At 49.2% G+C, this 55968-nt stretch carries 46 protein-coding genes; 10 read left to right on the top strand and 36 right to left on the bottom strand.

What is annotated here, in order from left to right; all coding sequences use genetic code 11:
* Window positions 1-233 precede the first annotated feature (233 nt).
* Window positions 234-1382 (top strand): hypothetical protein, encoded by a 1149-nt coding sequence (locus HFP08_RS26720; RefSeq protein WP_168123693.1) that lies wholly within the window; start codon window positions 234-236, stop codon window positions 1380-1382.
* Window positions 1383-1532: 150 nt separating this feature from the next.
* Here the strand turns inward: HFP08_RS26720 and HFP08_RS26715 are convergent, their stop codons facing one another.
* Together HFP08_RS26715 and HFP08_RS26710 are read right to left on the bottom strand one after the other, a co-directional pair.
* On the bottom strand, window positions 1533-2540 hold the full coding sequence (locus HFP08_RS26715; protein ID WP_168123692.1) for a zinc-dependent alcohol dehydrogenase: 1008 nt from the start codon (window positions 2538-2540) through the stop codon (window positions 1533-1535).
* Between the two features lie 151 nt (window positions 2541-2691).
* Window positions 2692-3531, bottom strand: a complete 840-nt coding sequence (locus HFP08_RS26710; protein ID WP_168123691.1) for a helix-turn-helix transcriptional regulator — start codon at window positions 3529-3531, stop codon at window positions 2692-2694.
* A gap of 98 nt (window positions 3532-3629) precedes the next feature.
* On the opposite strand from HFP08_RS26710, the gene HFP08_RS26705 reads away from it, so the two are divergent.
* Window positions 3630-4151, top strand: coding sequence for a peptide ABC transporter substrate-binding protein (locus HFP08_RS26705; RefSeq protein WP_240941903.1), 522 nt, complete (start codon window positions 3630-3632; stop codon window positions 4149-4151).
* An 88-nt stretch (window positions 4152-4239) separates the two neighbouring features.
* On the opposite strand, the gene HFP08_RS26700 is transcribed toward HFP08_RS26705, so the two are convergent.
* From HFP08_RS26700 to HFP08_RS26690, 3 genes are all read right to left on the bottom strand, one after another.
* The gene (locus HFP08_RS26700; RefSeq protein WP_168123689.1) at window positions 4240-4575 is read right to left on the bottom strand and encodes a thioredoxin family protein; all 336 of its coding nucleotides are present in this window, start codon (window positions 4573-4575) and stop codon (window positions 4240-4242) included.
* Window positions 4553-4936: a MerR family transcriptional regulator gene (locus tag HFP08_RS26695; protein ID WP_168123688.1), complete on the bottom strand. Its 384-nt coding sequence runs from the start codon at window positions 4934-4936 to the stop codon at window positions 4553-4555. Before HFP08_RS26695 ends, HFP08_RS26700 begins: the two co-directional genes overlap by 23 nt.
* 69 nt (window positions 4937-5005) lie before the next feature.
* Window positions 5006-6346 carry a hemolysin family protein gene (locus tag HFP08_RS26690; RefSeq protein WP_168123687.1) on the bottom strand — a complete coding sequence of 447 codons (1341 nt, stop codon included), beginning with the start codon at window positions 6344-6346 and terminating at the stop codon, window positions 5006-5008.
* Between the two features lie 310 nt (window positions 6347-6656).
* Here HFP08_RS26690 and HFP08_RS26685 point away from each other — a divergent pair, with 310 nt between their 5' ends.
* A complete protein-coding gene (locus HFP08_RS26685) occupies window positions 6657-7847 on the top strand; it encodes an MFS transporter (RefSeq protein WP_168123686.1) in 1191 nt (396 codons plus the stop codon).
* A 98-nt stretch (window positions 7848-7945) separates the two neighbouring features.
* On the opposite strand, the gene HFP08_RS26680 is transcribed toward HFP08_RS26685, so the two are convergent.
* The 3 genes from HFP08_RS26680 to HFP08_RS26670 all read right to left on the bottom strand — a co-directional run bounded on the left by HFP08_RS26680 (window position 7946) and on the right by HFP08_RS26670 (window position 11106).
* Window positions 7946-9379: a hypothetical protein gene (locus HFP08_RS26680; RefSeq protein ID WP_168123685.1), complete on the bottom strand. Its 1434-nt coding sequence runs from the start codon at window positions 9377-9379 to the stop codon at window positions 7946-7948.
* Window positions 9380-9561: 182 nt separating this feature from the next.
* Window positions 9562-10638 carry a hypothetical protein gene (locus tag HFP08_RS26675; RefSeq protein WP_168123684.1) on the bottom strand — a complete coding sequence of 359 codons (1077 nt, stop codon included), beginning with the start codon at window positions 10636-10638 and terminating at the stop codon, window positions 9562-9564.
* A gap of 108 nt (window positions 10639-10746) precedes the next feature.
* Window positions 10747-11106 (bottom strand): HD domain-containing protein, encoded by a 360-nt coding sequence (locus HFP08_RS26670; protein WP_168123683.1) that lies wholly within the window; start codon window positions 11104-11106, stop codon window positions 10747-10749.
* A gap of 474 nt (window positions 11107-11580) precedes the next feature.
* Here HFP08_RS26670 and HFP08_RS26665 point away from each other — a divergent pair, with 474 nt between their 5' ends.
* The gene (locus HFP08_RS26665; RefSeq protein WP_168123682.1) at window positions 11581-11811 is read left to right on the top strand and encodes a hypothetical protein; all 231 of its coding nucleotides are present in this window, start codon (window positions 11581-11583) and stop codon (window positions 11809-11811) included.
* A gap of 82 nt (window positions 11812-11893) precedes the next feature.
* On the opposite strand, the gene HFP08_RS26660 is transcribed toward HFP08_RS26665, so the two are convergent.
* From HFP08_RS26660 to HFP08_RS26635, 6 genes are all read right to left on the bottom strand, one after another.
* Window positions 11894-12127, bottom strand: a complete 234-nt coding sequence (locus HFP08_RS26660; protein ID WP_168123681.1) for a hypothetical protein — start codon at window positions 12125-12127, stop codon at window positions 11894-11896.
* A 274-nt stretch (window positions 12128-12401) separates the two neighbouring features.
* Complete coding sequence (locus tag HFP08_RS26655) at window positions 12402-13487, bottom strand: Gfo/Idh/MocA family protein (RefSeq protein ID WP_168123680.1); 1086 nt, start codon at window positions 13485-13487, stop codon at window positions 12402-12404.
* A gap of 217 nt (window positions 13488-13704) precedes the next feature.
* A complete protein-coding gene (locus HFP08_RS26650; RefSeq protein ID WP_168123679.1) occupies window positions 13705-14685 on the bottom strand; it encodes a DUF1861 family protein in 981 nt (326 codons plus the stop codon).
* A gap of 35 nt (window positions 14686-14720) precedes the next feature.
* Window positions 14721-16286, bottom strand: coding sequence for an extracellular solute-binding protein (locus HFP08_RS26645; protein WP_168123678.1), 1566 nt, complete (start codon window positions 16284-16286; stop codon window positions 14721-14723).
* A gap of 56 nt (window positions 16287-16342) precedes the next feature.
* Window positions 16343-17215 carry a carbohydrate ABC transporter permease gene (locus tag HFP08_RS26640; protein ID WP_168123677.1) on the bottom strand — a complete coding sequence of 291 codons (873 nt, stop codon included), beginning with the start codon at window positions 17213-17215 and terminating at the stop codon, window positions 16343-16345.
* A gap of 51 nt (window positions 17216-17266) precedes the next feature.
* Window positions 17267-18202 carry an ABC transporter permease gene (locus HFP08_RS26635; protein ID WP_346768770.1) on the bottom strand — a complete coding sequence of 312 codons (936 nt, stop codon included), beginning with the start codon at window positions 18200-18202 and terminating at the stop codon, window positions 17267-17269.
* 216 nt (window positions 18203-18418) lie between these two features.
* On the opposite strand from HFP08_RS26635, the gene HFP08_RS26630 reads away from it, so the two are divergent.
* Entirely contained in the window at window positions 18419-20737 is a 2319-nt protein-coding gene (locus HFP08_RS26630; protein WP_168123676.1) for a helix-turn-helix domain-containing protein, read from the top strand.
* Window positions 20738-20847: 110 nt separating this feature from the next.
* Here HFP08_RS26630 and HFP08_RS26625 read toward each other — a convergent pair whose 3' ends face one another.
* From HFP08_RS26625 to HFP08_RS26605, 5 genes are all read right to left on the bottom strand, one after another.
* Window positions 20848-21726 carry a carbohydrate ABC transporter permease gene (locus HFP08_RS26625; protein ID WP_168123675.1) on the bottom strand — a complete coding sequence of 293 codons (879 nt, stop codon included), beginning with the start codon at window positions 21724-21726 and terminating at the stop codon, window positions 20848-20850.
* Window positions 21727-21741: 15 nt separating this feature from the next.
* Window positions 21742-22635 (bottom strand): ABC transporter permease, encoded by an 894-nt coding sequence (locus HFP08_RS26620; RefSeq protein WP_168123674.1) that lies wholly within the window; start codon window positions 22633-22635, stop codon window positions 21742-21744.
* Between the two features lie 77 nt (window positions 22636-22712).
* Window positions 22713-24515 carry a type 2 periplasmic-binding domain-containing protein gene (locus tag HFP08_RS26615; protein ID WP_168123673.1) on the bottom strand — a complete coding sequence of 601 codons (1803 nt, stop codon included), beginning with the start codon at window positions 24513-24515 and terminating at the stop codon, window positions 22713-22715.
* A gap of 854 nt (window positions 24516-25369) precedes the next feature.
* Window positions 25370-26944: a response regulator transcription factor gene (locus HFP08_RS26610; protein ID WP_168123672.1), complete on the bottom strand. Its 1575-nt coding sequence runs from the start codon at window positions 26942-26944 to the stop codon at window positions 25370-25372.
* Window positions 26919-28688 carry a sensor histidine kinase gene (locus HFP08_RS26605; RefSeq protein ID WP_168123671.1) on the bottom strand — a complete coding sequence of 590 codons (1770 nt, stop codon included), beginning with the start codon at window positions 28686-28688 and terminating at the stop codon, window positions 26919-26921. Before HFP08_RS26605 ends, HFP08_RS26610 begins: the two co-directional genes overlap by 26 nt.
* A gap of 354 nt (window positions 28689-29042) precedes the next feature.
* On the opposite strand from HFP08_RS26605, the gene HFP08_RS26600 reads away from it, so the two are divergent.
* Window positions 29043-30605 (top strand): S-layer homology domain-containing protein, encoded by a 1563-nt coding sequence (locus HFP08_RS26600; protein ID WP_168123670.1) that lies wholly within the window; start codon window positions 29043-29045, stop codon window positions 30603-30605.
* A gap of 61 nt (window positions 30606-30666) precedes the next feature.
* On the opposite strand, the gene map is transcribed toward HFP08_RS26600, so the two are convergent.
* Window positions 30667-31413 (bottom strand): type I methionyl aminopeptidase, encoded by a 747-nt coding sequence (gene map, locus HFP08_RS26595; protein WP_168123669.1) that lies wholly within the window; start codon window positions 31411-31413, stop codon window positions 30667-30669.
* A gap of 257 nt (window positions 31414-31670) precedes the next feature.
* On the opposite strand from map, the gene HFP08_RS26590 reads away from it, so the two are divergent.
* The gene (locus HFP08_RS26590; RefSeq protein WP_481856624.1) at window positions 31671-32696 is read left to right on the top strand and encodes an aminoglycoside phosphotransferase family protein; all 1026 of its coding nucleotides are present in this window, start codon (window positions 31671-31673) and stop codon (window positions 32694-32696) included.
* Between the two features lie 16 nt (window positions 32697-32712).
* Here HFP08_RS26590 and HFP08_RS26585 read toward each other — a convergent pair whose 3' ends face one another.
* The 8 genes from HFP08_RS26585 to HFP08_RS26550 all read right to left on the bottom strand — a co-directional run bounded on the left by HFP08_RS26585 (window position 32713) and on the right by HFP08_RS26550 (window position 43387).
* Window positions 32713-34485: a carbohydrate-binding protein gene (locus HFP08_RS26585; protein ID WP_168123668.1), complete on the bottom strand. Its 1773-nt coding sequence runs from the start codon at window positions 34483-34485 to the stop codon at window positions 32713-32715.
* Between the two features lie 129 nt (window positions 34486-34614).
* Window positions 34615-36009, bottom strand: coding sequence for a sulfatase-like hydrolase/transferase (locus tag HFP08_RS26580; RefSeq protein ID WP_168123667.1), 1395 nt, complete (start codon window positions 36007-36009; stop codon window positions 34615-34617).
* Window positions 35981-38359 carry a helix-turn-helix domain-containing protein gene (locus HFP08_RS26575; protein ID WP_168123666.1) on the bottom strand — a complete coding sequence of 793 codons (2379 nt, stop codon included), beginning with the start codon at window positions 38357-38359 and terminating at the stop codon, window positions 35981-35983. The genes HFP08_RS26580 and HFP08_RS26575 overlap by 29 nt, the downstream gene beginning before the upstream one ends.
* A 17-nt stretch (window positions 38360-38376) precedes the next feature.
* Window positions 38377-39936: an extracellular solute-binding protein gene (locus HFP08_RS26570; protein ID WP_168123665.1), complete on the bottom strand. Its 1560-nt coding sequence runs from the start codon at window positions 39934-39936 to the stop codon at window positions 38377-38379.
* Window positions 39937-39982: 46 nt separating this feature from the next.
* Complete coding sequence (locus HFP08_RS26565; protein WP_168123664.1) at window positions 39983-40855, bottom strand: carbohydrate ABC transporter permease; 873 nt, start codon at window positions 40853-40855, stop codon at window positions 39983-39985.
* Window position 40856: 1 nt separating this feature from the next.
* Window positions 40857-41795, bottom strand: a complete 939-nt coding sequence (locus tag HFP08_RS26560) for an ABC transporter permease (protein WP_168123663.1) — start codon at window positions 41793-41795, stop codon at window positions 40857-40859.
* A 309-nt stretch (window positions 41796-42104) separates the two neighbouring features.
* The gene (locus HFP08_RS26555; RefSeq protein WP_168123662.1) at window positions 42105-42482 is read right to left on the bottom strand and encodes a VOC family protein; all 378 of its coding nucleotides are present in this window, start codon (window positions 42480-42482) and stop codon (window positions 42105-42107) included.
* Between the two features lie 86 nt (window positions 42483-42568).
* Window positions 42569-43387 (bottom strand): helix-turn-helix transcriptional regulator, encoded by an 819-nt coding sequence (locus tag HFP08_RS26550; protein WP_168123661.1) that lies wholly within the window; start codon window positions 43385-43387, stop codon window positions 42569-42571.
* A 163-nt stretch (window positions 43388-43550) separates the two neighbouring features.
* Here HFP08_RS26550 and HFP08_RS26545 point away from each other — a divergent pair, with 163 nt between their 5' ends.
* On the top strand, window positions 43551-43967 hold the full coding sequence (locus tag HFP08_RS26545; protein WP_168123660.1) for a VOC family protein: 417 nt from the start codon (window positions 43551-43553) through the stop codon (window positions 43965-43967).
* 137 nt (window positions 43968-44104) lie between these two features.
* On the opposite strand, the gene HFP08_RS26540 is transcribed toward HFP08_RS26545, so the two are convergent.
* The 6 genes from HFP08_RS26540 to HFP08_RS26515 all read right to left on the bottom strand — a co-directional run bounded on the left by HFP08_RS26540 (window position 44105) and on the right by HFP08_RS26515 (window position 50134).
* Window positions 44105-45061 carry a sigma-70 family RNA polymerase sigma factor gene (locus tag HFP08_RS26540; protein WP_168123659.1) on the bottom strand — a complete coding sequence of 319 codons (957 nt, stop codon included), beginning with the start codon at window positions 45059-45061 and terminating at the stop codon, window positions 44105-44107.
* Window positions 45062-45158: 97 nt separating this feature from the next.
* A complete protein-coding gene (locus tag HFP08_RS26535; protein WP_168123658.1) occupies window positions 45159-45815 on the bottom strand; it encodes an NAD(P)-dependent oxidoreductase in 657 nt (218 codons plus the stop codon).
* Window positions 45816-45818: 3 nt separating this feature from the next.
* Entirely contained in the window at window positions 45819-46634 is an 816-nt protein-coding gene (locus HFP08_RS26530) for an SDR family NAD(P)-dependent oxidoreductase (protein ID WP_168123657.1), read from the bottom strand.
* 213 nt (window positions 46635-46847) lie between these two features.
* On the bottom strand, window positions 46848-47642 hold the full coding sequence (locus HFP08_RS26525) for an SDR family NAD(P)-dependent oxidoreductase (protein ID WP_168123656.1): 795 nt from the start codon (window positions 47640-47642) through the stop codon (window positions 46848-46850).
* 44 nt (window positions 47643-47686) lie between these two features.
* Window positions 47687-48721 carry a helix-turn-helix transcriptional regulator gene (locus HFP08_RS26520; RefSeq protein ID WP_168123655.1) on the bottom strand — a complete coding sequence of 345 codons (1035 nt, stop codon included), beginning with the start codon at window positions 48719-48721 and terminating at the stop codon, window positions 47687-47689.
* Between the two features lie 237 nt (window positions 48722-48958).
* A complete protein-coding gene (locus HFP08_RS26515; protein ID WP_277345898.1) occupies window positions 48959-50134 on the bottom strand; it encodes an NAD(P)H-dependent flavin oxidoreductase in 1176 nt (391 codons plus the stop codon).
* Window positions 50135-50447: 313 nt separating this feature from the next.
* Here HFP08_RS26515 and HFP08_RS26510 point away from each other — a divergent pair, with 313 nt between their 5' ends.
* Window positions 50448-51299, top strand: coding sequence for an NAD-dependent epimerase/dehydratase family protein (locus HFP08_RS26510; RefSeq protein ID WP_168123654.1), 852 nt, complete (start codon window positions 50448-50450; stop codon window positions 51297-51299).
* A gap of 225 nt (window positions 51300-51524) precedes the next feature.
* Here HFP08_RS26510 and HFP08_RS26505 read toward each other — a convergent pair whose 3' ends face one another.
* Complete coding sequence (locus HFP08_RS26505) at window positions 51525-52388, bottom strand: SDR family NAD(P)-dependent oxidoreductase (RefSeq protein WP_168123653.1); 864 nt, start codon at window positions 52386-52388, stop codon at window positions 51525-51527.
* Window positions 52389-52643: 255 nt separating this feature from the next.
* Between HFP08_RS26505 and HFP08_RS26500 the strand changes: the two genes are divergently transcribed.
* Window positions 52644-53597, top strand: a complete 954-nt coding sequence (locus HFP08_RS26500; RefSeq protein WP_168123652.1) for an AraC family transcriptional regulator — start codon at window positions 52644-52646, stop codon at window positions 53595-53597.
* Window positions 53598-54231: 634 nt separating this feature from the next.
* On the opposite strand, the gene HFP08_RS26495 is transcribed toward HFP08_RS26500, so the two are convergent.
* A complete protein-coding gene (locus tag HFP08_RS26495) occupies window positions 54232-55761 on the bottom strand; it encodes a WG repeat-containing protein (protein WP_168123651.1) in 1530 nt (509 codons plus the stop codon).
* Window positions 55762-55968 lie beyond the last annotated feature (207 nt).

The following is a 55968-nucleotide window of genomic DNA, read 5'->3' as shown; positions in this document are numbered from 1 at the left end:
AGTCTTGACGAATTTGAGAACATGGAAACCACATGCCATGCAATAGCAGTTATTTTCATACATTGGGGTGACGGAGCGGCGTCATGAATGTTTTATCGCCAAATAAATTTATAGTTTAAGTAACTCGAAAACTTATAAATTCTATTGTGGTTAAAAATTCCCGCCGGGACTGTGAAGAGCAGGCTGCACAAGGCTCGCCAATCATTGCGATTCGTATTGGAGGTGGATGTGCCATGAAGAATGCCGATTGGGATCAGATGATTAGACAATCATTATCCTCAACAGCAGCTCCTGATGAGAAGTTGAATGCGAATTTGATTCTTGAAATGAAGAGAAAAAGCCAGATAAAACGCAAACCGCTCAGGAAATTAACTATAGGATTAGCGGCAGCAGTCATTATGCTGACCATGACAATAACCGTCTATGCGGCAACCCAGCTATTCAGCGCTAAGCAGATTGCCGAGGAACTGGATAATCAACTGCTCGCGGATGCATTCGAAAGCAAAGATGCGATTCAAATGAATGAATCTCAAGATTCAAGGGACTACCATGTTACGTTGCATGGCATTGTGTCCGGGGCAGGTCTTCAGAAATATAGCCAATTACCCGAGGATATCTATCCCGACAAAACCTATGCGGTTGTTTCGATAACAAGACGGGATGGCAAGCCTATGCCCGATACGGCAGATCCTGAATACGGCGAAGAAAAGTTCTTCATTTCTCCATTGATCAGAGGCCAGAAGCCTTGGCAAGTGAACATCGCCTCCATGAACGGCGGCTACAGCGATCTCGTGATAGAAGGCGTTTTGTACCGATTAATTGAATGTGATCAGGTGGAAATGTTCGCAGATCGCGGCTTATATTTGGCGGTAAGCAGCGGCGGAGCTTTTTTTAGCAAAGCGGCATTTAGCTATGATGAACAGACGGGGAAAGTCCGTGCTAGAGAAGACTATCAAGGTACCGCTTTGTTGTTTGATCTTCCGCTTGATCCGGCGAAAGCGAATCACGAAGAAGCCGACGCTTATTTGGAAACCTTGTTAAATCCGCCTCCACCGACTGCTGACCCCATCGTCAATAAGGATGGAGAAGAATGGATAGCCTGGATAAATCGTTTGCGGGACGAATTGCGCAATGGGGAATCCATCGGCGAGACCATTCCCGAATCCATACAAGAGGTGACTTATGAAGAATCGGGCAAATTCAATTATACCTTTGGTGATCGAAGCGTCACGATGACTCCAGAAGAATTATTCGAGGAAGGACAAACGGGGTTTTCGAATAAACGGCTTCCCATCAGCAGGAATGAAGAACACTATACAGCCATGCTGTTTCACAGGGACAAGGCTGGGGTAATTACGGGCAGAATTGTTATTTTAGACTAGCGGATGTGCAGATGTGGGCAAGACGCGATCGATTTGCAGGTCGCGTCTTGCTGTCCCGGCATCCTGTTATTTAGCAAGCTTATGAGGGATTTCCGACGAGTTTCAATCGAACACCACTTCCGAGCCATCAGCGGCTGATCAACTCACTTCTCATTTTGCCCGATCCAGACTCGCCCAATCGAAGAGCACGCCCATTGCGGAGGTTCGATTTGCAACCAGCAATTCGTAAGCTTGAACCGCATCCATGGGGGAGTATCTATGCGTAACGAGATTCGAGGTATCCATGCGCCCTTGACCCGCGAAGGTCAAGAACAACTCCGCCATCCTGGGGTGGTTCCAGGTCTTATAATCCATTCCGGCGTGAATGCCCTGGATGGACAAAGAATCTGATACGACATTGCGCCCGATTCCCTGCTGAGAAGGCGTTGCGGTATCTCCGAGCAGGATAATCCTCCCCATACGCTTGACCAGCCGAGTCGCTTGCGCAAGTACGGACGGATGGCCGGTCACGTCGAAGACGACATCGAGCATCTCGCCCCGGGTAGCCTTGTCGATCTCCTCATGCGCCGAAACAACATCCATACATAGCGGGCGGATGCCAGGCATTTGGGGCAAGAATCGCATACGATCAGCCGCAGGATCGATCGCGAAGAGCGTCTTCGCTCCCGATAGGTGCAAGTACCGCGTCACGAGTTGACCAAGCAATCCAAGACCGATTACCCCTACGGATTCTCCGAGCTGCAATTCCGCTCGTCTGGCGCCTAGCTGCGTTGTTTTGGCAAGATTGATCCACACGGCTTGTTCACTGGCGATTTCCTCGGGCAACAGGAACGCGCGGGCTGCTTTAATCTTGAAGCAACTTGCGTGCGAAACCTCCGCGAACACGCGATCGCCTTGGCGAATGCCTTGGACATCGGCTCCGACCTCCAGCACTTCGGCGACCATGCAGTATCCGGGATAAAACGGATATTGAACCCAATTTGCCCAATTTGTCCCTGAATCGAACACTCCGCGCAAGCATTGCAGCTCCGTTCCCGTGCTCACAAGCGAGCATATGGCGCGACACAGCAATTCTTCCCCTTTTAGCGTCGAATCGAACTGCTCCTTCTTGACCTCTACTTGCTGTTTGTCCGAGAATACAATGCGCAACGATTCCATATAGCAACCTCCCCGATTCCGGGACTCCCGTCCCTTTGAACCTATCATAATGCCATTGGACACGAAATCGTAGCGCATAAATTAGCGTATAATGAACACTTCTACAGGTGAAGAAAGCAAGCTGGGGCGGGTTTGCAAACATGCCTTAGGATCATCGTAGATTTCCAAACAACGTTTTGTATTGTTTGGGCGTTATGCCCACGTACTTTTTGAACAGGCGCGTGAAGCTCTGAACATCTTGGAAGCCAAGGGCGTCGCTTGTCTCGGCAATGTTCATAACGGGCATTTCGAGCAGTTGCTTCGCCCTCTCCATCTTGACCTCTCGATGCAACTGGATCGGCGACTTGCCGAATAACGCTTTGAACTGATTGCTGACGTAGTTCGGGTTCATGCTCAGATCCTTGGCCAGATCGGCCAAGGTGAGGCGACCTTCCGGCTGCGTGACGATTTTGAGCAGCGCGGCAAGGAAGTTTTGCGGTTTCTGACTCCCGGCGAACTCGACGTTCAACTGGGCGAACGCGTTATCCAGCAGCAAATACAACAGCTCAAGCGACTTCGCTTTTTGCAGAATCACATTCGGAAGATAGCCGCTCCTTACTTTGGAGCGCATAATTTCATCGAACACGGCTTCGAATTGCCCTCGGTCATTCAGGGCGTAAATATAGGGGATATTCAGAAACGGCAAGATCTCTATCCGGTTATGGATGCGGTACGTGAAATGCCACCACAGAAATTCGGTCTCCTCGTCGGTGTCCTTGTACTGATCATGCTCGAGATGGGGAGGAATGACAATCACGCTGCCCGGATGAATGTCGTAGACCGCATCGCCAATCCTTAGCTTCGCAGAGCCGGATCTGACATAGGTCATCATGTAGTAATGTTCGAAAGTTCGGTTCCTGTAGTTCATCGCGCGAAGCAGATGGTTGTCAAACATCAAAATCTTTAACTCAGCCGTCTCAAGCAACGCCGAGAGCAGTGCTTTGTTGTTCATAGCGAAACCCCGCAATACAATAGATTCGATAAGCACTGGCGCTTCAGCCAACTATTCGCAACATTTCTGAACTTGTTTTCGTTATAGGGGCAACAGGGATGAGAAGACTTATTAAAAATAACAGGGGGATTACGATGAAGTCCATACCTTTTTCCATCATTCTTATTTTTTCCTTATGTTTGTCTGCTTGCAGTGAAGACGTCGATTCGCAAGAGCATGTAGATGAGATCTATATTGCGGCGTTGGACGCCATGATGGGCCTGGATGAGGCTCTTAACCACGCCATGAAATTCATAGCGATTGATAGGAGCAACTTCGATGATCTCGATGAACCTGTTAAGGATAGTATTACCGCTTATTTCAAGGAGAAATATGGGGTGGAGGTCCTGGTTGCCACTTTGGATCAACTGAAAGAAAAGAGCTTATTTCATACAGACACGATGTCATTAGACGGAGTTCTGCTTCGAATCGAAAAAGTTGATTTCACATCCGACAAGGAGGTTTTAGTCGAGGGCTCCAAATATAAGTCGGGTCTCGGCGCTGTTGGAGTAAAGAGTGTCGTGCTTTTCAAAGATGGCAAGTGGCAAATAAAAGATTCCAAGGTAACCTGGCAGAGTTAATAATGAGGTAATAAAAGAGGAAACAGGGCCGAAGAAATGCTTCGGCCCTGTTTCCCTTAGTCGGACATGTCATACCCACTCAGCCCCACTACCCCGCAGCCGAAGCTGCCGTATACCGTTCAATGACCTGCTCATACACGCTTCTCGGCCGCAGTCCGATCAGCTTGTTCACAGGCTCGCCGTTATGGAAAACGACGACCGTCGGCATCGACATCACGCCGAATCGGCTGGCCAGGTCCGGAGATTCGTCGCAATCGACTTGCAGGACAGCTACCGCCTCTCCGTATGACTCTGCGATCTCATCCAGAATAGGCAGCAACGTCTTGCACGGCGGACACCATACCGCTCCGAATTCCACTAGGGAGACGCCATCCGGAAGGATACTCCCGTCGAACTGCTCGTTATCGACAATCTGAACACGCATCTGCATTCCTCCTCTGTTCCTCCATGATGGATTCCACCCGATCGACCAGATTTGCGCGAATCGCAGATAATAATTGAATCTGATCATCCAATTCGGCCAGCTTCTGCTGGAAGACGGGCAGCACATTCTCGCAGAACGCCTCCTTGCTCGTCATCACGCAATGGAGAAAGCCCGCAATTTGCTCTGTGGTGAGGCCAAGGTTCAGATACAGCTGAATGGATCGCACCTGCTCTACCGCATACGGATAATAGTCGCGGTAGCCGTTCTCGAGCCTGACCGACTGCAGCAAGCCCTGCTGCTCGTAATACCGGATCGAGCGAATGCTGACTCCGGTCCGTCTTGAAAGCTCTCCAATTTTCATGGGATTCGCACACCTCCTTCGAAGGGGTATCGCCAGTATAAACCGTGACACTAATGTCAGAGTCAAGAGTTAATCGGTTTCCTCTTCTACATCTTCTGCATTGCTAGTTTTGCCATCATGCAAGCGGCTGGCCCGAACCCGCTTGATCTGGCGATTCTCCATCTCCGCGACCTCAAATCTCCAGGCATCATCGACGGATAATTCTTCCCCCACTTCAATATCAATCAACTCGCTCATGAGCCATCCGCCGAGCGTGTAGACGCCTTCATCCCGATTCAATTCGACGGAGAGAAGCTCCTTCACCTCTTCTATGATCAGCCGCCCGCTGAGCATATAGCCGCCTTCCGGCAAGCGCTCGATAAGCGGATAGCCATCCTCGTCGCGGAACTGCTGCCGCTCGCCGACAATCCGGGCAATAATGTCCCGTATGGTCACAATCCCGGAGGTTCCGCCGTATTCATCGACAAGAACAGCCATATGTATGTCCTTCTCCTGCATAAGGAGCAGCACCTCCTGCACGGATACCGTATCGATGATCTGCAGAATAGGCTGCATGCTGGTCAGAATCTTCTGCTCCCGAGCCTCGGGCTCGCGAATGTAAGCTGTCAGCAATTCCTTGTAATCCACGATGCCTATTATATCATCCTTATCCTCGTTCTCCGTTACGGGATATAGATCATAAGGCGACTCCGAGATTCGGGCAGCGACCTCCTCGATCGTCTCCGCCGAATCGATATAGGCGACATCCTTGCGGGGAATCATGATGCCCTTGGCCGCGCGATCATCAAGCTCGAAGATATTGGTCACATATCGGAATTCCGAAGCGTTGATATTGCCGCTTTTGTAGACCTCGGACAACACTAACCTTAGTTCCGCCTCTGTTCTGTGATTATCTCCCTCCGAAATGCCCTTAATGCCGAATAATCCCGTGATTACACGCGCCGAGCGGTTCAGAATCCAGCTAAACGGATAGGTCAGCTTGAAGAACCACATAAGCGGACGGGCAAGCAGCAGCGCGAGCGGCTCCGCTTTATCGATGGCGATTATTTTGGGCACGAGCTCCCCGACCACCACCTCGAGGAAGGTTAGAATGAGGAAGGCGATCAGGAAGGACACGATGCTTTCAGCCGATTCCGGCATGGCGAAGAGATCGAATACGGGGCTGAGCAAATGCTCTACCGTCGATTCCCCCAGCCAGCCCAGCGCCAGATTGGTAAGCGTATTGCCGAGCTGACAAGCTGACAAATACTCATCAAGCCGCAGCATAATCTGCTTCACGGCCATCGCCTTCTTGCTGCCGGCGGCAACCATCTCTTCAATGCGGCTCATGCGCGCACGGATAACGGAATATTCAACTGCTACGAAGAACGCCGTGCATCCGACGAGCAGCAGCACGATTATCGTATTCAAAGGCTACCTCTCCTCCTCCTGAAAGATCACAGTATATGGCAATAGTGTACCCATAATGCCATGCCCCGAAGCATCGCCGTCAATTACGAGACTCCTTATTCACTTTTGAGCGAATTCCGATTTACAGTTTATTGAAAAATGAATTAGACTACATATAGCATATAGAAAGACGATGATGGAAAGGAGAATCCGCCTTATGGCTGCAATTCGCCCTCCCTGTTAAGCCATTGTTCGGACAACGGCCCGTGCGCCGCCTTGAGAGAGATGCGACCTCTGTCACATCCCTATTTTGAGAGGAGCTCGCGAGGCCATGTCCAATGTAAGAAAGCTTTATCTTATTTGTTTCTTTCACCATCTCATTCCCGCCTATGTCATCGAAAGGCTGTTCTGGGAAGAGAGAGGCATGACTGTTGCGATGGTCGTCCTAACGGAGATCATCTATGCGTCGACAATCGTCATGCTTGAAATTCCAACAGGCATTTTTGCCGACAAATGGGGACGCAAACGGCTACTCATTGTCGCCGCAATTATCGGCGTGCTGGAGTTTCTGCTGCTGCTGTTCGCGACGACGTTTTGGCATTTCGCGCTTGTCGTGTTTCTGACCGCGATCGCCACCTCCGCTGCCAGCGGCGCGGATAAGGCGCTCTTGTATGACTCGCTGAAGGCTGCGGGGCGCGAAAGCTCCTTCGAGCGAATCGTCGGAAGACTTAATGCCATTGACATCATCGCGGTTATGCTCGCTGCTATTTCCGGCAGTCTGCTTGCCGGCCAATACGGATTCGCCTTCAACTACTGGCTGTCCTGCGGCAGCATGCTGATCGCTCTTGCGCTTACTCTGACGTTGCGAGAGCCGGTCAGAGATCTGACGCCAGAGGAGTCTGCGGCTATTCCTATCCGCGAATATGTATTGGAGTCGATCGCCTTCCTGCGTTCGCATCCCGGCCTCTACCCGATTATGCTGACAGGCATGATTACGGGAGCGTCCATCAGCTTTGTCGACGAGTTCTGGCAATTATATCTGGATCGTCAAGGCATTCCGGTCGCCGCCTTCGGCGTTTGCTCGGCGGCGCTCTTCTTCATCCGTCTTCCGGGGAATATGCTGGCTTATAAGCTCAAGCAGCGCATGAGGATATCTACCGTTATGCTTCTTGTAGGAGTGGTCTTCGCGGGGGGATTTGCTCTGTTGGCCCTATCGCATGGCTGGATCGGGCTGCTTGCGTTGTTTGCCGTTTGCGCAGCGGCGGGCGTTGTGGAACCGCTGACCTCCGGCTATCTGCATCACCGAATCGATTCATCCAAACGCGCGACGCTGGATTCGTTCCAGTCGCTGGCGGAGAATGCAGCTCTCGTATTAACCGGTCTCGGCTTCGGTTATTTCGCCTCCAGGCTCGATTTGTTCGGCGGCTTCGGCTTTCTTGCATGGATTTGCGCGGGGTATTTGCCTTATCTATTCATCACGGCTCGCCGCACGGCAAACTCGCCAATAAGCGAAGACGAATAGGCATCGGAGTGAGAACATTATATGCAGCGTCGCCAGCGGCGGCGCTGCTTTCTTTTGGCCAGACTGTATCTATCGATTACCTTCGACACAACAAACGACTACACTTTTACATCCAACCATTTCAGTTGATCTAACAGCTTATAACGACTTAAATCGTTGTTATTAGAAGTTGAAAGTTGTTGAACGAACCGATTCCAATCGCTTGCGTAATTCTCATTCACCCATGAGCTATAATAATTGTCATAGCGGGCCAAATCGCCGCTCTGAACATTCTGCATTTTGCTTTTGTACAAGCTGACAACCGAATTCCAATCAGTTCGGAATGCTGCGTTAACATCATCAGCACTCAGATTGTCCACCATTCGCTTAACAATCTCCAAGACAGCATTCTTGTCATAGTTAACAGCGTACGCTTCCTTGTTTCGGACAAACGGATCGCTTCGCTGCTGATCAATATATGTGGAGATACGTTCAATTTCACCTCCAAGAAATCCGTTAAATGCTTGATCCAGCTTGGATCTTACTCGATCGCTCATCGTAAAATGGTTAGAGATCAATTCATATTTCATTGCAGCTAATCCTAGCTGGGTGCCGAACTCTTCCTCCGAGCGATCAGATGACATCGAACGATCTTGAACCTTCGCAAGTTCTTTCACCATTGTGCCAGCAGCTTGCAATTCATCCACGCTATAGCCGTATTCACTCGTTATATTCATTTCAGGCTGTTCAGAAATCAGAGCATAACGAAGCTGTTCGCCCATAAAATCCCCCGATGTCAACAGCCACTCATCAGCGGTCCCCTTCACATTCGCATAGTCAGAATTGCTCTCAATAAATTGCAGATAGGTTGCCTTGCGTTGCTCATAAACGTCCAAAAAACTGTTTTGCAACGCCTCTTGCTCGCCTGAAACTCCGCTGCTTTCCATAAATCCGCCAACCGTTTCGGCAAAGTGCTCGGCGGATTCTCCAACCCTAAGCGTGAATAGTTGATCCAGCTTCGCGAGCTCCTCTATCTTCTGATCACCTGAATATTGACGTTCAATCCTTGTTTTGTATTGCGCATACTCGGATGCGAAATAGTCGATGTTGAATGCTGCTTCATCCAATGAGTCCTCTCCAAACAGCATTTCATGTCTTTGCAGATTGACGCCAATATGCTGCCAAGAGATTTCTGCTTCTCCTCCCGTTGCCCGCTTCTTATCCAGTGCTGCCATTGGGTCGGAGATACTTTCTCTATCTAATAGAACGGTTCCATCTTCATTTCTGCTGATATGAATTGCAGAAGTCGCCGCGCGCAAAATCGCCTGCTGCCTTAGATTTTCCGAATTCGCCTGGTATTCCTCTACCCCAACCGCACCCAAAGAATTGTGAATAATAATAGCAGGCTGCTGCGGCTTCAGCAATGAGGATGTTGAGAATAGAGAGTTTGCAGTTGATCGAACTAAGGTGTTAGTCATAGAAAGGCGCATTAGCGGCTGTCTTACTTCATTCATATTATTTTGCAACCCAAAAGCAAATCTATTTAATTGCATAATGAACTCTCTCCCCTGTATACTAATTTAATATCCTGAATTTCCGTTAATCAGTTTTTTTCATCCATTTCGAACAACTCCTACCATATTATATCGACATCAACAGTTTCAGTTTTTAGCAATAACATCCATCAAAAAACTGATCTCCCCATAAAAAGCGTTTATAAGGAGATCAGTATTCTTTAATTATAGTAAGTGACCGATGGAGAGGACTCGATGCCCATTGCATAGTAATAATTCAAGTTACTTATAAAATCGATTACTTGATTAGTATTTAAATCATAGACCAAAATATCCGGATCACCTGCCATGTCAATAGCATCCAATCTCCTGGGTGTCGTTCTTCCAGTCGTATCTAGAAACGATTGATAATAATTAGTTGGTGGGCCTGATTGAAATTGGGATTCAGAGTAAGAAAATAATGTGCCACTTTTCAATATTATAAGTACAGCATTATTTGAACTCGCATAATCAGATGAATAATTGACCCGGGTTGTGATATAACTCACCCTAGCATCCGAGACCTCATGATCCCGAGCTTGATAATCCCCCCCTGAGGAGAGATAAAAGTGTCTTTCCCAATCTAGGTGAGGGTTTGTATTAGCCGCATCAGTTGTATTTGTAATATAGTCCTCATTTAGATAAAGATCATTATTTGAGTAGCCCCAAACTACAGATTGTAAAGCACTCGATGATGACAATAATGATGTTGCACCTCCAGGACTTGCAGCATTCATCTGTATTGTATATGTAGCTCCGACAGTTCCTGTGGAGGTGACCAGAAGGCCCCAATCAGCAGCATATAACCCATTAGAAAATGAATCATTTCCACTTGAATTACCTAGCCCAGTCGGATAGGCTGTACTTGTACTCCAATCAATTTCATAGAGCTCCACTCTATAATCAGGATTACTGGATTGGACTCTAAAAATAATATTTCGCGGATCAGGAACACTGAAAAAGTAAAAATCACTAGGATCCGTAGTCGTTAATGAATCATTGTAATTAAGCAAATCATTAGTCAAATTGTAATTTGACATAACTGAAAATGTTGGAGTACTTGGAACATTTATTGCAATTCCATTCTCAGTTTCAACAGTGATATTTTCTACGAATATAGATTGATCGTTTGCAAATTGAGAAACAAGCTGCGAAGTGTTCATATTAGAATTTTCAGCTGAAACTGTGGAGGTAGATACACTAAACAAAAATACCATGGCAAGTAAAACTAGATTTAAAACTGTCTTTCTTCCTTTCATTGTCAAGTTCCTTTCAGTTTCATATTTTTAACTTGGAGTTGAATACGTTGATGTAATGTCCGAGATTACCAATTACGAGAATACATAACTCTCACATTCTATTCCCATTCACCTCCTAATATATATTATAAATACCCATATTTGTATCTGGCAACTCTTTTTTAAAAAATTTATGTATTTCCCAAAACACCCGCAATCATGCAGCAGCGCCGCTATCCGAAGCGCGCGATTGTCCGGCTCGAAGCGCGCCGCCAGCGCAAACACCCCTAATGTATGCTGCAAGCGGCTGTAGGTATGATGCGAGTTGATGAACGAAGCGCCGCCATGCCGCACCATATGCAACCGCCGCAGCTTAGCGCATCTTAGCAGCGCCTTCTCCTCATCATGCAGCTTGACCGTCACCTGCCACAACGGCTCATACAGCTCGTCCAAAGCTCCGTCCAATCTTAATCGGTAGTCCACGTTCACCCCAGCATCCTCTTCCAACCTTCGAAACTCTATCATAAGATTAGCACAGATTTGTTTTAGCCAATAATGTTACCGTGTTGATCCAAGGTCTGAACCACATGACCATCGGAATCGAGTCCCTCCGCCTTGAATACAGACGCAACGCATCCATGGCATCCGAAAGAAGCGAATACCAGAAGCGCTGACCTTTGGCATTTTGCACAATTTCACCCTCTTGCTCCAGTCCATCCTCGTTCCAAATCCGGATCTGAGTAAACGCCGAATCAACAATCATGCCGATGGTCTAATGAGTAATCCAATCGCCCATCACCTCCACAATCTATTAGATTTGCCTTTCATTACATTAGCGATTAAGGGAGTTAATAAACAGCATGAATGCAGTAATGGCTCTATCAGTATGACTTGGACAAAGTTTGAAACAGACAGAAACGAGGGTAAGTAGAAGCATAACCATCTACTTGCGAGGTGACAGCGATGAAGGAATTCGAACGAAGCGCCGACCGAGAGCGCGAACAGAAGAATAAGCGCGACAATCCGGAGGGCATACCGACGGAGAAGGAGAGCCTGCTCGACAAGTTCGCCAGCGAACGCACCGTCGATCCGATTCCGGTCGAGGACCAAACCATCGAGCAGCAGGACGAGAAGAACAAGGAACGCACGAAACGGGACTCTTCCAGCGAGCGCAGGCATCGTTCGGGGGTTTGACTTCCAGTCAAATCCCCGGCGACTTCGGGACACATCGCAGGAGCATGCCGAACATTCCGTATGCCCGCGTCTCTCGCTAAACTTAGAGCGCCAGCAGAAAATCCCGCGTGCTCCGGTAAGCATCCTCCCGTCCCATCTTGGCGTAGAATCGCAATCCGTCGAGTCCCTTGAAGTAATAGGCGCCGGCGAGCCTCTCGCGGAAATGGGGAATGAAGATTCCATCACGCTCTGCGGCGTCCAGGTAAGCCTGAATGACGCCGTTCCTCGGCATATGCCGATCGAGAGTAGCCAAATCGACCAGACTGTCGCCATACATGCAGGAAACGGAACACCCTGGCCGGACAGCAGTTCCGAGACATAACGCTCTCTCTCGTATGCGCCGGCCAGATCGCTGAATTTCAAAATATACCCTTTCCCTTCAAGCTCGAACGAAAATACGGCGCTCAAATTCCCTCCTGCCAGTTCTGTAAACGCAGTCGCGCCAGGCCCGAGATGAAGCTTCACGATTTCTTCCATCTCGCTCATATGCAAACTCGGTTTTTCGTAGGCTGTCATGGGTCACTCATCTCCTTTACGGATATCAACCAAGCTCATGACATGGCCCAGGGCTGACGTTCCGATCGAACCGTCTCGCCGGACTTCACAGCCTGCTCGATCAGCATTCCGATATAGTGATCCTGAGAAGCTTCCGGCAAGCCGTAAAACCCCGGTCCTCCAGCGGCATAAGCGGCCATTTTGCTTAAACAGGCGGCGATCGCGATTTCATCGTCATACAGCCTCGCCGGCATATAAGGGTTCTCGTACAGCCAGCGGTCTCCCGCCATAATCCCTTTCAAAAAATAGCCTTCCGCATTCTCATATTCGCCCTTGTTGACGCGTTTCAAGTCCATTTGAATTTGAGTGGCGGAGGAGTCTTGCATGCTGATTCGATTGTCGAAGATTTCTCCCCTCACGCCTCGGATGCAGATATGATTGGATCTTGTCCATGAGCGGTGCTGATTGTCGGTGAAATCATAGATGCCCAGCTTTCCGCCAAAATCCAGCCAAGCCAAATCCCGCTTGGAATTCACGATCTTATCCTCCTCAGGCGGACCTTGACGGTTCGGACCGGCAACCCAATCCGATTCAAATCGCATCCCGCGAATGCTCACATCCTCGAATCGAATGCCCAGCATCGTCCGGATAAGGCTTACGGCATGATACAAATGCGAGATGGATACGGTAGCTTGGTTCACTTCGCCAAGCTGCCCCGACTCGATCCATGCTTTACGGGCCTCCTGCGCCGGATGATATTGATACTGCTCGGCAACCTGAATTCGAGCGCCTTTGCGCGTAAGGCTGTTATGCAGCTTCAACAATCCGTCCAGGTCGTCAGCCGGAGGCGTCTCCGCAAGCACGGGAATTCCGCGCTCCGCAAGCTCCTCCATGTAAGCGGCTGCGACTTCTCTTGGCACGGATAATACAACAAAGTCAGGCCTCTCCTTTGCCATCAACTGCTCCAGCGTCCGATAGGTCGCTACACCCCATTGCTCTTCCATCATCCGGCCCTTCAATTCGTCTCGAACCACCATCCCGCCGATGCGAAATTTCTCGGGAAGCGCTTGCGCGATTCTCAGGAAATATTGCGCCCGAAATCCTCCGCCCCCGACAATGCTAAAAACCGCCGGTTTGCTCATGAATGAATCCTCCTTTTGTCTCTTGCTTCTCTTTCAGATCTGCTGCAAGTATAATGAGCAACCATACGTTTCGTCAAATTCAATCTTCTTTCTCTTCTTCCGGGAGGGAACAGGCAGGAAACAGCGGCAGCCTAGGACAAAAATGCAGGGTCCTGGACTGCCGCTGTGTTATTTGTATGATTAATCATAATTTCTCGTTGCTTGAATGAGTGAGGCGCTATCGCTTCATACTTCCCGTTTGCTTTGGTAAAACAAGTCGCCCATGTCCCTCGAACGGATAGTCGATCGTAATGCGCCCTGTCTGGCAATCGCCGATGCCGCTGTAGAGATCGGCCTTGCCGTCCGGACGCATCGCGATGCCCGAAGCAAAGACGCAGTCGATCAAATACGGCATCTTGGCAGGTCCCGGCGGGTAGCAGGAGCGGCTTCCGATCAGATGAAGATCCGTGGACTCCCGAGTGGCTGGATCGAAGATGAAGGCCATGTTCAGGTACACCCTGAGCTCGTCGCCGTTCTCATCCTGATCCCGGTAGCAAATATGTCCGATGATGCCAATCTTGCCGCTGTCGAGCAGATAGGCCTGATTCACGCCTCCCCATTCGCCTTCCCCAAAGATGCCGTGAATGTACGGTGCGTTCTCGATGACATCCGCCGTTAATTCTTCGAGTCTATCAATGACTGTGAAGCCGATCATGGATTCACTCCCGTATTTGCCCTTCATATCCGCGCCGCGCGGACGCGAGAAGACGCCGATCTTGCCCTTGGGTAACGGCACAAGGCGAATATCCTTCATTTTATTAGGACCGGTCGTGAAGTAGTACAAATTGTGGAGGTCCGTCCCCCTGAAGAAATAGCCGAAAAACGTGCTGTATGCTCCGCTCTGATATTGCACATGAGTCCCGCCCATGACAAGCTCGTCGCCAATTTCGGTAATATAGGGATCCTCCAGCGTATAGATCATGCTGTCTTTCACCACGGTCCACTCATCCAGTCCCGTCTCCTCGAACAGGCGCACCCAAGAGCGGGCCCATTCCGTACGGCGTTCTATTCGCCCGAACATATAGCGCTTCCCGTCCCGCGAGAACGGGATGGAAACATTATAGACATCAAAGCCATCCACGCCATGAAAGGTCAAGGTTGCACTCTCATAGATTCTTTTCGCCTTTTCAAACTCAACTCTTTGCTGCTTCAGGTTCAACCTTCTCCACGCCTTCCTTTTATCAAGCGACTCGCTTATTGTTGAGCAGCCCGATATTCCTCGAATTGCTTCTTGTATTCCGCAACAACTTTATCCAAACCGGCTTTCCGCATTTTCTCCAGCGCTGCCGGGAAGGCCTTGTCATAATCTTGAACGCCCATATAGATCGGAGTAATGCTTGCCGATGCCTCTGACAAAATATTCGTATATTCGGTTCTGACATTCGTCGGATCGAATACAAAGTTCGCTGCGATACTGTTGATTGCATTTGGATTTGGCTCAAACAAGACTTTGTTGTTGTCGGGAATGCTGTTCTCCAAATCGAAACGCATGAAGTTTACGTTGCCGTTTTGCGAATCAGAGCCTCTATATCTCGTATTGTTATTGTTCTCTGGATCTTTGATCGTCTTATAGCCCTTCTCGCCGTCCTTGGTGTAGTGCTCGCCCTCGATACCATACAGGGCTAGATCATAATTTTCTTGACTTGCCAGCATCCAGTCCATGAATTTGACAGCCGCTTCCGGATGCTTGCTGTTCACCGGCACGGCATTCCCGTTCTTGAAGGTGAGCGGACGCAAATATTCTTTCTCCGGATTAAACCATACGACGCCGATATCGTCTACGGTGGCTTCCGGATTGTACTTCTTGAGCCCGTTCAAGCTTCCCCCGGTTCCCAGGCGGACGAACCATTCGCCGCTGTCGAGCTGCGCATCAACCTGCTCTTGCTTCATGACCAGGATATCCGGATTGGTAAGTCCCTTCGTATACAGCTCGCGCATGAAGGACGCATCCTTCTTGAATTCCTCAGTCTCAATCCAGGATTTCACCTCGCCGTTCTGATTCACATAGAAGAATTTATCCTTCACCGTGAACGGGAAGGTATCATAAGTCCGGTGCAGCATAGAAGTATGCAGGTAGATCGGGTCAAAGTCCGCCCGAGTGCTCAGATAAGGCTTGTTGCTTCCCTTCCAGTTCTGCATGACAATCTCCCATGCGCTAATTAATTCAGCCGGGGTAGTCGGCTCTTCGAGATTGTTCTCGCGGAGTATGTCCCGTCGAATATTGAACTCGCCTTCACTCGCCATTTCAACCCAATAAGAGGGAACGGCGTAATAGTTGCCATCGATTTTGGCGCCTTCAAAGATATCATCCGGAATATTCTTCTTCAGGTGTTCTCCATACTTTTCGATCTCGTCCGAGATATCCGCGAGCGCACCGCGATTATAGTAGCTGGAGAACGGCGTGCGGTCCTGCATGACGTGGAACAGATCGAAATCATCACCAGTGGACAGCATCAAGTTCAATTTCTGGTCCCACGCATCCCATGGAATATAGATCTTCTCCACCTCAACGCCGACGCCGTCCGCAGCAAGCTTTTCGTTAACCTTCTGGAATACTTCCTTGTAGTCTTTCGGCTCCGTGCCGGGAACCAAATATTTAATTTTTACTGTCTCGGCAGGCTTTTCGTTATTCTCCGACTTCGGGACTGAAGAGCTGTCTCCCTTATTCGCAGTGCCCTCCGAATTGTTCGCGTTGCTGCATCCTATCAATGTCGAAAGGATAAGCGCCGCCGCTAAGAGAAATGCGTAATGCTTTTTCATGAACATTGACCTCCTTATAGGTTCCTTTATTGTATATAAACCCCGAAGGGGATATATCAGCCTTTGACTGAGCCAATGACCAAGCCTTTCACGAAATACTTCTGCAAATAGGGATAGAGGAAGACGATCGGCCCGATGGTCACGATCGCGGTAGCCATCTTGACGGATTCCGAAGGAAGCGTCATATCGCTTGTGCCGGCCAGCATTGTCATCTCGTTCAGCATGCTGATCTCCGATTGCAGTTGCAGCAGCATAAATGGGAGCGGATACAAATCCTTGCTGTCAATCAGCATGATCGCATTCCACCAATTGTTCCAATAATCCAGCCCGTAGAAGAGTGCAATCGTCGCCAGAACCGGCAAACAAAGAGGAAGATAGATTCGGAACGCAATCGTGATGTCGTTCGCCCCGTCAATCGTCGCAGACTCTCTTAGGGAATCGGGTACGCCATTCATGAAGTTTCGTACCAGAAAAAGGTTGAATGGGCTAAACAGCAGCGATGGAATAATCAATGCCAGAATGTTGTCGGTCAAACCAAGCGAACGGTTCATCAAATACCAAGGCACTATCCCCGCGGAAAAAATCATGGTGATGAAAAAATAGAGCGCCAGCATATTGCGATATTTCACATTTTTGTTCGCCAGCGTATAGCCGGCCATGGTCGTCACCAAGACCGCCAGGAGCGTGCCGGTGACCGTGACGAAGATAGAAATGCTGTAGCTCTGCATGACCTGGGAACCGCCCGTAAAGATCAGTTTATAGGCGTACAAGGATAATTTCTCGGGAAAAAGACTATAGCCGTTCTTAAGCACGGCATCCTCATCTGTGATCGAAACCATCAGCACCAGCAGCATCGGAAGAAGGCAAATCGCTGAATAAATCGTGATCAACGTATACAGAACCGTCTTGCTTATAGAAAAACTCTTCATGACTATTCCTCCTGAATTATGGCTTCGACAGGTTGTTACTGAAGCGGATTCTTAATACAAAGCGCCGTCTTTAAAAAATTTGCGGGTAATCGCGTTCGTGCCAAAGACGAGAATGAACCCTACGACGGACTGAAAGAGTCCGACAGCCATCGACTCGGAAGGATCGCCGATCTGACGCAAAGAGCGGAATACATACGTATCGATGATGTCTGTCGTCGAATACAAAGTGCCGTTGTCGCCGATCAAGGCGTAGATCATACCGAAATCACCATACATAATTTTGCCGATTGAGAGCAACGTCAGAATGATGACCGTAGGCATCATGAGAGGAAGGGTAATGCGCATGCACATCTGCCATCGGTTCGCCCCATCGATTTCAGCCGCTTCATACAAGGTTTCGTCAATTCCGGTAATGGTAGCCAGATAAATGACAGCACTCATCCCCGCTCCCTTCCATACATGCATAACAGTGAGGATTGCGGGCCACACCTCCGGCTCCGTGTACCAGTTGACTGAGGCGATTCCAAGCTGATTCAGCATTTGATTGACAATTCCCATATCCATGGAGAAGAAAGCATACAACACATAACTGACTACAATCCAAGAAATGAAATGCGGGAACAGCATCACCGATTGACTAACCTTAACAAAGAGCTTCTTGCGCAGCTCGTTCAAGACAAGCGCTATCACAAGAGCCATCAACGTGCCAAAAACAATAAAAAGCAAGTTCAGGAAGATGGTGTTAAAGGTAATGGTTACGGCCTTGTAAGAGCGAAAGAAAAATTCGAAATTTTCCAAACCCACCCATTCACTGTCGAATATCCCCTTCGTATAATTGAATCGTTGAAAAGCAATAACCATATACGGATAGGTCATATATCCGAAAATAAACGTATACATCATCGCCGGAAGAACCAACAGGTAACTCGTTCCATTCTTGCGGACATCAGAAAACATGCTGAATGCCAATCGCTGTTTCTTATTCAATCCCTTATCCTCCTGCAAGTTTTTTGTGAGCTTTGCTTTAACTCTAAATCAGCGGATGGGCAAAGCCAATTTTAAATACCCGATTTCGCTTTCACAATTCGAATAATGGGCTTTCAAATATCCGAAATGACTTTCATTTTTAAAGAATGAAGTATCTTTTTAACCGCCTTTATTTTATATTGAATAAATTATACTAGCAGTCACGGAGGAATCCTCATGCGAATTACCATGAACCGGCTTGTTCGATATAAGGCATTCCAGAAACTTGCCATTTCCTATTTTTTGCTTATCCTTCTAACGGTCAGTCTGCTGTCCACCTATCTCTTTTATTTTTTCTCAAAGAGTGCCGTCCAAGAAGCGGATCGTAATTCCAAAGCTATGTTATCCCAAATTAGTTATGCGTCCGATGTCGTCTATAACCAGGCCATGACAATTGGCAATTCCCTGCTTAACCTGCCGGAGATTACTTCCTTCCTGAATGATAGCGAAGAGGATAAAACGAAGAATTACCATGTCTTTCGGCAGCTGTCCCAGATTCAAAGCGCCTATCCGTACATACACAGTATTGGAATCTATCGGCCGTCGACGAAAACGGTAGTCGATACGGCCGGGCTGCCATTTGACTCTTCGCTCTACGCGATAAGCGCTGAGCAATATATGGAATTTTATCCACGGAGCCTTGTCGTCCCTAACCGGAATAATGGTGCACCGCTGCAGTTCCTTACTTTTCTGCTGTATCCCGACTATTCAATGCTCACTACGAGCAACCCGCTTATCTACATTAATATTGAAGAGCAGTCCATTCTTACGACGATTCGCAATATTGGAAAAGCGGAGTCCGCCAACAACATATTCGTCATCAACAAGGAAGGCAAAGTGCTTTCACATACCGATTCAAATCGTTTCCTGGATGATTTGTCCGACACCCCGTATGTGCAGCAAATTTTGAGTCAGGATGAGCTGAGGAACAGCTTTACGGCAACGATTCATACTAAGAAGCATTTGATTACCTATGTGAAGTCCGAGGAAATGGATTGGTATTTTGTAAGCGTTACCCCTTATTCCAGTCTCATCTCCAACATTGATCATCTACGGAATGTTACCCTGCTAGTGACGGGAGGGATCGTGCTGATCGGCCTGCTTGTTTCCATCTTTCTGAGCAAAAGCCTATATAGACCGCTCTCCACATTGTTTGAGAAGATCATACAGAACTCAGCCGCTGTTAAATCGTCGTTCATTGATGAATATCAGGTTATGGCTGACATGTTCGCCTCGTTGGAGGAAAGGGAAAAGTCCATGCAATTCGTAATCAACCGCTCCTCCAGAACGATTCGGGAGCATTATCTGCATTCGCTGCTCAGAAGTCATTCCCTCAATACCTCTGTACCCGGCGAGCTCATTCAAGACATTGATGCGGAGCTTTCAGGACCTTATTTCTGCGTAATCGTGTTCAAAATTAATGATTTAGAGCCAACAAGAGGGGGAACGGAAGGCGGACAAAAGTCGCTGCTGCGCTTTGCGCTGGGCAATATTGCCACGGAGATGCTGGAGCCTCTCGGGGTATGCGATTATCTGATAACAGGGGAGCATGAAGCGGTGGCCATCTGCCAATATGCGTCAAGCGAACGGCCTGTTGAGTTAATGCCAGCCTTGCGCAACGTGCAAAGCTTTCTTAAACGATATTTCAAGCTTACCCTTTCTATCGGAGTGGGAGACATAAGCTATGGCAGAAAAACCATCTCGTCCTCCTATACCTCGGCACAGCAGTATGTCAAATATCGGTTTATTTATGGAAAAGAGTCCATTCTGGATTCCCAAACGACTCGTTCGCATATAATGACAACCCTTAGCTACCCGGCCGATTATGAGAAAAAGGCAATCGAAGCCGTTCAATCCTGCAAACCGGAAGCTATACGAGAGAATATCGAACAATTTATCGAGCATATTTCTTTCGGATCGGTCAATCAGGCGGTAACCTACAGCATTCAATTCATGCTCTCTCTGCTCAAGCATTTTGATTATTTGCGGCATCTGCCGGACTCTAATTTCGCTGAATATCTGGATGCGGTTTCGGATATCGAGGCTGCCGAGAATCTCGCAGAAATCAAAAATTTATTCCACAGCTATTGCGCCGATATCTGCAGCTTGATTGAGGAGAAAAACCATTGGATAAACGCGCAAAAGCACAATGTTGTTATTGATAAGGTGCAGAATTATATTCTGGAGCATTACGCCGAACCCAATTTATCCCTTGAGCTAGTATCCAACGTAGGCGGTCTGTCTCCAAGTTATCTCGGAAAGCTGTTCAAGGGATCGACAAAGCAATCGTTCAGTGAATATCTGAATCATATCCGGTTGGAAAAGGCCAGGGAGCTTCTGATTTCAACCAATGAGACTGCCGCCAAAATCAGCGAATCAGTCGGGATATACAATACGCCTTACTTCTCCACGCTGTTTAAGAAAAAGTACGGCCTGTCACCTTCGACCTATCGGGAGCGGGAAACCATGATGAAGAAGGAGATGATGGAGGATTGATTGAAGTCAGCTTCCATTCATAGCGGATGAGAGAACCCACGTACACCAAACAACGGCAGTCATGGACATAGCAACATCGCCCATGACTGCCGTTGTTATATGACACCCACTCACTCCTTCACCGACCCCAGAACAATGCCCTTCACGAAATATTTCTGCAGGAACGGGTAGACGAGCAGAATCGGCACCGTGCCGATGAATAATTGCGCGGCCTTGACGGTACGGTTGGAGATATTGGCCACATCCTGCGCGCTCATGCCGAGCTGCCTCAGATTGTTCGATACGACCATGGCGTGCAGGAAGGACGCGAGCGGGTAATTGTCCTTGCTGTTCATATAGATGACGCCGTCGAACCAGGAGTTCCAGTGGAACACCATGGCGAAGAGCGACAGCGTGGCGACGGCCGGCATGGAAATCGGGAAGAAGATACGCCACAGCACGGTGAAATGGCCCGCCCCATCGATGAGAGCCGCGTCCTCCAGCTCCTGCGGCAGCGAGCGGAAGAAATTCAGCATCAGAATCATGTTCCACACATTGACGGCGGTCGGCAGAATGAGCGCCCACAGCGTATCCATCAGGTGCAGCTCATTGATCAGAAAGTACGTCGGAATCAAACCGCCGTTGAACAGCATCGTGAACACGAAGAACCAGGTATACGTCGAGCGGCCGGGAAATTTCAGGGAGGTCTTGGACAGGCTGTAAGCCGCCATAATGACCAGAAGCATGGACACTCCCGTTCCCAGCACCGTTCTCTCGACGGCGATCCAGAGCGATCTCAGGAACGAATCGTTGCCGAGGGTCGTGGTATAGGCTTCCGATGTCCAACCGACCGGCCAGAAGTTGACGATATTAGCGGTGGCCGCCGCCCGCGAGCTGAAGGAGACGGCGAACATATGCAGAATCGGCAGGACGCACAGAACGGCCAGGACCGCCAAGGCGAAATAATTGAAAACCGTAAACACGGCATAGCTTGCGGATCGATTTCTCATGGTCGACTCTCACTCCTAAAATATCCGGTAATTGGCCAGCTTGTAAGCCATTCGGTAGCTCGCCACGATAAAGATAAGCCCGACCACCGACTTGAACAGGCCGACGGCAGTGCCAAAGCTGAATTCCCCCTTGGTGAGCCCCACTCTGTACACGAAGGTGTCGATGATATCCCCTTTGCTGTAGACGAGCGGATTGTACAGATTCAGAATCTGGTCGAAGCCGGCATCCAGAATGCGGCCCAGCGACAGCGTAGCGACAACAATAATGATCGGCAAAATGGAGGGCAGCGTCACATAGAGCACCTGCTTCCACTTGTTCGCACCGTCAATCTCGGCCGCTTCATACAGAGCGGGACTGATGCTCGTCAGCGCGGCCAGGAAGATAATCGCAGAGAAGCCGAATTCCTTCCACACATCGCTAATGATTAGCGTGAACCGGAACCAATCGCCGTCTCCGAGGAAGAAGATCGATTGTCCGCCAAACACGCGAATGAGCCGATTCACGATTCCGTCCGTGCTCAGAATATCGATCAGAATGCCGCCAAGCACGACCCAGGAGACGAAATGAGGCAGGTAAACCATGGTCTGAAATACCCGTTTCACTCCCATCATGCGAACCTCGTTCAGAAGCAGCGCGAACAGGAGAGGCACGATTAAGCCGGCAATCAGCTTCAGACAGGCGATAATGAGCGTATTCACGATAACCTGCTTGCTGTCGGGATAGGAGAACAGGAAACGGAAATGATCGAGCCCCACCCATTCGGAGTGGCTGATGCCTAGCCAAGGCTGATAGTCCTGGAAGGCCATCACCACGCCGAACATCGGAATATAATTGAAAATCAGGATAAACAGCGCGGCCGGAAGCAGCAGCGCATGAAACTGCCAAGTGTTCAACCAGTATCTCTTCATTCGCTACACCATCCATGTTGTAGAAGGAGGGGGCGGCTTCAGCCAGCGCTGAATTGCCGTCCCCCTCCCTTCACGAATTATTTGTTATTCTTATACCATTCGTTGACTTCCGCCGTAATCTTCTCGCCGCCGTTCTTATTCCATTCCTTGACGAATTGATCGAAATAATCCAGCGGCTTCTCGCCGTAAATGATCTGCAGATACGTTTCGGTCGCCAGCTTCTGCAGGAACTCGCCGTTCTTCTTCATCGTTGGTGTGGCAGCCCCTGTAAACAGGTTCGGAACCTCGTATTCCCGCTGCTTCACGTTGATGCCCGCGCCCTGGAGCTGCGCGCTGTTCAGCGACTTCACCGACACCTCGATCGGCGTCGCGGCCTCTGCGTCGGGATTCGCGACGAACTTCTCGATCGCTTCCGTGTTCATATAAGGCACCTGCGGGGTGTTGGTGCCGAAGAGCGGACTGACCATCCAGCGCATATCGATATTGTTGCCGTCCGGCAGCGGCCACTTGTCCTCCGGCACTCCCGCTTCCTTGTAATTCCCGGTATAGACCTTGCCGTTATAGGTGACATAATCATAGCCCTCGTGGAAGCCGTCCTTGAACCGCGGGTCATAATACGGATCATCCGGTCCGGCCGCTTTGGCCAAAATTTTGTTATAGTAGGCGAACCAGGCTTCGATATTGTCAAAATCCTTGCGGAACACCAAGCCGCCTCCGTAAAGCGTCTTCTGCGCGAGCCGCACCTCGCCGTCCGGACCTGCTGGCAGCGGATAAGGTTCCCAATCGGCATTCGGATCGATCTTCTCCGTATCGGAGAGCGGCCATGCGCCCATCCAGTACGGGCCGAACATCAGTCCCGCCTTGCCGGAAGCCGCCAGCTCGGCGGACTTGCTCGGATCCTTGACGCCCGCTTCGCTGTCGATATATCCCTTGCTCATCCAGTCGCGCATCGTCTCCAAGTACTTCTTGGCATCCGGGTGTACGGCGCCATACACCAGATTGCCGTTCTCATCTTCGTTCCAGTACGATTTGATATCATAGGTGTTGATCATATGCTCGGTATAAGCGCCGAAAATCGCGTCCGACTGTCCCATCCAGGTCCAAGGACCTTCCTTCAGCGGCACGGCCCAGCCTACCTCGTCATCCTGGCCGTTGCCGTTCGGATCTTCCTCGGAGAACGCTTTCATGACAGTCTCCAGTTCATCCAGCGTCGTAGGCGCCTCCAGCGACAATTTGTCCAGCCAATCCTTGCGGAGCCACATCACGGTGCCCTCGTCTCCCATGAAGAACCGGGGAATACCATAAATTTTGCCGTCTCGCGACAATTCGCCAAGTACATACGGGTACTTCTCGAAGACCGCCTTGAGCGTCGGCGAAGCGTACTTGTCGATGGCGTCGTTGATTGGCATCAGCTTGCCTGCCGTAATCAGATTTTGCAGCACATCGCCATCCGCATAGAAGGTATCCGGAAGCTTGACGTTCGTCGCCAGAGCGAGCTGCAGCTTTGTTTGGTAATCCTCCGGCTTGCCCACCGTCCACTCGTACTTGGTTATGATTCCGAGATTCTCCTCCATCCACTCCGAGTGAATGTTGTCTTCGAGCGTCTCGCCTTGCTTGAAGGCATTCGGACGATCCTCGTCGATAAGCGCCGTCGTGATCGTCACCGGCGGATCATACTTGAAATCCCACAGCGGCTTGTCTCCGTTGTCCTTGTTGTCCCCTATGTTCTCTACAGCCGTATTCGTATTCTTCGTCACACTTGGCGCTTTCGTCGCATTGGTGTTTCCGTTCGTGTTGTTCGAGCAACCGGCCAACGCTGATGCCACGACCAAGATGCTGATCGTTAATGCCGTTAATCCCTTCCGCGCTTTCACCCGCATTCGCTAATCTCTCCTTCAAATAGAGTGTTCTTTCTTACTTCCATTTTAAAGAACAGAGGAGCCGCCGGGATATAGAAGCTTCTCATCCTGATAGAAGAAATCGAGTCGTTTATGAAGAGAGGTCGTATCTTCGTAATTGTGATATTCGCAGCAGGCGGCAATGACAGTATTGGTATTGATGTATTGTGTATAGACGTGTTGGTGGGTTGGTGGTAGTGGCAGTTAGGAGTAGATGGTGGTGGAAGTTAGAGTAGGAGGAGCGATGGTTGTGAGAGCATTTTTGGAATTGGAGCAACTGCAACTGCAAATCGAAAATCCCTGTGGAGGTACGTCGTCTGGACGAATATAGGTCATTTCGGCAAATTACTGCAGATATACAGGAATGAGGCTCAGAACTGGCTGACTTTTCGACTCGATACAGAAATTGATGGATTTTTGCAGTAATCCTCTTAATATGCGCCCTCGTTTAAGAAATTGATGGATTTTTGCATCTTTCCACATGGAAGAACGGCCTTTTCAAGTAGATAAGTCCAATGAGCCCTTGTCTGTAAGCTTGCATTCGCAGAAATACCAGAAATACCTGCCATCTCCTCCGCAGCATGCGAATATGCTCGACTTGGTGAGTTGTAGGGGGACATTACGGCCATTCTTTCGCCTGCGCAGACACGCTAGTCATCCTACCTGCCGTCTACCTAACTACCAGTTGCCTATCTGTTACCTGCCTACTCTTGCCAATACGAATATACGCATGCCTATCTATCAACTTACGCCTGCCTACCAACTTACGACACCCTATTAGTCTACCGCCCACGACTGCCTACCTACTCGTCTGTCATCCCCCACCTGCCTGTCTCTTACTTGCCGCCGCGCAGCCCTCTTTCCCGGTATTCCTGCGGGGTCAGGCGGTAATACTCTTTGAACTTCTTGATGAACCAGTTCGTATTCGGATAGCCGACACGCTCGCCCACCTGATAGATCTTGGCGTCGGTCGCCTTCAGCAGCTCCGCCGCCTTCTGAATGCGCTGCTGATAGATATATTGCGATAACGAGAGGTGCATCGTCTGCTTGAACACCTTGGAGAGATGATTGGGATGAACGTAGACATGATCGGCCAACTGCGCAAGCGACAGGTCCTGACCGAGATGACTTTGAATATAATGGCGCGTCTGCGCAATGATACACTCGCTCGACTCCTGACCTTGATCCGCATAGTTGTCTTCCAGACGCTTAACGACGCCGATGGCCCAAGACTCCAATTGCGCCACATGAAGTATCGGCTTGCCTCTGAAGTAGCTCGATTGCTCCGTGTTCAACAATTGGCTTATCGACTTGCCGTATTGATGGGCGAAGTACAAGAACGCATTCGACAGATGGAAGAAGAGGTCGCTTATCGCAAGTCCCGTCTTCTCCGCATACAGCAAAGCCATCAGCGCGCGAACCTTCTCCTTCGCTTCCTCCCATTGCTCAGACTCGAGCAAGTGCGTGAGCATCGGCGGCTCATAGAGAAGCGCCGCGGCGTTCGCACGATTCCTTTGCTCTATCTTTCCGACGGATGGTCTCTCTTGAAGGTGAAGCTTCCCCTGCGCATAGCCTCGGCTCATCTCATGAGGGAACAAGCACGGTTCCGCAACGGCCGCCGTCACCTCCACCTTCAGCCAGCGTCTGGCTTCTTCCTTCAACCGACCCAGCCTTTGCGCCAGCCACTCCAAATCCGGCGGCGCGCCCGACGCCTCGTAAGCTGCGGCAACCAGATGCCCGTCCTCCTCTTCGGCCGTCCACCACACATCATAGCGTTCCCGCAGCAGCTCCTCGAGAATATTGGCCGTGGCGAATTGCATCAGCGAATGTGAGAACAGATCGCGGCTCGCCGCATCGCCAAGGCCAATCAGACAGAGAGCCACATGGCCGCCCGATTGAATATCGATGCCATAATCCATCAGCTTCTCCGTCCAATTGCCGCCGATGGACACGCCCCTCAGGCATTCCGCGAGCAGCTTCGATTTGAGCTGAACCACATTCTCCCGATACACCGCATGCATGCGCCTCGCCTCGCGGCCCGCCTCAATCTGACGAACAACCCTGTGCATCGCCTCGAACAATTGCTCATCCTTAACAGGCTTTAGCAAGTAGCCAATCGCCTGCAGCTCCACCGCTTTGCGGGCGAAGTCGAATTCGGCATAGCCCGTTAACAAGAGGCATTCGATATCGGGCTTCCTTCTCTTCGATTCCTCGATGAGCTCGAGTCCCGATGTCTTCGGCATGCGGATATCCGTCAGCAGAATGTCGATATCCTGATCGAGCAGCTCCAAGGCCTGCGACGCGCTGTAAGCCTTGAATACCTTCTTGATGCCGAATTGCGCCCAAGACACCGTCTCCGCAAGACTGTCCGTATAATGCTTCTCATCATCCACGATTAATAAGTTGTACATCGGATTCCCTTCTCTCCCTTCGATTCCAGCCTAATGTCACGCGCAAGCCCCCCAGTGCGGATTCGTCAAAGATTAAGGATGTGCCGTCTCCAAAATAATGCATCATGCGCTGATAGACGTTCCACAGGCCGCAGCCGGAATAATCATCCGCCGGTATCGACAACTCTTGCTGCAGCCGCAGCATTGCGGCCTTCGACATGCCTTCCCCGTTATCCTCGATCATGACCTCTACACGATTCTCCGTATCTTGGACTCGTATGGAGATTTTGCCGGGATGATCCACACTCTCGAGGCCATGAACCAACGCATTCTCCACAATCGGCTGAATCAGGAACCGGGGGATATGCACTTCATCCGGCTTTTGGCCCGAATCAACGATGTATTCAAGCGTATCCATGCGAAGGCGGTGAATCTCGAGATAATGCTGAACGAACGCCAGTTCTGCACTCAGCGATACAACTTGATTGTCCATTCGCGTGGAATACCGATAATAATCAGCCAGGTGATGAGCCATATCAATCGTAGCTTGATGCTTGCCCAGTCTGGTCATATTAATCATGAAGCCCAGGCAATTGTAAAGGAAGTGGGGATGAATTTGCGCTTGCAACTGCTTCAAGGTGGCATCTCGCGCCTGAATCCGCGAACGCAGCTCATTCTCGATCAAGTTCTGAATCTGTTCGGTCATCTCGTTGAATGATTCCGTCAGGAACTGAAACTCATTCTGCTTGCTTGGGATCAAGCGATACGAGAAGTCGCCGCTTTTGATGCGTTTGACCCCCCGAATCAGATGCAGCACGGGAATCTGCACGCTTCGAAACAAAATGGAAGCCGCCGCTATCCCCGTCATCAGAATGAGTGCGGAAATAACGCCGAACCAGACTCGTTGCCGGACGATCGGTTGTATGATTCGATCCAAGGGGAAATAGTCGACCAAGTAAGCGCCAAGCAAATCAGACTTATAATAGCTGATAAGATAGGAGTTGCCTGCCCATTCCCGGATAAGATGGCCCGACTTGCCCCGTTCGGAAACCGTTTTCAATTCTTCGCCTACCCAAGCGATGCCTTCCGTATTCGCCGTTCGGCTCTCGATAATGGATTGTCCCGAACGATACAAGAATGGATCACCTACATTCCCTTCCTTGTAGGTGTCCAGCAGCTTCTCGAAATCCTTCTGATAAATCTCGATTGAGAGGACGGATACCGCCGTCTCAGGGTCGTGTACATCTTCACCCGCGTACATGAAATACCTGGCAAAGCCAAGTCCCATATTCGGATAGCTGCCATACTGCCAACTCAATGAAAAATGACTCTTCAGCCATTCTCGGTCGTAGGCATATTTCGTGTCCGACGTGATCGCTTCTCCCTTCCTGGGCAAATAGATCGTCACGTTGTTATGCAAGTTGCTGGAGATGCTGGCCAGAGCAAGCTTCTCCTGCAGCATAGAGACCGTTTTGAGCATTGTATAGCCGCTCAAGCTGAAGTCATGCTCGTACTCCAGCAGATTCGTATCGATCAGCAAGGGAGAGGCGACCAGCTCGAACTTCTCAAGACTGTTCTCGAGCTGAATCATGAAAGTGCCCATCTTGTTCAGATTGGCTTTAATCAATTCATCTTGAATAACACGAAGGCTTTGCTGCGTGGCGTAATAATAGAGTCCCATGATCGGCATAAGCAGCACGGCGATCATAATCAGGATTTTCTGAAACACATTTAACTTTAACTTGGCGAGCCCAATACGCCTCATTCCGCAATCGCTCCCCTATGGTCCAAGTGTGCCCATATTATATATCAGAAGCGATTCGCGGGATATAGAAGCTTTCGAATTTCATAGAAGGATTTATGCGAAACGAAGATTCATAACATCATCTTCATAAACCGTCCTTTCTACGCATCCAATAAAGACTAACCAGATTCTCGAGTCATATGCCTTAAGACATCCTATATTGACGGAGTACATTGACCAAAGAAGGATATATGTCGACAAACGATTAAATACAAGAGTTTTTATACTTAATTTTGTCATTTCATTTACTTTTGTGTCGGAAGCCTATAAAATAGCACTAGTAAAATATAACCATAAATTAGAAAGGAGATTTGTATGAAGAAAAAGATGATAGCCAGCTGCATGGCCGCGCTCCTGTTAGGCAGTACCGCAAGCTATGTCAGCGCCGACGAGCTCACCGCTCAGGAGAAGTTCAACGCATTGAAGGCCAAGGGGATCTTCTCGGGGATTGGCGATGAGTCCATGGGGCTCGATCAGAACATGACTCGAGCGCAATTCGCCCGCGTTGCCGGACTGCTCGACGGTCTGGATGTAGACGCCACGCCAAGCACGCAGACCTTCCGCGACGTCGCGCCAGGCAACTGGGCTTACGAGGAAGTCGAAGCTGCCGCGAATGCCGGTCTTATCGTAGGCAATGGGGACGGCACCTTTAATCCCAGTGGAGACATCTCGGTCGAACAAATGTCTACTGTATTGGTCAGAGTATTACGTATTGAAACCGATGACTCTGCGAAAGTAGATGGAGCCAGCGATTGGGCGCAGAAATACGTTAAAGCGGCCATTAATGCTGGATTAATTTCCAATGGTGACGATTTCACTACGCCCGTCGTTCAGGAGCAAGTGCAGTCCTCGGCTCTGAACACCGTCGTTGTAGAAGATCAAATCGGGGATTTACAGCAAGAGAACAAAGAGAAAATCGGCAGTGTCCTCGCCCTGGGAGTCATGTCCGCGAAGGATCAGAAATTCAACCCTGACGAATACTTGACCCGCGAAGAATTGATCGAAATGACGAACGCGATCTTGGGCGAGGATAATGATTCGTCCAGCGAGATCCCTGAAAATCCGACCTTTGGGGATATTCTTCGCAGCATGCTGCACGCTACGGGCTATCCTATGGACGAGCTGACGGAAGAAAATCTGGTTTCGCTTGCAATTGAAGTCGGCATCCTGGACGAAGACGATGTCATCATCAAAATTCAGCCGTTAAACGCGCCGTTGAAGCGGACTTACGCTGCCGGTATTTCATCGGACACCATCTTTGAGGCCAAGACCGTCACGGTTGAAGACGACAAAGTGATCCTTCACGAGGACAAGAAGGTCGTTGATAACATGACGCTTCCTAAAACGCCGATTCAAGTAAAGCTGGACGATATGGAGGATGTTCCTTTCTATACCTCTCTTAGTGATATTAATAAGACTATCGCTGATATCGTCAAGCAACAGCAGCCCGTTTACAGCTACACGGATACAACGGTTCCGACAATCACCTATGCCTCCATTAACCTGAAGCCTGTTAGCATCAATCTTGGCAAGACGGGGACAATTACTTTCGATGTGAACGACGGCAATCTTACCGAAGGAACGATCGAAGTAAGTGAGAATTCAGTGCTGACCGTAACCGCGTTCGAAGGCGTTGATCTCACCAACTTCTCGTCCTCCTATCTTACTCAGCAGTTGTATGCTTCGCAAAGCAACTCGCTGAACATTATCGACTTGCTGGCTCAACTGGATTCTGATCATACAAGCGGCGTCTCCCTGAGTGGCTTGGCGAATCATGATTTGAATGATGACGGCATCCTCATTGAAGGCACGTTAAAGGATGGCGCGGGAAATACACAAAACATCTCCATCCGCATTAACATTACATTAGCGCCATAATTCAGCTTTATTGCTGCCGCTCGGTTCCTTACCTGGAATCGAGCGGTTTTTTCGTATGCGCCTACGCTACGGTTACAATAATGGGCTGCTCCTTGGTAATGATGATCGTATGCTCATGCTGCGCCGCATAGCTATTGTCCGGTGCGCGTAACGTCCACCCATCCCGCTGCTCAACGGCATAGCCGGCTCCTGTCGACAGGAACGGTTCGATCGTAATGACCATGCCTTCTTTCAGCTTGCGTTTGTCATGCTTGTTATAGAAAGGAAGAATCTCGGTCGGAGTCTCGTGCAGGGCTCTGCCAATGCCATGACTGCAAAGATTCTTAATGACATGATAGCCGCCCCTCTCCGCCTCGGCTTCAATGATCCGTCCAATTTCATTCAACTTCACGCCATGCTTCAGCGAAGAGATGACCTTCATCATCACATCATGCGTATAATCGCAGAGACGCGCCAAGGCAGTGCTGTATGGGGGAATAACAAAGGAATGTCCCGAATCCGCAAAATAACCTCCAAGCTCGGCCGACACATCGATGTTGATTAAATCGCCCGCCTGTATCCTTCGCCCTCCAGGTATGCCATGAGCGATTTCATGGTTAATGCTGATGCAGGTGTTGCCAGGGAAATTATACGTCGATTTCGGAGCGGGCACGGCTCCATGCTGCTTCAGAAACCGTCCTCCGATATCATCCAATTCCTGAGTCGTCATGCCCACGCTTACTTGCTGCTTCATTTCACTAATCGTTAGCGCAATGATTCTGCCGATTTCCTTCAGTCCTTCAATATCCTTCTGAGATCCTATTGTCACAATGGCAGCCCTCCGATCTATAGATACAACTATCTTAGCACAGAAGAGACGCAATTCGCACAGACCTTGTTTTGTTTCGCTACAAATGTAGATCGACCCGACGGATGAAATCCTCCGCGAGCTCAAGCTGTTTCGAGGCAAACTGTTCTGCGTCAGGTGCAAAACCTCTATAACCAATTTTACATTGCTAATTTTTCCAAATCAGGTTATTTTGACAATGCGGATATTGAAGATGTATGCCTATATTGAAATGGAGGATGATGGTTATAACGATACAAATCGATTCGCTTATCCAAGCCTTAAGCCGATGCTTCGAGAAGGATATCCTCTCGGCCGACTGGCAGATGATGCCGTTACATGGGGGAACTGTAGGCAGTGTGCAGCTAGTAACAGGAATTGCCGAAGCTGCAGATGGCGAACAATTACCATACCAAATCGTGCTGAAAATTCAGAAGAAATGGAACCGTTTCGGCGATCCTGATTCATGGCGCCGGGAGTATGACCTTTATTCGTCAGACCTGGGAAGGACATTCTCGGATGCCTTCCGCTGGCCCCTATGCTACCACGCCGAGATCAATGCTGAAGAAAGTGAATGCCGGCTGTGGCTGGAATATATCGACGGCACAACCGGCTTAGACTTGACCCCCGACATGTATGAACTGGCCGCGCTGGAGTTAGGACGCTATCAAGGCAAGCTGTATGCGGAGCAGCCCGCTGTGCTGCAAAGCCTGACCAACCTGAGCCACGCGGATCTTATGAAGAATATCTATCTGCATTACCGGTCATGGCCCCTCGTCTACGATTATATACGTTCGAAGGACTGCGAATTCCCACCGCATGTGTGGCAAATGCTCATCAACATCGATGAGCACGCAGATGAGATATTTGCCCATATCGAAAAGCTGCCCCTCGTACTATGCCACCGTGATTTCTGGATCACCAACCTGATCTATGCCGATGGAAAATTCGCGGTCATCGACTGGGATACATCCGGATGGGGCCGCATGGGCGAGGATCTCGCTAGCCTGATTGCGGACGAGGCGGATGTCGATCATATGGTCGAATGCTACCAGCGATGCGTCCCCGCTTATTACAAGGGCTTTGCGGAATATGCGGATGTATCTCCTTTCGCCGATGATTGCGTCTACGAGATGATCCTCCTCGCATTCGGATACCGACTAGTGGAATGGTATCTCCACACAGAGGACGAAGTCGAGAAGAAGAAGCATGGGGATACGCTTCAGAAAATCTATGAAATGAAGAGCAGTCCTTCGCGAAGCTGAATCAAATTTGTATTCTCTAGTTCATCTCCGTTAATTCAAGCTTGTCGATGACGACCCTATAGCTGCTTGACGAATTGTTCTTCCCGACCGTGCGGAATTCGAAATCATGATTTCCTGCCGTATCGAATTTGATGGCGCCGAAATCAGTAGAGAAATAGGTATAGCTGCCGCTGTAACCATCTTTGGGAGAGCCGTAAGCCACCCCGTCCATATAGAGCTGGAAAAAACCTCGATCGGGCGCTTTTTTCAGAATGGCTCCCAATTGATAGGTACCCGCCGCAGGAACATTCATGGTGATCGTCACGCTTTGATCGGTTGCCGTTGCATCCAGAGATAACGCTACGCCTCCGCTTGCCGAAGCTTCTGTAAACGTTCTCAACGTTACGCCGGAAGTCGCCGTTGCCGTTAGATTTTCGGCTTCATACGACGTTTTGGGCGCATCGTCGGTTGCGGAAGTAATATAAATCCGATAGGCAGCTTTTGGATCTTGCGTAGCCAGATTCAACGTTACAGAATCGCTGACCACGGTATAATCGGCGTCAATGACGACTTCCGGCGCCATTAAGATATTTGCGTCCACGATTTTTTCTGCCTTGATATGCGTTTTGTTTCCATATTTCAGCTCGGCGGGGATATGGTTAAGCTGCACGACGGGATCATGCGGCGTCGAGGTGTTGGGCGTGCCCAGCAAGATGACGGATCGACCCATGTCGCTGTCAAAGCTTGCAATGGCATCCGAATGATTGTTCGAGGAAACGGTCTCAACCAATCTTCCCGTCATATCCTTGTACCCGTTGTACACCCACCAGAGGCCTTTCGGAAGAAGTGACGAGTCGCGATTCGCCGAATCTCCCAGAGAAGCCTTGAAGTCCGGATTGGTTCCTTTGTATTGCCACGACGCATGCAAGGCATAGGCAAGTCCGTTCGGAACGGACCGTTCCAATCTTGCCAGGTACAAGACATTGAGCCCCGGATAGGAAGTCACGGTTGAGGAAGAACTATAGGACTGTCCTTGATATTCCGTAATCGCGATCGGCATCGGCGTAATCCCGTTTGCCAGCATCCACGTTTTAATTTGGGCGGTATGGCCTTCAATGTCATTAACGGATGATCCCAGCTCATGCCAGCTTAAAATATCCGGCAAACAATCATTTAATTTGCAATAGGAGAGAAAATCCGTCATTTTCGAATAATTGTACCCTGCAAGCTCAGGGCCTTGAACCAAGGCGGCGGAATCAAGCGCTTTCATCTTTTTATAAGCAACTTCATGCGCTCTTTCGAACTTCGCGAATGTAGTCGGCGCGCTATTCCATTGCAGATCAGGCTCGTTCCAGGTAATCCATGATTTGATATCCAAATTTTTCGTTTGCGCTTCGTTGTAAATATCCTCGATGATCCCTTCCCACTGCGCTTCGGTTGCCGCGTCCACCGGCCAGAGATTGATGGCTCTCGCCCGGTAATACAGACCGACCATGATGTCAGCGCCCGTTGCTTTGACGCGATTATACGTCGTTAAATCGAATAAACTAGGCAGATAATTGTAAGAGTCGGCGCCGCGGATGGTTTTCACATGAACGCCGTCAATGAGATACTGCGCCGGACTAATATCATCGATTCCATGCAAAAATCCGCTGGCCACGTTATTCGAGGGACCGACGTCAACATCGTAATCGACAGTCACGACCGCAGAGGTATTGGCAAATGCGGTAACTGAAAAGCATTGCAAGAGAAACAGGCTGACCAAACTTAAAGATGCTGCTTTTACAAACTTGTTTTTCAAAACATTCATAACCCTTTCACCCCTTCGTTCCTATTGGTTGCCGTGCAGGCCTAACATTATCCCATCATGATGATGCACACAACATCACATTTTTGCATCCGGTTTAGGCCTGCGTTTATACATTTTTGCAGCTATCTCCTATCTTGCAGGTTCGTATCCGGCACTCGTATAGGCGGGATTTGCGTATGGACCATGCCCCAACTCGCCGAGCCGCCGCCGAAATGCGGCCACAGCGTCCTTGTATTTCGGCTCAGCCATCACATTCGTCAGCTCTCCAGGATCATGTGCCAAATCAAACAACACCTCCGGCATCTCCTCGCCGTAGTATTGATATTTCAAGCTGTCCTGCTTGATCATGACATTCGTTGGCCCGAACTGAGAGACCGCCTCGTTGTTCCATGCCGCGGAGCGCCCCTCCAACAAATGTCTCAGGCTGCGACTGTCCAGTCCTTCCGGACATGAAATGCCGGCCAAATCGCAAAGCGTCGCGAACAAGTCGCATAAGCTGACGTTTTCGTCGATTCGCCTTCCCCCGTCAAAGCCCCTCGGCCAACGGATAAACAGCGGCACGCGCACGCTTGCTTCGTAAAACTTCTGCTTCTCCCATATGCCGTGCTCGCCGAGCATTTCCCCGTGGTCGGACGTGTAGACGATGATCCAATCATCCAAATTCTGCCCCGCGTCCTCCAAGGCCTGAAGCACTCGGCCGTAATGGTCGTCGATGGTTTCGATCATGGCGTAATAGGCGGCCGTAGCTCTCCGCAGCTCTCTTTCTGTTGCGTCCACGCCTGGACGCACCTCGCGCTGCTTCAAGAATGGATGCTCGGAGAGTCTCTGTTCCGCGAACGGCTTTACCCGGTTCAAGTAATAGTTGAACTTCTCCGCTGAAGCGCTGTACGGATAATGAGGCTGAAGAAGGCTTATCTTGAGCAGCAGCGGCCGATTCGGGTCCTCGCGGTCATAATACGGGTTCACGAAGTGGTTTTCGATAAAATCAAGCGCTCCCTGCACGGTGTATTCGTCCATCATCACATTCGGCGCGCGCCCGATGCCGGCGCGGTGAATTTCCCGCGCGTCGGACCATTTGTATGCCGAAAAAGGACGGATGCCGGCTTGAAACGCCTCATCGTTCTTATTGTCGATATAGGAGGCGGAGGTCTCCATTTCACTGCCAATCCGCTGTGTCCAACCCATCATGGGATCCTTCCCCTGATGATGCAGCTTGCCGCAAGCGACCGTTGCGTATCCTTCTTGAGCAAAGCGGCGCGAGAAGGTCATATGTCCCGGCGCGAGATCGAGCCACCCCTCGCATCCGCAGGTTTTGGGCAGCTGCCCGGCCATGATGCACTGCCTCGCGGGCACGCAAATCGGAGAAGGCGTGTAGGCGTTATCGAATACGACGCCGGATTCGGCCAATCGATCGAGGTTCGGTGTTCGCACCACACTGTCTCCCGCATAGCCTAATAAATCCGGACGATGCTCATCGCTCATTAGAAACAAGATGTTAGGTAGACGATTCGTTCGTTCCATCATAACTTCCTTTCTGTGCCTCGGCACGGTATTGACTTGGCGTCAATCCAAATTTTTTCTTGAAAATGCGATAGTAGTACGTCTGACGGTAGCCGACCGCTTCGGCAATCACTTGAATGGAGGTCTCGGAATGGGCAAGCAGCCGCTTCGACGTCTCCAGCCGCAAATTCGTCAGATAATCGATAAAATTCTCGCCGGTTTCCTGACGGAACATCCGGCTTAGCGTATAGCCGTTCACGTTATGCTCATCCGCAAACGTATCGAGCGACAAATCGTCGGCGTAATCTTTATGAACACGCTCAATGATCGACTGGACAATCGTCTTCATACGGTGATCATGTCTGGTATCGCGCTGCTGCATTTCCTCCAGGAAAGGAGCGATGACGACATCGGAGAACCAACGGACGATCTCCCGCGCATCGCCGAGCTTTGTCAGTTGTTCATAGGAAGCCAAGCTGTCCGACTGGCGAAAAGGATTGAAGCCCATGCGGAGCATATGGGAGCGGATCGTGCCAAGAAGCTGCGCCAGGCATTGATAATACACCTGGTCTTGCTTATTCGCTTCCTCGATTTCACGGCAAAACTGTTCGATCCGAAGCGCGGCCAAATCCTGCTCCCCCCCGCGCAGAGCTTGAATGATCTCCTGCTCCAAAGTGAACGGGTAATGAATGGTTTGATCCTCCTCCAGCACGTAATCCTGCGCGTCAATAATAGCGCTGCTCGGATTCGGCTTATGCTGACTAAGCATCCAGCGGCATTTCTCGAAAGCCTCCGGCACTTCGGCAACGGAACGGACCGCCTTGCTGATCACGATCGTGATATGCATCCCCAATATGGAATGGACCGCATTCGTAATCGTTCCGCTCATCTGAGAGACAGCCTTCATCCCTTCTCCGGCATGATGATCCGCGAACTCCGTCGTCAGCATCCCGACGGTCAAGTCGTGAAAATTGACGAGCTCATAATGCGGAAAAACATCGCCAGAAATTTCATCGATGATATTGGCGGCGGCAAACGTCGCGAGCTGCTCGTCCCCTTTCAGAAACTGCTTGCTGGATTGGGAAAAGCCTTCGAGCCGAAACAGGATGACCCGGTACATGCATGGCTCGTCGACGATCCAGCCCAGACGGCGCATGCGGTTTCTGAGCGAAAGCTCGTCGTAAAAATTCGTATAGCCCAGCAATAGCTGCAGGAGAAAGCCCGCTCTCGCCTCGGGCCTTTGCTCGTCAAGCTTCTCGCGAACTTGGTTGACTTCCATGCGGATGCTGTTCCACTGATGCTCAATCAACCGGATTTCATCGCCGTGCGCATCATTGCTCTCCTTGTCCGAGCGAACCAGCTTCAGCATGCGCTCGATCGGATGATAAACCGTTCTCGAAGCAATCAGCGATAGAACAATGGCAACGGCGATTCCGGCAAGCCCAAGCAGCATAAGAAGCTGCGATAGGAAGGTAACAGGACGTGTCATTTCGGTCAGAGAGGTCGCATTTACATACGTCCATACATCGCCAAACCGTGAAAGCTGACCAAAGGACAGGAGATAATCATCATGCCCCACCTCAATTTTCCCTTCCTGCCGGACAGAAGGCAATCCGGAAGACACCCGGCTGATCACTTTCTGCTCCAAGGCTTCGGATTGCTCGCCTTCATACAATTGCATTAAAATGTTCGATTGGCCGTCGAGCAGCAGAGACAAGCCTTTCTGCGACAAGCTCAGTTCGCTGAACGCATGCTGCAGAGCTTTGTCGTCCAATACAAAGATCAGAGCAGCGCCCGGCTGCTCTGAATCGATAGGAAGACGGTAGACGAACAGCGGCACTTGCTCGGCGTTAACCGGCTCCCCCAGACCGTTCATCCAATAAGCGGGGCTTTCGTTCGCCATGAGCGAGCGATGGAGCTGATCGATTACGGCCGCGCTTTCGATCCGGTTGACCCCGCTTACTTGATTAATCATCGTATGAGAGGAATCCAGATATAAATAGACCTGCTTAAGCAGAGGACTTGAGCCTTGCATCGTGAACAGAGCATTATAGATTTGCAGAATATAGGCGTAATCATACCCTTTCTCCAAATCCTTGAGCTTTGAGCCGAATAGCTCGTTCTGAGACCACTGGGAAGCGATCAGCTCAATGGAAGAGAAGTACTCCTCCACCTTAGAGGCGTTCTTGACAATCTGCTTCTGCTGTATGGATGTAATCTCCTGGCTGACAAGATGCGTGCCGACGAAATAAACGACAGCGCTTAGAATAAGGACGGGTATACAGGCAACAGCCAGCAGTACGGACAAGTACTTTCGGTACACGCGTCTTTTCATGTTGTACATCGGCCTTCCAGCCAGGAGAAATCTGCTCATTGAAGCGCCCCCTACTTTTATTTCGTCTTGTATGCCTCGTTGAATTCCTGCAGGATTTGTTGATACTCCTTATCTTTCTTCAGGTTATCCACGAATGCATCCCATGCGGTAATCGGCTCCGATCCAATAATGACCTTAACCTTCAGATCTTGAATCTTTTTGTCGAATTCTTTGCCGACCTTGTTGTACGTGCTTGAATCCAGGCCGAACGCCGGGTTCGGCACGCTGACCTTGGCTCTCTCGTCGATAATCCCTTTGTTGCGGTCGAAGAAATCCTTCGGTATGCCGGTATTATAACCGCGGCCGTACTGATCAAGGCTTGGGAATAATTTTTGGAAACTGTATACCGAATCTTTGGTTGCTTGCTCAGTGCCGACCAACACGCCGTCCTTCTCCGTATAGTGGACATCCTTAATGCCATAGCTTCCGAGCAGCTCACCTTCAGGCGTCGCGCCAAAATCCATGAGCGCCAGAATCTTCTTCACTTTCGCTTCGGATACCTTCTTCGGAATGGCGAACATGCCGAAGAATCCGGGATCTTTCTGAACGAACGGACCGAACGGGCCTGTTAACGACACGAGCGGAATCATATCGGCATCCGGATTCGACTTGCGCATCTGACCGGTCAGGAGCCAAGAAGGGTTCATCGTATCGCCGAATATGCCGGCCTTGCTCGCGGTGATCATTTCTCTAACCTGCGAATTCTTTAACGTCGGGAAGTCCGGAGAGATGATGCCATCATTATAAGCATTGTTCAGCCAAATCAGCGCATCGCGAGTTCCCTTCTCGAACGTGGTATCGATAAGCGCGCCGTCCTGCAGCTTATACTTTCCGTTGCTGCCGTTCAACACGTTCTCCACCCAAACGAACTGCCCCATATTATCGAGATTCGTATAGCCGGCGAAGCCTACGGTGTCTTTGCTCCCGTTTCCGTCGGGATCCTGTTCCGTAAACGCCTTCATTACATTGTACATATCATCCAGCGTTTGCGGTAGCGGAAGATTCAACTTGTCTAGCCAGTCCTTGCGTACGATCGGGAAGGTTCCTCCTCCTTCTATGGGTCGCATGCGCGGAATCCCGTAATTTTTGCCGCCGATTTGGGAGTTCTTCCACGATTCCTCCGGGATGCGGGTGCTGAGATTGGGATAATCCTTGATGAAAGGCGTAATATCCCAGAAGGCTCCCTGCTTGATCATTTGCTTCACCTGCGGCGCAAAGGGATCGTCGATCATGATCATATCGGGAATATCCCCGGATGCAAGGGTGACATTTTGCTTGTCGATGTAATTGTTGGAGGAAACCCAAATGAATTTCAAATTGGTGTTTGTCTGTTTTTCGATCTCTTTCTTGACGAGATTGTCATCGCTTGGCGGCTCCGACAACGTAAAGTCGATCATAATGCTGATATCAGTGGGCGGCTCCGTCTTCGGCTCCGCGGAAGACTGCGGCTGATTAGACTGGGAAGGTGAAGGCTCGTTATTCGAATTGGACGAAGCAGATTGGCCCGAGCAAGCCTGGACCAACAGCATGGCCATGACTAGCAAAGCAGCTCCAATAATCTTATGGATACGTTTCATATTGCTTTCCCCCTATTAGTTGAGTACATTAACTATTTTCATACTCTTATCCTTTCACCGAGCCGACCATAGCCCCTTTGGCGAAATGCTTCTGAACAAACGGATAAACGAGCAAGATCGGAACGGTCGCGACCACGACGGCAGCCATCTTGATCGTCTCCGACGGCGGCTGCTCATATCCTATATCGGCGGAGGATCCTCCCGCCGATAGCGAGGAGTCGATCAGCATATTGCGGAGAACAACCTGCAGCGGCATGATGTCCTGATCATTAATATACAACACAGCGTGAAAAAACGTATTCCAGTATGCGACGGCGTAAAACAAACCAAAAGCGGCCATCGCTGGCAGAGACAGCGGCAGAATGATGCGGACCCATGCCCTGATATCTCCGCAGCCGTCAATGGCTGCGGCTTCTTCCAGTTCATCGGGTATGCCGTCGAAGAATCCTTTCATAAGCAGCACGTACCAGCCGCTCGACAGCACCGGGATAATCAACGACCAGACGCTGTTGATGAGACCAAGCTCGCGAACCAGCAGATAAGCCGGAATGATACCCGGTTGAAACAGCGTCGTCAGCAGAATCATAAGCATTAGCAGCCTTCTGCCGGGAAGACGTTTGCGTGAAAGCATATAGGCGATGCCCGCGGTCACGAACAGGCTGAGCAATGTGCCCGCTGTCGCAAGGAAGGTGCTGACGCCAATCGAGCGAACGAAGGAGCGGCTGGATAAGATAAATTCATACGACACCAAACTCCATTTTTCGGGGAACAGCAGCACGCCGCTCTTGATATATTCGTCCGGATCGGTGAACGAAAGCACTCCCACGTAATAGAGTGGAAACATACAAATAAGTGAAATGATCAACAGCAATGCCGCATTTATTCCTGAAAACAAGCGATCCGAGAATTGATGTCTCATGTTAGTACACCCCGTCTTCCCCATACCGTCTCGCGATATGATTGGCTCCGATGACGAGCAGCAAACCCACGACCGATTTGAACAAACCAACCGCCGTGCTGAAGCTGAACTGGCCTTGTTGTATGCCCAGCCTGTACACATAGGTGTCGAACACATCGGCTACATTCGATACGGCCCCGTTCATCATCAGAAAGACTTGCTCGAAGCCGACATCCATAATATGACCCAGCCTTAGAATAAACAAAATAATCGCCACATTCCGAATGGCCGGAAGCGTCACATGCCATGCTTGGCGCAAGCGACCCGCTCCGTCCATTCTGGCTGCCTCGTACAACTGCGGGTCAATTCCCGCCATCGAGGCAAGAAAGATGATTGTCCCCCAGCCCATATCCTTCCATATGGACTGGATCGTAAGCAGTCCCCAGAAATAACTCGGCGTCGTCAGAAAGCCTACCTTTTCCTGCCCAAGGCTGACGAGCAGCTTGTTCGCAAACCCGTCGGACTGCGAGAGAAGCAGAAAGGTGATGCCGACAATAATGACCCACGATAAAAAATGCGGCAAATAGACGATCGACTGAACGATGCTCTTATACGCCTTATTTCGCAGCTCATTTAACATAAGCGACAAAAGAATGGGAAGCGGAAAAAAGAAAAGCAAATTCAGAACATTGATGGCGAGCGTATTCCGGAAAAGCATCAAAAAGTCGGGGTTGGAAAAAAAACGATGAAAATGCTCGAATCCAACCCACTCGCTTCCGAATATGCCTGCGTACGGCGAATATTCCTGGAAGGAGATAATAACGCCCCACATCGGCACATATTTAAAGACTAGAAAATAGAGAATGCCGGGAAGACCGATCACATATAAATATTTGCTTCTTTTTATTTGGTTCCATAATGGATTGACCACAGTATACTTCCCCCTCACTCCATTAACCATGGTGATCACCGGAGCCGGTGTGCACCCCTGCTCCTGATAGCCACTTTATCGGAGAAAGTCTCCTGCCGGCAACATCAAAAAATTGCATCCGGATTTCGCCCGTTTCTGTACATCATTGCAATTATTCACTTTATTGCAGCGTGTATAATGACTGCTTTTCTGCCCTTCCTGCAAGCGCAAGGACAAAAAAGAAGCAGCAGCCATGGACGAGAAAATAACGTCCTGGCTTGCTGCTTTGCGCCCTTTTGCGTGAACCTGTTTATGCCGTTCTTATACACGGTATGAGCTTATGGTGCAATCTATCTTTCATTAAGCAACGAGACTAATTAAATTGCCGTCCGGATCTGTTATAATGGCATATCGCTCGCCCCAAGGCGTATCCCGCGGTTCGAGACAGCCAGCATGTCCAAGCGCCGTCAACTTTCGATACATGTCATCCAGCGCTTCGCTGTTGGAGAGCTGAAAGGCGAGCTCGGTCCGATAGCCGGCAGGCTTCTCCCAACCTTCAATAACGCTTTTAACCGACTCCACCATGTCGAACGCGAACACCATTCCGTCTTGCTCCACGTCTACGTGATGCGCTTCGTCAGCGCCATCCGGTATAGCCAGTCCCAGCATACGATAGAAATCCAACGCCCTCTTCATTTCTTCCACATAAATCGCGACTCGCTTTAACTTTACCGTCATATTTTGCAGCTCCTCTCGCCTTGTTTGTTTTCCACCCCCATTGTAACGACTGTTCCGCATCAGAAAATAGTAAAAAACGGACTTTCTTACTCCTGCTTGAGGAGCCGTTTGAGCGGCAGCCCGTAATAACGCATAAACGCGCTGGCGAAATGCGATTGATCATAGTACCCGTTCTTAAGCGCTAGATCCGTCAGGTTGAAATAATCTCCACGTTGCAATTCCTTCAGCACGCCTTGAAAGCGGACAATACCGAGCATTTCCTTCGGACTGAGACCAAGCTCCCGATCAAAGGCCCTCCGCAAATGCCTCTCGCTGAAATTCACTTTATTCGCTAATTCCTTTACCGAAAGATGGCCTTTATAATTGTAAATATACTGCATGCTTTGATACACCAAAGTAGGAGTCGACTTCTTATCCGCAGCCAGCATTCGTCCCAATTGTTGCTCGGCAATCTCGATTCGCTCCGACATCGAATGGGCAGTCAACAGCTTTTCGACCCAATCCAGCGCCTCCTGCCCCCAAAGCTCTTCCATGAAAACACGATCTGACGCAAACGCCGATAGGGGAGAATTCAGAATTGCGCGAGCCGACTCCGAATAAAGCCGGATGCCCCATACCGAGCGCGGCTTAGCAAACTCCAGAACTTCGACCTTCGACGTCAGCCCTACGACATAAGCAGCCTCCCGGCTTGATGAAGCGAGCAAATCTACGATAATATCGACACAGCCGTCGGGGATGACTCGATGCCCAAGATTGCCCGGAATAGGCTGAAAATCCACCAACCAATAGGCAGCGACTTGCGACGCCAGGCTGCGGCTCGGCGCAAACTCGCGAAAGCTGTGCGAGGAGCGATGCAGCTTCGGCTGCAATTGCGGAGCATGCAACGGGCGATAAGAATGCGTCATCTGTACCTCTACCTCCGATCTGACAATAACAACTATTGTCCTTATACTAACATTTATTGCTGAACATCCACTAAAACCGATGAATTTTCAAATCGGCTGTCGTCTATATATAATGAGGGCATTAATGAACACAAATAAAATTTGACGAAGAGGTGTTTTGAAAATGGCATTAACATCCGCATTCACAAGCTTCAACCTGCCTGTAAAAAACGTAGAAAAATCGAAAGCGTTCTTCACCGGACTCGGATTTGAGCTCAACTCGCAATTCCCCGATAACGAAAATTCTGCAGCCATCGTAATCGGCGACAACCTGCAGGTCATGCTGATCCATCAAGAATTCTTTAATACGCTTACGGAGAAGGAATCTGTCGATACGAGCAAGTATGCGCAGATGACGATCGCATTGGCCTTCGAAAGCCGGGAGAAGGTCGATGAAATCGTGAATACCGCGGTCTCCTTAGGCGGGAAATTGCATGCTGAACCTGAGGATCATGGGTCCATGTATCATTGGGGCTTCGTGGACTTGGACGGCCATCTGTGGGCCATTAACTTCATGAACATGGATGCGGGACAAGGGTAAGACAAACAGAGAACACGCTCGTACTTGTGCAAAAAAGATAGACGCCGGGCATCTTCCTCGGCGTCTTCTTCGCAATAATGAGTTTTGTTCGATATAGGCTTTGAAATTATCCATAATCGCTTGCCAGAATTCTTGCTTCATTGGTCCATTCGCTCAGGCAGCCCGAATCGCGAAAATAATGGCGTATGAATGAAGTTTTGAACATGCAGAATTTGATTTTCTTTGGTTTCGATGACGTGAATGCCCCAGGGTACCAGGCCAGAGCCCTCTTTGTCCGGCATATACTGGGCCAACGCCGGATAACCGCCATTCACCGTAACGGGCACAAATCGCGAGCCTTCGCAATGCCAGCGAGTAAGCGAATAGAAGGCGGACAAATCTTCCTTGCCGCGGATCCACATCTCGAATGGCGGCATCGACATGCAGCCTTCCTCATGGAACAACGCAACGAGCGCAGCAATATCGAATCGCTCGAAGGCTTCCACATACCGGGATAGCAGCTGCTGCTCCGGCTGGGCGTCCATGCTGCTGAGCTCATCCGAACGAAGCTGCGTCCGGTCCATCGTCTCTCGCGCTCTTTGCAAGGCGCTGTTCACCGCTGCCGGCGACATTGCCAACGTCTCCGCGATCTGCTTGGAGGGCCACTCGAATACATCCTTCAGAATGAGCACCGCTCGCTGCCGCGGAGGCAAGGTTTGCAGGAGAGCGATGAAGCACAGTTGAAGGGTATCTCTGCGGACGAGCCGATCCTCCGGATTGCCCCCAAAGTCGGGAGACGGCCAGATCCAGACAGACTCAGGCTGCGTGTCGCGCGGCTCGACGATGGCGACGGCCGGATCGAACAGGTCGACTGGAAGCGCGCGGCGTTTGGATTGTCTCAGCTTGTCCAAGCACAGATTGGAGGCAATTCGATAGACCCAAGTTTTGAACGAAGAATCCTGTCTGAACGTGCTCCCGCTCTGCCATACCCGAATACTCGTCTCCTGAACAGCGTCATCCGCATCGTCCATGGAGCCTAGCATTCTGTAACAGAACGAGGTTAAGCCCGGCTTCAAGCTTGCAAATAATTGCTCGTCAAATGCGTTCTCGTTCATCTTGAGCCTCCCTTAAAGATCGCCCCGAAGGACAGTACCTTCATTATAGGCAAGGAAGCGGACAGCCGCAATAGAATGGTCATCGAGGTCCTTATGTTTATTTTATATAGCAGCTCAAATCGCAAGTATGAATAGCCGTTTTATCATTAATGACCTGAAAGTTATATTTCGCAATATCTACATGAGTTGCAAGACTTATCTTCCTGCAATCACGTTTCAATAATCCTTTCGAAGGGCCATCTGAAATAATGCCAGCCCTATGCACAATCCAATCCACATCTTGCGCTTCTTCAACTAAATATTCAATGACAGTTTCATTATCTTTATGTTGACCGAGAAGACCGTTATATCTAGCTACAGTATTTCTAAGAACCCAAGTCACAAAAGAGAGTCTATCTTTATATCGACGCGTCAGTCCTCCGGCCTGATACAGGAAACGTTTTACACCTTGTCGACGCATAGCCGGGATAAGCTTCTTGATAAAAATCGTATTAATTGGCGCCTTATTTTGTTCCTGAGCATTTCCAAGCATACAAATCACAAAGTTGACCCCATTTAATAAATCGTCAAGATCCTCACAATCTGTGATGGATCCTTTAAATAGCTCTAAATTGCTATTTTTCATTTTCATTTTTTCTGGATTTCTAACTAAAGCCTTTACTTTGTGGCCCTCTTTAAGCGCTATGGAAACAAAGTGTTGACCCGTTCTTCCGGATGCACCAAATACTAAAAATGTTGATTTTGAATGTTTCATAGATCATACCCCCGTGAGTTTGTACGATAAATGAATAAGAGCCTCTTGATCCTCTTTATTCACGTCGATGGCAAACCTGCGTTGAAAATCACCAGGCTTGTTCCACATGTAAGCCGATGTCCCTTTGCCCTTCAAGAGTGCCTGAACAGGGTTGCGAGCCGCTAGTTCGACTGAGTTGAGAAAAGGTCGTGCCACTGCGACGCAGGCTCTGAAATACCATGGCGCATTTTTAAAGATATCCGTTCGGGCAACGCCCGGGGTTGTACATCCCGCGAAAATCTTAGGCTGAGTCTTGGTAAGATAATTTGCATAATGCATGCATGCGCCAACAATGGGGAGCGTCATCGTCCAGAAATTGAATTTTTCGAAGGATTGGAATTTCTTGATGTCGAATTGGGGAACCTTATTCACTGTGCCCACCATCATGATTACCCGAGGATGGTCTGCTTTAAGAAGCTTTGGCAACAGGAGCTGAGTCAGGTGATAACGACTTAAGTAAGCCAACGCGAAAAAAAGCGGGAGACCGTCCTTTGTTCTGATGTCTCTCGGATCAAAAATGCCCGCAGAGTGTAACAATCCGTCGATCTTGTCGGTTATTTCATTGATTTGTCTTGCCGCATCTTTGACTCCATCGTGAGTCGCTAGATCGACCGAGAGAAAAATCGCTCGATTACGGGCTTCGCCAAAGGATTCCAACGCTCTCTCGCCTTTTTGTTTATCACGTCCCAAAATAATTATTCGATTGCCCGCGTCAATAAGATCATGAGCCGCCTGCAGACCAACACCGCTATTCCCGCCAGTAATTACAAAAGTATTCATACTCTTCACTCCCCTAAATGACAATCATTTTACGCCCCTTAAACATATGACGAAGATATGACTCCAGTCTAAACTATAAAGTGAACTCTAAGGCAAGTGTTTGGAGGTATTATGGACTAAAAATTAAAAGTGAGACAGCGGCGGACAAGACTGGAAATAAAGTCTTTGACCGCCGCTGTCTCATTGAAATAACGTCTTCGTTAGTGCAAGAATTTAAAATATGGTCGGTACCATTCCACCGTCCATGCGAATCGGAGAGCCTTTGAAGGCGGAGGCCATCGGGCTGCAGACGAAAGCAGTCAATCGGCCGATCTCCGCAGGTCTGATAAACCGCCCGATTTCGGAATGAGGCAGGTTCTTCTTCATAAAATCCTTCTCTTTGGCCTCAAAGGTCATCTCTTCGTTCGAATAGATGCTCTCAATGATCTGCTGCACGTTCTCGGAGAGGGTCGGTCCCGGCAGAATCGTGTTCACAGTAACCTCGGCGCCGCGTGTCAGCTTGGACAAGCTCTTGGACAACGACAACAGCATGGATTTGGTCACGGCGTATTGCGGCATTTGTCCGGAAGGCATGACGGCTTCCTCGCTCGCGATAAAGATAATGCGGCCGAAATTGCAGCTCAGCATGGAAGGCAAATAAAACTTGGTTAAGCCGTTGGCGGCGAGAACATTCGTGCGGAAGTACTTCTCCCATACGGCATCGTCAGCGTCATCGTAGGACATGAGCTCATAGATGCCCATGCTGTTGACGAGAATATCAACGTGGGGGAACTTCGCGACTAAAGCCTCTCTTTGCCGCGCATCGACAAGATCCGCCGTTGCATTCCGAGGCTCCGTCTCCGGGAACGCCGTTTGAATCTCCGCGACCGTGCGCTCTACCTCATCGTTATTTCGACCATTTATGAGAACATGAACACCTTCTCTGGCCATTTCAAGGGCAATCGCTTTTCCAATGCCTCTGGTTGATCCTGTTACTAAAGCTGTCCTATTCTTCAATCCCATATCCATCTGCCTGCACTCCCTATGTCTAGAATAGGGATAATGATACTTCGTTACGTCTGCTCGGTAACTAGCGCGGAACGCCAATGTTCTTGCGAGGCGCGCCATTTGGCGGGAGTCTCCCCTTCCCAGGAGCGGAACGCGCGATAGAATGAATTCTGGTCCTCGTAACCGACGAGGAAAGCGACCTCTTTGATCTCAAGCGTCGGATTTGCCAAATAAGCGAGAGCATGCTCGTGCCTGGTTTCTTCCAACAGCTGCTTGAAGCTCGATCCTTCGTCCATTAGCCTGCGCTGCAAGGTGCGATCGCTCATTCTCAGCTCGAAGGCTGCGGTTCCAAGGTCGATTTGCCCTCGCGTCAGACAACGGGACAAGATCCACTTCACTTTGGCGCTCATGGTAAGCTGGCTCTGTCGTTCATCCAGCGTACGATTCAAGGCCGGAGTCAGAATCTCGAGAAGCTCTTCGTTGTACGACATGAAGGGACGGTTCAGATCGTCGCGATGCAGCGTTAGCCGATTGCGGTCCATCCCCGTTCGAACACGGCAGCCGAAATAATCTTCAAGGGCTTGAACATCACCCATGGGATGTATAAATTCAACGGAGCGAGCCATCAGGTGACGGCCGGTTCCCCGGCGCCCGAGCTCTAGCAGGTAAGCAAGCGTGATGCCGACAAGCACCGGCGGTCCGGGCTGCCGGGCATACTGCCACTCCACTTCAATCGAGCATCGCTCGTCTTCTTCGCGAATGCGCAGGTTTTCCGGAGGGCACATCTGCTTATAGCGCGCCATTCGATTCAGCGCGTCCCGATAGTCGCGAGCATGGAAGGTCGCGAGTGCGTCCGGCGGATACTGAGCCGTCTCGTACGCGGTCGCAAGCTTGACGATGCCTGCAGCTGTGTCTCCGACCAGTTCGGAGAAGGCTTGCCAGATCGCATAATAGTGGGCGGTCGTGACTAACGATTCGTTGACGACGGTTAGCGGCAGACAGGCTTGGCGCGCTACGTCAATGGGTTCTACCCCTATTCCTCTCAGGCTTGTCCAGAAGCCTGGCGCAATTTTGATACGATTTGTGGAAGAATCACTCATAGGTGTCAACCTCCTTGGACAAGAGTCCAATTGCAAATGATCCACGGGCTAAGTAGACCATTGATGCTTCTGATTATAGCTTACCTGTTGAGCAGCGTAAAACGGATTGGAACAAGTTCTGGCGATATACCCAGGAATACGGACAGATTCATGAAAGGAGGGCTGCCATGCTTCCGCAAACGATGGCGGCAAGCCTGACGATTCGCTGCATCTAACCGCGACTTGACGGAATCCATCTCATTCTCCAAATTGGCCCATATTTCGGATGAGATGGCGCGCCTGATTAACGGTCTGTTTCACTATTTCCGCAGCAGAGAGATTTGCAGCCAACCTAAGCCCTTGACCTGCCCAGAGTGACAGATACTCTGGGTTATTCCCTCTTGCAGCCGCTTGGCGAATATCTCTTGTTAACGCATTTTGAATCGGGTATGCGGGAATAGACCCCTCATAGGAGCGCATATCCTTCATGAAATCCGTGAGAATGCCGCGTGCAGCTTTGCCGGAATAGACCTTCGTCATCTCGGTTGAATCCTCATTCGATGACAGGATCCGCTGCTTCTGTGCGGCATGAGCGCCGCTTTCCGCACTTGCCAAGAAAGCAGTGCCCATCTGTACAGCGGAGGCTCCCAATGACAGGCTTGCAACAAGCCCGCGGCCATCCATGATCCCGCCTGATGCAATGACGGGAACCGACACATGATCCACCATTTGAGGTACAAGCGCCATCGTGCCGATAAGAGCGTCAGGGGAGCTCGTTAAGAACGAACCGCGATGCCCTCCGGCTTCGCTCCCTTGTGCCACTATCGCATCCACTCCAGCGGCTTCCAGCGCAGCTGCCTCATCAACTGTCGTTGCCGTGCCAATGACAAAAGTCCCGTTCCGCTTCATGGCTTGGATGATTTCCTGAGACGGTATGCCGAACGTGAAGCTAAATACAGGAACCTTTTCTTCAAGCACAGCTTGTATCTGTTCTTCAAATGACTCCGTAATACTGGGAATGGATGTGCTTGAAGCCATATTCAATGCCACACGATATTTATTGAGGTAATGATTCATCTCATTAATGATGTCTTCCGGCGTATTCGGTTGTTCGGGTACGAAGAGGTTCACGCCAAAAGGCCGATCCGTCCGTTCCCTGATCTCCTTGAACGCACTTCTGATTTGTTCAGGCGATAGATACCCTGCTCCGAGGCTCCCTAGCCCTCCAGCGTTCGAAACCGCTGCAACTAGAGCTGGCGTCGTTGGACCGCCTGCCATTGGGGCTTGAATAATCGGATATTGGGTCTTGAGTTTGCTCGTCAGCTCTGTATTCATCATCTCGCGCTCCTTTGGCTTCCTTTTCGAATCACGGTTCCACGGTAAGTCCGCTTGAGCGAATGGGTTCGTCCAACATATAGACTCCTTATCCTTCAATCTACTAATTTCCTCAAATAATAGGTTTTAGGTCGCCCCTAACGTCCCGTTATTATAATTGGCGGTTCATGCTGTTCTCACCGCTCTGCTTCTTGGACGCGGCTGCCTAAGCTCGAGTGCAAGCGAGCTTCTAGCCTTGCTTTATTCTGCCCTTTATTTCAACAAAAGGCAACCGATCGTGTAGTCGGTTGTCTTCATGTCGTGCTGCTATCGTTCCTCGCAAGCCAATTACTTTAGCGCTTGTCGCATCGTATGTCACAGATGCTATAGCAGAATTGTCTTAAATAAGAATAGATAAAGGAGGCATTAACAAATGAAGATTTTAGTTGCTGGAGCAAGTGGCGTCATTGGGAGGGTACTCATTCCGATGCTGGTACAAAAGGGACATGAGGTGATTGGGTTGATACGCAACCCGGAGCATGCAGAAAATTTAAAGAAAGCTGGAGCTTCATTCGTCCAAGCGGATGTATATGATCGCGAGAATCTGTTCAGAGTGCTTGCCGAAGCTTCCCCGGAGGTGGTCATTCACCAACTGACTTCGTTGCAGGCTATGGATCCAATCGCCAATTCAAGAATCCGTGTGGAAGGAACGAGAAACTTGGTGGATGCTTCGCTCGCCGCTGGCGTTCGCCGGATGATCGCGCAAAGCATTACAATGACCTATGCGCCAGGAGAAGGGCCGGCAACGGAGGATTGTCCACTAGACTTTGAGGCTCCGGAACCGCAACTCACAAGCGTGAACGGTGTTCATGCACTGGAAACGACCGCTGCGGAAATGCCGGAGCATGTCATTCTTAGATATGGCGTACTGTACGGTGAAGGGACCTGGTACGATTCGAACGGGTTGTTCGCAGAGCAAGTTCGGCTTGGAAACTTGACTGCTACTGACGGAATCACTTCTTTTGTGCATACAGAAGACGCCGCGATTGCAGCTGTTATGGCACTGGAATGGCCTACAGGAACATACAACATTGTGGATAGCGAACCAGCAACTGGTACCGAATGGGTGCCTGTCTATGCGAAATCCCTTAATGCCCCTAAACCCAAGACAATGCCAGGAAGCGCAAGAGGAGAACGTGGAGCGCTTAATGCAAAGGCGCTTCGGAACGGCTGGAATCCACGGTTCGCATCATGGCGTGAAGGTTTTCCTCAGACGCTTCATTAAGCGGCATCTGTAGAATAAACAATGAAATCTGTTCAAGAAAGCGGAGATAAAGTATTAGACTCTCACCAACGGCGCTGAATTCCCTCGGTACGATTTAATTTACTAACGGGAGGAACCTTACCATAAGTGACGATAAATGGTTGTCAGCCTTTAACAACGACACTAATACAGAAGAGAACGCCATTAGTGCGTTCTCTTGACTCAATCAACATTTCACTAAAGTCATCAAGCTGTCGGCAACGATGGCATTGGTCCTTCTACGCCAAAATCAATCCAATCGGTAATCTCTGACCAACGCTCAGCCTCGGCCATCCGCGCTCCTTCAATTTGGCGCATTTGCTCTACGGCGCCGCCGCCAAGTAGAATATGAGCAGGCAACTTCTCGGCATAGGCAACCTTATAGACAACTTCGGCTACTTTTTCGGGATCGCCGGGTTCATTACCCCAATAAGATTCAAGCTGTTTCATGATGCTGCCAATTGTCGTTTGATATTCGGGCAACATATCGCGTCGATTGTCGAAGGCGCGTTTACCCCAATTGGTACGCATGCCGCCAGGCTCGAGAGCGGTCATTTTAATTCCGAATGGTGCAATCTCCGCGGAAACCGCTTCGGTAAATCCACCTACAGCCCACTTCGATGCGTGGTAAGCTGCATTGCCCGGAGTGGCGAAGCGCCCGCCGGTCGAGGAAATATGGAGGATATGACCGCTGCGCTGTTGTCTCATAATGGGAATAGCCGCACGAGAGAGATTCACAACCCCGAAGAAGCAGGTGTCGACTAGCTGGCGGAAGTCATCGGACGATGCCTGCTCGAAGGGTATCGTATCGCCATAGCCTGCATTGTTTACCAGGACATCCAGGCTTCCGAATGCATCCAGCGCGAGTTGAACAGCTGCCTGAGCCGCTTTTTCATCGGTGACATCCAATGTAGCGACACGAATCTGATCGCCGTATTGTTGAACGAGATCATTCAAATTTTCAATTTTACGGGCTGTTGTGATAACTTTCTCACCCTTGGCAAGCGCGACTTTTGCAATATTCTTGCCCAATCCATTACCGCTTCCCGTGATTAACCATACCTTAGACATCGTATTCTCTCCCTTTTTAGGCTTCTGTTACTTGCTGTGGTATTCATCATTTTATTTATTTGAATTTCGACTACTTTGCCTAATCATTAGTAATGAACTCACCACTTTTTTATTCATTTTGTAATCCTCCTTTGTTGATTTGATTGACTTTCCGTCGGTGGCTTGTAACTTAATTTTAAGGAGTTTATAATTGAGCAGATAGTCGAATGCTGCCTGATTTTTGCCTAAAACTACGACAATCTGGGGGGGGGGATCATGACTCATCGTATGGAAGAGCGTTTAGATACTTTACAGCGGTTGTTGCATCTCAGCAGTGCTTATCCCTTTGCCCGTGGCATTCATGAGACAGGTATTTCATTTGTTTCATTGCTTAAGGCGGATCAACCATCCACCATTCAGTCTGGCATTTTCCAACCAGGGATATGTGTAGTTCTTCAAGGCGACAAGACACTGATCATCCGTAATAATACTTATCACTATGGTGTTGGAGACTATATTGCATCCAACATCGATATGCCGATAAAAGGTCAGGTGTCCCAAGCTACTTATAAAATGCCCTATATAGCAATTAGAATCTCTTTTTCTACAGATGAGATTGCAACTGTTGCACTCGATGCCAAAATCAAAGGGACAGGCGAAAATCGATTAGCTGAAGGTGCATTTATTGGCAGAATGGGAATTGAAGCGTTGCGAGTCATTGAACGGCTGCTGCAATTGGATGCAGAAAGCAGCCAAGCGGCAGCATTTCTCCAGTCTAGCGTGAAGCAAGAGCTGATCTTTCGCTTACTGACCGATGAGGACGGTTCAAAGTTCTACAATAATATGCTCCTGCATCATGATGCGGCAGGTATTAGCAAGGCAATTCACTATGTCAAATTGAATTTTGCACAATCCATTAGTGTAGACGATATAGCCCAAGCAGGAGGCATAAGCCCTTCTACCCTGCACCACAAATTTAAAGCGATCACTTCACTAAGTCCAATTCAATATCAGAAGCAACTTCGACTTCAAGAGGCAAGACGAATTTTGCTCGCTGGCGATAAGCATATCACTACAACTGCATTCGAAGTCGGATACGAAAGCATGACGCAATTCAGTCGTGAATACAAACGATTCTTTGGCCAGTCGCCGCTTAAGGACATTCGTGCCATTCGTGTCCAAGCCAAGACAGACGGAATGGAGGTTGCATATGGAGAAGATATAATGTAAGACACTGAGGTTGGGAATACTTGAACCGATAAAGGAAGGCACCCAATCTGGTGCCTTCGATTTCGCTCTATTGATAATACGGTTAGCCAAGACTTAATAATAAAGTCATGACTGCGGCTGTTTGATTAAGTTTGCGTTAATCACATGAAAAACTGTATCAAATGATAGTTTGGTCGGCAAGCTGGATTCCTCAGCTTAGGTGGTCGAAATTGCACTACCCTTAGCTGCATTCTACAACTATGTTTTCCTAGTCTAGGACTTATTTTTTCAGTCTAATACTTTATTTTACTGGAACATATATAATGTCGGGTGAATAAAACTATGGAACCAATTTTGTTGATTTTATTGGGTTTTACGCGGCACCTGATAAACATGAAAAGTAAAATGTCTGCAAAAAGCACTTAGAGAAGGTATGGCAGAAAAACATCAAAGATGAATCAGGAGAATTAGACTGGATAATCCTACGCAGATTTGTTCTACAATAATATAAGTTTTAGAGCTTATGGAATTTGAAACAGCGACAGCAATAGGCATTAAAATAACCTAGGCTGTCACTATTTTATTGAACTAATGTCTCCCAATTGACCTCAGTTTATTACCTTTATCGTGTGATAGTGATCTGAACGGATGCCCTTCACCAACTGCTCCTAATGTAAGACATATGGGACAAAAATTCCGAAGAAGTATCGATATTAATGGAACGTCCAGTCAGATCCTCATTTATTCCAAAATTCAGCGCATAGGCCATGTCAGTAAGCCTGAAGTAATTATTTCCCTGAACGGTGTAGGCGTCCATTGTCATATAATCACCGTTGATTTCCAAAGCAACATTCGATTCAATAGCACTGATCTCCTTATTAAATAATGACGTTGCAAGCTCACCAGATACCGGGGTATACTTTTTCGGGGTAGTCATATAAATAATTTCGGCTTCGTTATTGTATTCTACCTTAAATGATTTATCAGTATTATTCAGCAACATTGCGAGGTCACGTAGTTTAATAAAAATGCTACCATCCATCTCAAACACTTGAACTTGCAGCTGCTCCCCGTCAACCATTACACGAAAAGCAATAGGTTGAACATTCATCTTTTCTTGCGGCTTATCTACGATATAATAAGTCCCATCTCCACCGTCAGAGACGACCCCCTTCCCATTCTCGAAGGGTCCTCCATTAAACTCCCATTCTCCACTAGTGAAACCGATTACTCTTTGATTTTTCTTATTGATGTAGCCTTGTATCGGCAGTCCGTATTCATCTCTCGTTTTGACAAAAGCTAGACCATCTGAAAAGTCAGAAACGTACTCATATTGAGGTTTTATCACTTCATTGCCATTCCGGTCTATAAATCCATGAAGACCAACTCTTTCTACTCCAGCCAGACCATCGTTAAACTCACTCACAAAATCATACTGAATTGGAACTACTTCGTTGCCGTTATGATCAATAAACCCCCACTTCTCGTCCAATTGAACAGCAGCTAGACCATATGTAAAAGGATATGCGTAGTCGTAACGGTAAGGGATTACAACTTGATTCTTCTTATTAACGTAGCCCCATTTTTCATTTAGAGAAACGGCTGCTAATTCTTCAGTGAATGGGAATGCTGCAGCATACTGTGGCTGAATTAAAAATTCGCCTGTTTTGTTTAGATAACCATACTTGCCGTTCTTTAGGACATGTGCCAAACCTTCACCAAAAATGTTAATTTCATCGTACTGTAGGGCAATCACTTCTTTGCCTGTCTTATCTATATATCCCCATTTGTCATTCTTCATGACTTGAATCATTCCGTCCCTTATTCGAATAGCAATATCGTCATACTGAGGCTGAATAACCATTTGACCTTGCCTGTCGATGAATCCCCACTTCCCATTAACACTCACACCGGAAAGTCCTTCATAAAAATTAGTAGCTGACTCGTATTGTGCTGGGATATGAACCTTGCCATTTTTGTCGATAAAACCACAAACACTTTTCTCCTCATCATCATAATTGCAAAATGTTGCTAGCCCCTCACTGAAATACATGACATCATCGTATGGCAGATATTTGTTCTCGTTTGCTGATTCTCCTTTGTCATTTCTTTGTGCACTCGCAATTGGAGCTACACAACAAACAATAATTAAAACGATAATAAATGCTCTTGACTTCTTTTTCATCTAACAGCCTCCAATTAAGTTTTTTGGATAATTTAGTTATTGAAGTATTCTTATATTATCGGCCATCTTTTACCTACACTTTAGATTTCTGTATTTCTCTACCAACAAAGAAAAAACCTGAATCCGTGATGCCTTCGTTGCGGACTCTACTAGGATCTCCGAATTATGGAAAACAAGTTTTGAAATTTAGTCTATTCCGTCATTCAC

The organism is Paenibacillus sp. HB172176 (genome assembly GCF_011947265.1).
Taxonomy (GTDB): domain Bacteria; phylum Bacillota; class Bacilli; order Paenibacillales; family Paenibacillaceae; genus Pristimantibacillus.
The sequence above is the reverse complement of the archived record's forward strand: the minus strand, read 5'-3'. Positions and strand labels throughout refer to the sequence as shown.

Bases quoted from the DNA above. Each gene is read 5' to 3' on its own strand.
- HFP08_RS26720 (WP_168123693.1), top strand. From the start codon at position 234: ATGAAGAATGCCGATTGGGATCAGATGATTAGACAATCATTATCCTCA.
- HFP08_RS26715 (WP_168123692.1), bottom strand. From the start codon at position 2,540: ATGGAATCGTTGCGCATTGTATTCTCGGACAAACAGCAAGTAGAGGTC.
- HFP08_RS26710 (WP_168123691.1), bottom strand. From the start codon at position 3,531: ATGAACAACAAAGCACTGCTCTCGGCGTTGCTTGAGACGGCTGAGTTA.
- HFP08_RS26705 (WP_240941903.1), top strand. From the start codon at position 3,630: ATGAGAAGACTTATTAAAAATAACAGGGGGATTACGATGAAGTCCATA.
- HFP08_RS26700 (WP_168123689.1), bottom strand. From the start codon at position 4,575: ATGCGTGTTCAGATTGTCGATAACGAGCAGTTCGACGGGAGTATCCTT.
- HFP08_RS26695 (WP_168123688.1), bottom strand. From the start codon at position 4,936: ATGAAAATTGGAGAGCTTTCAAGACGGACCGGAGTCAGCATTCGCTCG.
- HFP08_RS26685 (WP_168123686.1), top strand. From the start codon at position 6,657: ATGTCCAATGTAAGAAAGCTTTATCTTATTTGTTTCTTTCACCATCTC.
- HFP08_RS26680 (WP_168123685.1), bottom strand. From the start codon at position 9,379: ATGCAATTAAATAGATTTGCTTTTGGGTTGCAAAATAATATGAATGAA.
- HFP08_RS26675 (WP_168123684.1), bottom strand. From the start codon at position 10,638: ATGAAAGGAAGAAAGACAGTTTTAAATCTAGTTTTACTTGCCATGGTA.
- HFP08_RS26665 (WP_168123682.1), top strand. From the start codon at position 11,581: ATGAAGGAATTCGAACGAAGCGCCGACCGAGAGCGCGAACAGAAGAAT.
- HFP08_RS26660 (WP_168123681.1), bottom strand. From the start codon at position 12,127: ATGTATGGCGACAGTCTGGTCGATTTGGCTACTCTCGATCGGCATATG.
- HFP08_RS26655 (WP_168123680.1), bottom strand. From the start codon at position 13,487: ATGAGCAAACCGGCGGTTTTTAGCATTGTCGGGGGCGGAGGATTTCGG.
- HFP08_RS26645 (WP_168123678.1), bottom strand. From the start codon at position 16,286: ATGAAAAAGCATTACGCATTTCTCTTAGCGGCGGCGCTTATCCTTTCG.
- HFP08_RS26640 (WP_168123677.1), bottom strand. From the start codon at position 17,215: ATGAAGAGTTTTTCTATAAGCAAGACGGTTCTGTATACGTTGATCACG.
- HFP08_RS26630 (WP_168123676.1), top strand. From the start codon at position 18,419: ATGCGAATTACCATGAACCGGCTTGTTCGATATAAGGCATTCCAGAAA.
- HFP08_RS26625 (WP_168123675.1), bottom strand. From the start codon at position 21,726: ATGAGAAATCGATCCGCAAGCTATGCCGTGTTTACGGTTTTCAATTAT.
- HFP08_RS26620 (WP_168123674.1), bottom strand. From the start codon at position 22,635: ATGAAGAGATACTGGTTGAACACTTGGCAGTTTCATGCGCTGCTGCTT.
- HFP08_RS26615 (WP_168123673.1), bottom strand. From the start codon at position 24,515: ATGCGGGTGAAAGCGCGGAAGGGATTAACGGCATTAACGATCAGCATC.
- HFP08_RS26610 (WP_168123672.1), bottom strand. From the start codon at position 26,944: ATGTACAACTTATTAATCGTGGATGATGAGAAGCATTATACGGACAGT.
- HFP08_RS26605 (WP_168123671.1), bottom strand. From the start codon at position 28,688: ATGAGGCGTATTGGGCTCGCCAAGTTAAAGTTAAATGTGTTTCAGAAA.
- HFP08_RS26600 (WP_168123670.1), top strand. From the start codon at position 29,043: ATGAAGAAAAAGATGATAGCCAGCTGCATGGCCGCGCTCCTGTTAGGC.
- HFP08_RS26590 (WP_481856624.1), top strand. From the start codon at position 31,671: ATGATGGTTATAACGATACAAATCGATTCGCTTATCCAAGCCTTAAGC.
- HFP08_RS26585 (WP_168123668.1), bottom strand. From the start codon at position 34,485: ATGAATGTTTTGAAAAACAAGTTTGTAAAAGCAGCATCTTTAAGTTTG.
- HFP08_RS26580 (WP_168123667.1), bottom strand. From the start codon at position 36,009: ATGATGGAACGAACGAATCGTCTACCTAACATCTTGTTTCTAATGAGC.
- HFP08_RS26575 (WP_168123666.1), bottom strand. From the start codon at position 38,359: ATGAGCAGATTTCTCCTGGCTGGAAGGCCGATGTACAACATGAAAAGA.
- HFP08_RS26570 (WP_168123665.1), bottom strand. From the start codon at position 39,936: ATGAAACGTATCCATAAGATTATTGGAGCTGCTTTGCTAGTCATGGCC.
- HFP08_RS26565 (WP_168123664.1), bottom strand. From the start codon at position 40,855: ATGAGACATCAATTCTCGGATCGCTTGTTTTCAGGAATAAATGCGGCA.
- HFP08_RS26560 (WP_168123663.1), bottom strand. From the start codon at position 41,795: ATGGTTAATGGAGTGAGGGGGAAGTATACTGTGGTCAATCCATTATGG.
- HFP08_RS26555 (WP_168123662.1), bottom strand. From the start codon at position 42,482: ATGACGGTAAAGTTAAAGCGAGTCGCGATTTATGTGGAAGAAATGAAG.
- HFP08_RS26550 (WP_168123661.1), bottom strand. From the start codon at position 43,387: ATGACGCATTCTTATCGCCCGTTGCATGCTCCGCAATTGCAGCCGAAG.
- HFP08_RS26545 (WP_168123660.1), top strand. From the start codon at position 43,551: ATGGCATTAACATCCGCATTCACAAGCTTCAACCTGCCTGTAAAAAAC.
- HFP08_RS26540 (WP_168123659.1), bottom strand. From the start codon at position 45,061: ATGAACGAGAACGCATTTGACGAGCAATTATTTGCAAGCTTGAAGCCG.
- HFP08_RS26535 (WP_168123658.1), bottom strand. From the start codon at position 45,815: ATGAAACATTCAAAATCAACATTTTTAGTATTTGGTGCATCCGGAAGA.
- HFP08_RS26530 (WP_168123657.1), bottom strand. From the start codon at position 46,634: ATGAATACTTTTGTAATTACTGGCGGGAATAGCGGTGTTGGTCTGCAG.
- HFP08_RS26525 (WP_168123656.1), bottom strand. From the start codon at position 47,642: ATGGATATGGGATTGAAGAATAGGACAGCTTTAGTAACAGGATCAACC.
- HFP08_RS26520 (WP_168123655.1), bottom strand. From the start codon at position 48,721: ATGAGTGATTCTTCCACAAATCGTATCAAAATTGCGCCAGGCTTCTGG.
- HFP08_RS26510 (WP_168123654.1), top strand. From the start codon at position 50,448: ATGAAGATTTTAGTTGCTGGAGCAAGTGGCGTCATTGGGAGGGTACTC.
- HFP08_RS26505 (WP_168123653.1), bottom strand. From the start codon at position 52,388: ATGTCTAAGGTATGGTTAATCACGGGAAGCGGTAATGGATTGGGCAAG.
- HFP08_RS26500 (WP_168123652.1), top strand. From the start codon at position 52,644: ATGACTCATCGTATGGAAGAGCGTTTAGATACTTTACAGCGGTTGTTG.
- HFP08_RS26495 (WP_168123651.1), bottom strand. From the start codon at position 55,761: ATGAAAAAGAAGTCAAGAGCATTTATTATCGTTTTAATTATTGTTTGT.